Raw genomic sequence first — 55,855 nt, 5'->3', positions numbered from 1 at the left:
GGTCCACAAATCACGTGCGACACCCGGCCATTCCCCCCGCACGCGTGTTTCACTCTTGCACAACCCCCACACGGCCAACAAGGCGCCCGGACAACATCCCCACCATTGACAGAAAGTCAGAAACGGGGAACGGATGCGCGTGGCTCGCACCCGTTTTCGACATTTCCCTGCGGCCTGTGTGAATCGGGCACCGGGCCCGCTTCCTCAGATCTGCCAGGAGCGCAGCCGGTCCGCCGCGCCGTAGACGTCGGTGGCGCCGGACAGCAGGTCGCGCGCGAGGTCGACGAGGGCACCGTAGGGCGGGTCGATACCGACGCCGCTGACGAACATGTACGCCACGGCGGTCGCGCAGGCGAAGCGGGCGTTGGCCGAGGGCAGCGGCCGGAGCACGGTGATGGTGTGCAGCAGCGCGGCGGCCCGCCAGGCCGGGTCGGAATTCACCCCGAGGCGCGGCGGGTCGACGCGGTGCCGGGCGACGGCTGCGACCAGTGCGGAGAAGTCGTTGACGGTGGGCTGGTCCGGCAGGACCTCTTCATGGCGCTGCAGCAGCCAGGGCACGTCGATATGGATCACGGGCGCCATGGGTCAGGCGGCCCGCCCTTCGCCCTTGGCGGGCGGTTCGTCGTCGGGGAACGCGGCGGCGAACTCGTCGGCGTGGGTGGCGAAGAACCGGCGGAAGGCTTCCGCGCCCTCCTGCAGGGCCCGGTGACGGGCTATGTCGGCCGCGGCCGCTTCCCGCACGAGCGCCTTCATCGACGTACCGCGCTCCTTGGCGATCTGCCTGAGGTCCTCAAGTTCGCGGTCGCTGAACTCCACGTTGAGAGCTGGCATGCCATCACGGTACCGCTCGGGTACTGACCCGTAAATACCCCCAGGTCAGGAGGGCATTCGGAAGGTACCGGGAAGGGGGCGGCCTGAGATGTGGGTCACAATGGGCCCTCGGATGTCACATTCCGGGGCCCTGTCCGGCTCGAAGGGGTGAGCACACCCACGGGAGGCCCGCACATGACCCAGATGTCCGTACCCCGCACCGACGCCCCGCTGGACGCGGCGACCGGGGTGTTCGTCGACCACCGCGAGCTGCTGTTCGGCGTCGTCTACAACATCCTCGGCAGTGTCGCGGACACCGAGGACGTCCTGCAGGAGACATGGCTGTCCTGGACGGCCCGCGGCGGGGGCGCCCCCTTGACCGGAGTCGGCAACCCCCGCGCCTATCTCGTCCGGGTGGCCGTCAACCACGCGCTGCGCCGCCGCGCCGTGATCAGCCGCCGGCGGGAGACGTACGTCGGTCCGTGGCTGCCCGAGCCGCTGGTCGCCCCGGAGGGCACCGAGACCGCCGAGGCCCCGGCCCTGCGTTCCGAGTCGGTGTCGCTGGCGATGCTGGTGGTCCTGGAGTCGCTGACACCTCTGGAGCGGGCCGTGTTCGTGCTGGGCGAGGTGTTCGGATACCCGCACGCCGAGATCGCGGAGATCATCGACCGCTCCCCCGCCGCCGTACGCCAGTTGGCGCACCGGGCCCGGGAGCACGTGCACGCGCGACGGCCGCGGTACGAGGCGCATCCGCGAGTGCGGCGGGAGGCGACCGAGCGGTTCGTGCGGGCGGCGCTCGGCGGGGACATCGCCGAGCTGATGGAGGTGCTCGCGCCGGACGTCACGGCGTGGACCGACGCGGGCGGCAAGCGCCGGCGGGCCGGTCTGCGCCCGGTGCACGGCCGGGACAAGGTGGCCCGTCTGCTCACCGCCGGGCGGGGCGGCCCCGACCACCCGGTCTGGCGCCACCGGCGCGTCAACGGCGACGACGCGGCGGTGCTGTTCGACGGTGACGCGCCCTTCGCCGTCCTGGTCCTGGACCTCACCCCGCAGGGCGACCGGGTGCGCGGCATCTACGTCGTGGCCAACCCCGACAAGCTCGCCCATCTGCCGAGGGCGGCCGAGTGAAGCGCCGGGCGGAGGTGTCCGGGTGCCGTCCGCGTCGCCCGGGCCCGCGGGCGACCGCCGCATCCGCCGCGGGCCCGGCCGCCGGCACGGGTGCCGGGGCCGCGCGGCCGGTCAGGAGTGGGCGCGGCAGAACTCCCGGACGGTCCGGTTGAACGGCTCCGGCGCCTCGATGTTGCTGAGGTGCCCGACGCCCGGGAGCACGACCAGCGTGGCCCGCGGGATCGCTTCGAGGAACTGGTGGGCCACGGGCTCCACGGGTGAGCGGGTGTCGAGCTCGCCCCACAGCAGGAGCGTGGGTACCGCGATCCGCGGCAGCAGGTCCCGCTGATCGGCCTCGACCATGACGGTGAGCTCGGTCCGCATGCTCCGGGGCCGGGTGTCGGCCGACATCACGGACAGCAGGCGTACGGCTTCGGCGGGTGGCTGCCCGGCGAACAGACCCGGCACGGTCGGCGCGAAGGCCTCGGCCGGGACCGCGAGCATCCGCTCCGCTCCCTCCGCCCGGGACCGCACCTCCGCCGCCGGCAGCGAGCCCTTCCAGCCCGCGTAGGTGTCGACGAGCAGCAGCGTCCGGACGACTTCGGCGTGGTGTCGGTAGAGCTCCAGCACGACGGTCCCGCCCCAGGACGCACCGAGTACGTGGGCGGGGCCGAGGTCCACGTCCTCGACGACGGCCGCCAGACAGCGGGCGTAGTCGGCCAGGGTGAAGTCGCCGGGGACGTCGGAGGAGCGGCCCGCCCCCGGCTCGTCCCAGGCGACGACGGTGAACTCGTCGGCCAGGTCCTCGGTCTGGGGGCGGAACAGCCGGGCGTCCGCGGTGGCGCCGTGCGCGAGCACGAGGGGCGGGCCCTGGCCCACCCGGTCGTACGCGACCTCGATGCCGTCGACCCGCACCGCTGGCATGACACCAGGCTACGCGCGCGGGCCGGAGGCGTCCTCCCGGCGGACTCCCCCGGCCCGTGGCACCGCTGCCCGGTCCCTGCGCCGGTCCCTACGCCTGGTCCGCCACGAAGGAGGCCATGCGGGTCAGGGCGGCGTTCCAGTTGATCGTGTGCTCGTTGGTCGACCAGGACTGGATGTCGTCGATGTAGCAGAACTGGCCGACGCAGCCCTGGAGTTTGCTCTGTGCGTAGGGGTCCTGGATGCTCGAGTTCGGCCCGCCCGCGAGGGTGCCCTTCGGCGGGTTGGGCTGGGCGGGGTCCAGCTGGTGGGCGTACCAGCGGCTGTGCTGGTTGTGCGCGCTGACCTCGCCGTAGCCGGTGACGTAGGAGATGTTCAGCGCGTTGCGGCCCAGGATGTAGTCCATGCTCTGCAGCGCGCCGTCCCGGTACTTCGAGGCGCCGGTGATGTCGTACGCGGTGGCGAGGACGACGGCGTTGTTGAGGACCTGGTGGCTCGAGCCCCAGTCGTAGGTGCCGCTGCCGGGTGCGTACGGCATGCCGTAGGGGTGTGCCCCGAGGGTGGCCAGGTAGCGGTCGGCGCCCTTGACGACGGACCGGCGCACCGCGTCCCGGCCGGGCAGCCTGTTCGGCACGGTCGCCAGGTCGAGCCGCCCCGCCGCGCCGGTGCGGGCCCAGTCGAAGCCGAGCGGCGTGAAGAGGTCGGCCGCGTGGACCGGGGACTTCAGGACGTACTCCTCGTACCGCTTCTCCCCGGTGGACAGGTACAGCTCGGCCGCCGCCCAGTAGAAGTCGTCGGAGACGTCGCTGTCGGGGTAGGCGCCGCCGCCGATGCCGTCGCTCTCCGGGGCGAGCCGGTCGGGATGGGCGAGCGCCGCCGACCAGGCCTTGCGGGCGGCGGCCAGGGCCTTGCCGGCGAACGCCCGGTCGTAGGGCCGGTAGAGGCGGGCGGCCTGTGCGGCCGTGGCGGCCAGGTTGAGGGTGGCGGCGGTGGACGGCGGGTGCAGTTCGCGCTTCTGCGGGTCGTCGCCCGGCATCAGCGGCAGGCCGGTCCACTGCTCGTCGTGCATCTTGTGGTGGGCCATGCCGGCCAGCGGCTTGCCGTCGGGCACCTGCATCTTCAGCAGGAACTCCAGTTCCCAGCGTGCCTCGTCGAGGAGGTCCGGGACCTTGTTGCCGCTCTCGGGGATGGCGAGCGTGCCGTCCCGGAGCTTGTCCGCCCGCCCGGTGCGGGCGTGCCGGGCGCGCTCCCAGGTGCTGAGCAGTTCCCAGGTGGAGATGCCGCCGTTGACGACGTACTTGCCGTGGTCGCCGGCGTCGTACCAGCCGCCGCTGACGTCGAGGGTGTAGTCGCACACGCCCGGCTGGCAGGGCACGGCGGTGTCGCCCTGGTTGGGGGCCACGCCCACGTGCCCGGCCGGGCGGCCGTAGCCGGGCCGCAGGTCGTCGCGTATCGCGATGCCGCTGCGCTGGGTGTAGTAGTACTTCGCCGAGTCGAGGCGGAGCCTTTCGTAGGCGCTCGCGTCGATGTCGAAGGGGCGGCTGGTCTCTCCGTCGGCCACGAGCGTGAGGCCAGAGCCCTTCGTCCGGTAGGCACCGAAGTCGATCGAGTGGACGTTCTGCCCGGAGGAGGCGTCGACGCCACGCGGCAGGGTCGTGCCCCGGGCGACCACCTTCCCGCCGGCGTTCCTGAGCTGCCAGGGCAGCTTCGCCGTGGCGTCGGTGACCAGCGTGGCGTTCTTCGGCCCGGCCGGCAGGTAGCCGACCTGGTTGACGCGGACCCGGGGACCGGTGTCGGGCTCGTACGGGTCCGGCACCACCCCGCCGAGCAGCGAGACGTCGTCCATGCAGAAGCGCCAGGGGTCCGCGCTGCCGCCGAGCTGGAAGCCGACCTGGCCCTGCGCGGTGTCGACGGGCGAGGTGAAGGTGTAGGAGTAGGTGTCGCCCGAGACGCTGAGCTGCGGCGACACCTCGTGGTAGGTGTCGTACGGCGACACCGACAGGCCCACGATCGCCCGCACCACGTGCCCGGCGGGCGTCCCGGTCGCGCTGAAGGAGAAGCGGTACGACTCCCCCTTCACGAGGGTGATGTCGTTCTGCCCGACGGCGGCGTCCCAGCGGTTGGTGGTGCCGCCGGGGACGTCGGCACAGAGCCGGCCGTCGAAGACGCCCGCGGTGACGTTGGCGGTCGTCCACCAGGGTGCGGTGCCGGTGTCGAAGGTGCCGTTCTCGACCTGCTCGACCTCGTCGGCCCCGGCGGGCGCCGACGGCAGCGCGGTGAGCGCGGTCGCCAGCAGGGCGGTCAGGGACAGCAGGGCGGTTCTGCGTCGTTTCACGTCTGGGCTCCTCCGGGAGGTGCGGGTGGCGCTCGGCGTGGGAGCGCTCCCAGATGCGGACGCAGGCCATGGTTGTGGCAGATGTGACACCCCGTCAACGGTCCGGACAGGACTGGCTGTTCGCCGCATGTCCGGACCGTGACGCCCGGGGCTCAGGCGGCCGGGGCGTCCAGCCGGCTGATACGGATCGCTCCCCGGGGCTCGCCGGGGTGGCGGCTCGTCAGGGTGAGCCGGATCCGGGAGCCGCGGAGGGCCTTGAACGTGATCACCGTGGGGGTGTCGGAGGCGGCCGCCCAGCCGATCTCGGTGTCCCGCGCCGCCCGCCACGCGCGGCCGTCCCACACCGCCACCTCGATCGTCGCGGGCAGGCTGTGCGCGGCGTCCACGGTGAAGGAGACGTCCACCCGGCCGTAGCCGCGGGTGCGCCCGTGGTCGACCGAGACCCAGTCCTCGGCCCGCGCGCCGTCGAAGGCCGGCAGCAGGGCCGTGGCCTGTTTGAAGAAGCCGTTGGACCAGCCGGTGGCCGGATCGCCGTCGAGCATGGCGGCGGGGAGGGTGTCCGGGCGGCCGGAGTAGCTCGCGTCCGCGTGCGGGTGGCCGACGGGGTCCGGGTGCTCGGGCCCGAAGGCCGTCGGGGCCGTCTCGGCCCGGTCCCCGGCCCGGGTGGCCCGCACGGTCGCCGTGCCCGGGCGCAGTCCCCCGGCGCGAGCGGTCACCTTCACCGCGCCGGCCTTCGTACCGGACCGGACGATGGCGAGGGCCTTGCCGTGGAAGGCGGTGCGGGTGCTCGCCTGGTAGCGCTCGGCGCTCTCCTGTCTGCCGTTGTCGAGTCCGGCGAGGGAGCCTCCCGCCACCGTGAAGGACAGCAGGTGCTCCGCGTCGGGCACCACCACTCCGCGCCGGTCGACGACCTCTGCGGTCACGAAGACCAGGGAGCGGCCGTCGGCGGCGACGGACTCGCGGTCCGCGGTGAGGCGTACCGCGTGCGGGGCTCCCGCGGTGCGCAGCACGTCGGTGGCGACCACCTTGCCGCCTCGCCGTGCGACGGCCTTCAGCTCACCCGGTTCGAAGGGCACCCGCCAGGTCAGGTGGAGTTTTCCGGCGCTGCCGTTCGGGCTGGTGTAACTGCCGGGGTGGGGGCCGTCGGTGAAGGTCTTGTCGTCGCCGGTCGCCTCGGCCGTCTCCAGGTACGGGCGGCCGTCGACGGTCTTCTTGGTGTCGAACCGCCGTACGCCGAGAGACTTCCCGTTGAGGTACAGCTCGACCGTGTCGACGTTGGCGTACGCCCAGACCTCGACCGTGTCGCCCCTGTCGTGGTTCCAGGTCGTGGGCAGCAGGTGGACCATCGGCTCGCTGGTCCACTGGCTGCGGAACAGGTGGTACATGTCCTTCGGGAAGCCCGCCGTGTCGACGGCCCCGAAGAAGGACGCCTTGACGGGGAAGACGTCGTAGGGCGTCGGCTCGCCGATGTAGTCGATGCCGGACCAGAGGAACTGCCCGGCGAACCACTTGCGGTCCCGGTCCTTCTTGTGGCCGTACTCGCCGCTCATGGTCCAGGAGGCGAGGTTGTTGTCGTAGGAGGAGGTCGCGCGCCCGCCCGGGGTGTGGTTCTCGCCGGTGTTGAGGTGCTCGGGCTCCTGGTAGGCGCCGCGGGTGGAGGTCTCCGAGGAGGACTCGGACTCGAAGAGGAACAGGTGCGGGTAGGCCGCGTGCAACTCGTCGACCGACTTGGCGGTGTTGTAGTTGAGGCCGAGGCCGTCCAGCTTGGCCAGCATCAGGTCCGCCGCGGAGCCCTTGGCGGGCAGGCGGCGGTACTTGTCGGAGCCGATGACCAGCGGGCGGGTGCCGTCGGCCGCCCGGATCGCCCCGATGATCCGGTCGGCCATGGCGAGACCGGCGGCCGAGGTGGAGTCGGGAACCTCGTTGCCGATGGACCAGCTCAGCACGGCGGGCGAGTTGCGGGCCGCCAGGACCATCTCGGTGGCGTCCTTCTCGCACCACTCGTCGAAGAAGCGGCCGTAGTCGTACCGGTTCTTTCCGGTCCGCCAGCAGTCGAACGCCTCCACCAGCATGACGACGCCGAGCTCCTCGCAGACCTGGATCACCTCGGGCGCGGGCGGGTTGTGGGAGGTGCGCAGGGCGTTGACGCCCATGGAGCGCATGATCTCCAGCTGCCTGCGGACGGCGTCGATGCTGACGGCGGCGCCGAGTGCGCCCAGGTCGTGGTGGAGGTCGACGCCCTTGATCTTGTGGTGGGTGCCGTTGAGGAAGAAGCCCTCGTCCGGGTCGAAGCGGAAGGTGCGGAAGCCGAAGACCGTGCGGTAGGTGTCGGTGGTCCGGCCGCCGACGCGCAGTTCGGTGTGCAGCGTGTAGCGGTGGGGTGCGGCGAAGTCCCACAACTGCGGATCGGCGACCGTCAGTTCGTGGTTCTCGGTGTGCTCGGCGGTGACGGCCGCGGTGGTGGAGGTACGGGCGACCGTCCGGCCCTTGCGGTCGACGATCCGGGAGACGACCTCGACGTCCGTGCCCTCGCCGGAGGCGTTGACGACGGAGGTGGCCACCCGTACGACGGCACGCTCGGCGGAGATCTCCGGTGTGGTGACGCGGGTGCCCCAGCGGGCCACGTGCACCGGCTCGGTGATCACGAGGCGGGCCTCGCGGTAGATGCCGCTGCCCGAGTACCAGCGGCTGCTGGGGAGCCGGTTGCGGACCTCGACCGCGATGACGTTCTCGGTACTGCCGTCGGTGTGCACCAGGTCGGTGAGGTCGAGGGCGAAGCCGGTGTAGCCGTAGGGGTGGCGGCCGGCCTCCGTGCCGTTGCAGTAGACGGTGGAGTCCATGTAGACGCCGTCGAACTCCACCGAGACGCGTTTGCCGGCGAGGCCGGGCGGCAGGGTGAAGGCCAGGCGGTACCAGCCGAGGCCCCCGGGCAGGAAGCCGGTGCCGCTGGTGGTGCCGTGCTCGGTGGTGGGGGTCTGCTCGATGCTCCAGTCGTGAGGGACGGCCGTCTCGCGCCAGCCGGAGTCGTCGTGGCCGGGACGGTGGGCGTCGGCGTAGGCGCCGGTCGGATCGGTGACGCCGCCCGGGTTCACCAGCGCGAAGCGCCAGCCGTCGCGCAGCGCGACGGTCCGGCGGCCGGGCGCTCCGCGGGCCTCCCCGGCGGCCCACGCCTCCGGGGCATCGAGCAGCGCTCCGGCCGCGGGCGTGGCAGCGGTGGCGAGCAGGACCGATCTGCGCGTGACCGACATGAAACTCTCCCTCACAAGGGCCCAGAAGTACTCACAACTGATCGCGAACAAACAGATTCTGTCGAGGTGTCATGCCCGGGCGTCAAGGGTGCGGCGGGGCCCTTCTGCGCCGGCGATCACTTCGGCCGGATATGCGCCCCGACCCCCGCGAGGAAGGCGGCACGGGGGTTACCGGTCCACGCAGGGCGCCTACGGACTAGGCTGGAACTCAACTGACTTCCCTGTTCACTGTGAGTGTCCGTATGGAGTCGCGACGATGAGTCCGGACGAGGGGTTCGACGACGGCGTGGCCGCGCGTGCCGTCATCGCCGTCGACGGCACGCTCACCGAGTGGAGCGAGGGAGCCCGCCGTCTGCTGGGTCACACGGCCGACGAGGTCGTGGGCCGCCCGGCCGCCGCGCTGCTGGCCGACGGCGCGGACCCGCCGTCCGTGGCGGACGACTCCCGCTGGAGCGGCACGCTCACCCTGCGTCATCGCGACGGCCACCCGGTGTCCCTGTGGGTGCTCGCCCACCGCAGACCGCCCGAAGGAGCCGAGGCGACCGACTGGCTGGCGGTGTCCCCGACGGAGGCCGCCGACCAGGGGCTTCCGGACGACCCGCTGGTGCGCATGGCCCTGACGCAGTCGCCCTGCGCCACGATGATCTTCGACGAGCGGTTGCGGCTGCGCGGCGTCAACGAGGCGATGGCGGACCTCCTGGGGCTGCCCGCCGGGCGGATGCTGGGCCTGAAGCCGACCGACATCGGCAGCCGGCCACCGAACGCCGAGCTCGAGGAGAATCTGCGCCGGGTGCTCGCCACCGGCCGGCGGCAGGACATGCAGACGTACATGAAGGCGACCGGTGAGAGCCGGGCGGCCCACGCCTGGCTGGCCAGGATGGCCCCGCTCACCGACGGCACCGGCCGGGTGCGCGGCGTGTGCGTGACCGCTCACGACTTCTCCGACCAGTACCGGTCGCGGGAGCGGCTGCTGCTGGTCAACGAGGCGAGCGTGCGCATCGGCACCACCCTCGACGTCAGCCGCACGGCGCAGGAGCTGGCGGACGTGTGTGTGCCGGCGCTCGCCGACTTCGTCAGCGTCGACCTGCTCGACCCCTGGGAGCACGGCGGCGAGTCCGCCGGGCCGCCGATCCCGCCGCTGACCCTGCGCCGGTCCGCCCACCAGTCGGTCAACAAGGGCAGCCCGGAGGCCGTCGCCGAGCCGGGGCAGGTGGACGTCTACCCGGAGAACTCCCCGCAGGCCGCCTCCCTGATCGCCGGGCACACGGTCGTGGCCTCGGGCGCGTCGGGCGATCTCGAGCGGTGGCTGGCCTGGGACCCGGTGCGCTTCCAGCGGATCCAGGAGTACGGCATCCACTCCACGATGTCCGTGCCGCTCCAGGCCCGGGGCACCACCCTCGGCGTGGCGGTCTTCACCCGCTTCCGCCGCCCCGAGGCGTTCACCCCCGACGACGTGCTGCTGGCCGAGGAGGTCACGGCCAGGGCCGCCGTCTGCATCGACAACGCGCGCCGCTACTCCCGGGAGCGCGAGACGACCCTCACCCTGCAGCGCAGCCTGCTGCCGCGCACCCTGCCGCACACGGCTGCGGTGGAGGCCGCCTCCCGCTACCTGCCGGCCACCCGTTCCGGCGTGGGCGGCGACTGGTTCGATGTGATCCCCCTGTCGGGAATGCGGGTCGCCATGATCGTCGGCGACGTCGTCGGCCACGGCATCCAGGCCTCGGCCACCATGGGCCGGCTGCGCACCGCCGTCCGTACGCTCGCCGACATCGACCTGGCGCCCGACGAACTGCTCACGCACCTCGACGACCTCGTCGTCCGGCTGTCGGAGGAGTCCGGCGGGGACGACGGCACCGGGGAGGTGGGCGCGACCTGCCTGTACGCGGTGTACGACCCCGTGTCACGGCGCTGCACGCTGGCCCGGGCCGGGCACCCCCTGCCCCTGCTGGTGCCGCCGGGCGGCCCGGCGCACCAGCTCGATCTGCCCTCGGGGCCGCCGCTGGGTGTCGGGGGGCTGCCGTTCGAGGCGGCCGAGGTGGAGCTGCGCGAGGGCAGCGTGCTGGTCTTCCACACGGACGGGCTGCTCGTGAGCCGCGAGCGGGACGTCGACACCAGCGGCCGGATGCTCCGCGAGGCCCTGTCGGCTTCCTCCGGTTCCCTGGACGAGACCTGCGACCGCGTACTGAGCACCCTCCTCCCGCCGGGCGGCTCCAGCGACGACGTGGCCCTGCTGCTGGCCCGCACCCGCGGCCTGCCGTCCGCCCAGGTCGCCACCTGGGACATCCCGGCCGATCCGGCACTGGTGGCCCCCATCCGCAAGCAGGTCGTCGACCAGCTGGAACGCTGGGGGCTGCTCGAAGCCACGTTCACGGCCGAGCTGGTGGTGAGCGAGCTGGTCACCAACGCCATCCGCTACGGCGCGCCGCCCATCCGGCTCCGGCTGATCCATGACGCGGCCACGCTGATCTGTGAGGTGTCCGACACCAACCACACGGCACCGCACCTGCGCCGGGCGAAGACCTGGGACGAGGGCGGCCGCGGTCTGCTCCTGGTCGCCCAGCTCACCCAGCGGTGGGGCAGCAGGCACACCGGCGAAGGCAAGACGATCTGGGCGGAGCTGGCCCTGCTCGACGACGAGCTCTGAGCGCCCGGTCACGATTCCGCGGACGAGCCGGACGCCGTTGCTCTGCTGGAGGGCCGGGAACGGAGCGCCGGTCGCGATCCCACGGCCCCTCCCGGCAGAACCGGCCCCCTCGACGGCCGGGAACACAACACCGTCACGTGCCTACGGACGATCTCGACGGAACCGGTCCGCTCGACGGCCTGACGTGAGCGGGCGATCCGCACCGCCGGGCGGGCGGCCCGCGTCGGTCGGTGCCCCCGGACGGCTTTCGTGACCACGGAGGGCCGCTGCCCGGGAGAGGGCTCGCGACAGGTCTCTTACCAGCACCTGGTTTCATGGGCGGGCACGACCAGATCCCGCCCCGGAGGACCCCGCCCTGAACGCCCCGCTCGCCGAAGTCCTGTCCGTGACGCTGCTGGCCGCCGTGCTCGTCTGGGCCGTCGCCCGCCCGAAGGGCCTGCCCGAGGCCGTGCTGGCCGTGCCCGCCGCCGGGCTGGCCATCGCCCTCGGGGTGATCTCGCCCGAGCACGCCTGGGAGGAGATCCAGCGGCTCGGGCCCGTGGTCGGCTTCCTCGCCGCCGTGCTGGTCCTCGCCCACTTCTGTGACGTCGAGGGGCTCTTCACCGCCTGCGGGGCGTGGATGGCCCGCTGGGCCACGGGGCGCCCCACACGGCTGCTGACCGCGGTGTTCGCGCTGGCGTCCGTCATCACGGCCGTACTCAGTCTGGACGCCACGGTCGTCCTGCTGACTCCGGTGGTGCTCGCCACCGCCACCCGCATGGGCGTGCAGGCACGGCCGCACCTCTACGCGTGCGCCCACCTGTCGAACACCGCCTCGCTGCTGCTGCCGGTCTCCAACCTGACCAATCTGCTGGCCTTCACCGCGAGCGGCCTGAGCTTCACCCGCTTCGCGGCCTTGATGGCACTGCCCTGGCTGGTCGCCATCGCCGCCGAGTACCTGGTGTTCCGCCGCTTCTTCGACGGCGAACTCGCGGCGCCCCTGCCCTCCCCCGACCCCGCCCCGCGTCCCGAACCGCTGCCGTTGTTCGCCCTCGTCACCGTCGGCTGCACGCTCGCCGGGTTCGTCGTCGCCTCCGCCGTCGGGATCGCCCCGGCCTGGGCCGCGACGGCCGGTGCGCTGGTGCTGGCCGGGCGGGCGCTGGTGCGGCGCCGGGCCACGCCGCTCGCGGTGGTCAGGTCGGCGCAGCCGGCGTTCCTGGCGTTCGTGCTCGCGCTCGGCGTCGTCGTGCGCGCGGTCGTCGACCACGGGCTCGCCGACGCGCTCCGGCACGTCCTGCCCGACGGCTCGGGGCTGCTGGCACTGCTGGGCGTGGCCGCGCTGGCCGCCGTCCTGGCGAACCTGATCAACAACCTGCCGGCGGTGCTGGTGCTGCTGCCCCTGACCGCCGGGGCCGGCCCCGGTGCCGTGCTGGCGGTGCTGCTCGGTGTGAACATCGGCCCCAACCTGACCTACGCCGGATCGCTGGCGACCCTGCTGTGGCGGCGGATCGTCCAGCAGGGCGGGCACCGGGTCGGGCTCGGCGAGTTCACACGGCTCGGGCTGCTCGCCGTGCCGGCCGCGCTGGTGTCGGCCGTGGCCGCCCTGTGGCTGTCGCTGACCGTCCTCGGCACCTGAGCCAACGCACGGTCAGCGGCGGCCGTCTCCGCCGTGGCCGTACCCGTAGCCGGGGTAGCCGTAGCCGGGGTTGCCGTACCGGCCGTCGGAGTCGCAGTAGTAGCCGTAGCGGTAGCAGGACGCGTCGGTGGCGGCCGGGCTGCTCGGCGTCGGCTCCGGGGTCGAGGAGGCCGGGGACGGCGTCGGGGTGGGCTCGGGCGTCTTCGCCGGTGCGGGGGCAGGGGGCGGTGCGGGTGCCGAGCGGGCTGCCGGAACGGTCGCGTTCCAGTTGACGGCCTGCATCTGGAGGTCGGCCTTGGAGGTGTCGATCACCCAGCGCTGGACCTCGTCGTCCGTCCGGGCCTTGAGGACCAGGGCCCCCGAGCCGTCGGTCGCGGCGGGGGCCAGGGCGAGGTCCTGGTCCCAGCGAGGCACGAGGGCGCCCTGCAGGGTGAAGTCGTAGCGGATGCTCTTCGGGTCCGGCCGGGAGGCGCCCGCGCAGGGGGCCAGCCGGACCGAGTAGCCGAGCTGCGAGTCCAGGCACAGGTCCGGCGCTGCGAGGTTGCGCAGCAGCCCGTCGGTCTCGTACGTCCACTGCTGGGCGGCGTCCGCGGAGCAGGTCGTCAGCTCGGCCTCGCCGCCCTCGACGGCCTTCTTGCCGTCGATGCCGACGCACAGGTCCGAGGCGACGTTGTGCAGCCGGCCGCGCAGGGCGCCCTGCCGTGCGTCGCCCGCGCCGGTCCGGGACGGGTCGGTGCTCCCGCCGTCCGGGTCGGGTGCCTCTCCGGCGGGCCGGTCCGCTCCGGCCGGGGTGCTGTCGCCGGAGTCGCCGGTGGACCACAGGACCAGCGGCAGCACGACCAGGCCGCCGACGGTCAGGATGCCCACGGTGAGATTGCGCCGCCGGGCGACCCGGCGGGCCGCCTTGTGCGCGGACCTGGCCGACCTCCGGGCGGCGCTGCGCGAACCTTCGGACCGGTGGGCCGGGGTCACGGTCGCCGTCGGCAGGGGACGGCCCGCGTCGGCCGGAGCCTGTGCCGCGTCCCCGGCCGGTCCGCCGCTCCCGGCCCTGGGAACGGGCGGCGGTACGGCCGCCGGGCCGCCCGGCTCGGTGAACGACTCCCCGACCGCACCGGCCAGCGCGATCGGGTCCGGGAAGCCCTCACGCCCTTCGCCGGCCGACCCGGGAAATGCGTCACGCGCCGTACGCGGCGGGGCAGGGAACACCGCACCCGTGGTGCCGGCCGGGCCGGAGGTCCCTCGCGCCGCGTCGGCCGGATCCGCAAGGCCGTCGCGGGCCGCACGGGCGGGACCCGTCAGACCCTCGCGCACCGCACGGGCCTGATCCGTCAGACCCTTGCGCACCGCACCGGCCTGATCCGTCAGGCCCCTGCGCGCCGCACCGGCCTGATCCGTCAGACCCTCGCGCACCGCACCGGCCTGATCCGTCAGACCCTCGCGGGCCGCCCGGGCCGGACCTTTCAGGCCCCTGCGCGCCGCACGGGCCTGATCCGTCAGACCCTTGCGCACCGCAGCGGCCGGGTTCGTCAGACCCTTGCGCACTGCACCGGCCGGACCCTTCAGGCCCTCGCGCACCGCACCGGCGGGACCCGTCAGACCCTTGCGCGCCGCAGCGGCCGGACCCGGAGGCACCTCACGCGCCGCACGCGGCGGAGCCGGGAAGCCCTCGCGTGCCTCACTCGTCGGCCCCGGAACGCCCTCACCGGCCTCGCCCGCCGGCCCCGGAAAGACCTCGTTCGCCTCACCCGCCGGCCCCGGAAAGTCCTCGCGCGCCGCAGGGACAGGGTCCGGCATGATCTCGTACGCCATGCCGGCCGGCTCCGGGAAGACCTCGCGTGCCAGGGCCACCGGGTCCGGGAACAGCTCGCGCGCCGCGGCGGCCGGGGCCCCGGTGGCGGCCGCACCGGCCACCGCCCCGGGCCGCCCGCGCCCCGGGGCACGGCCACCCCCGGCGTGGTCCCCCGCCTCGCCGATCCGGCTCTCCGCATAGGCCCACCCGCCCCAGCCCAGCACCCCTTCCGACAGGGCGACGCCGAGGCCGTGGTTGAACTGGTCGAGCTGGTCCGCGGCGACGCTGCAGTGCCCACAGCCCTCGATATGCGCGCGTAGATCGGGGTCGATGTCGAGCCCCCCACGCCGGTACGTCACGTCGAGCAGGCGCAGATAGCGACGGCACTCCTGGTCGGGGGCGAGTTCACGGTGGAGCTGGAGGCACTCCTCGCGCAGCCGGTCCCGGGCCCGTTCCAGTTCGACGCGCGCGCCCTCCTCGTCCAGGCCGAGCAGCGCTGCCGGGGACGCGAGCGGTTCGGCCTCGACCTCGACGTGCCACAGCAGGCAGCGGGCGGACTGGGGCAGCCGCTGGAAGGCCCCGGACAGCAGGCGCCGGTGCCGGGACGGCAGCAGACGGGAGGCGGGCCGCTCCCCCTCGCCGCCGCCGGCCAGCAGCTCCGGGTGGAGCATGCCGCACCGGTGGTCGCCCGCCCACTCGGCCGCGATACGCCGCACGGTGACGAGCAGATGGGAGCGCCACGCCGAGGTCGGGCCGTTCTGCCGCAGGGTCTCGCCGAAGAGCCGGGTGAAAGCCGCGGTGGTGAGCATCCCCGCGGAGCGCGGACCGTCGGTGCACAGCCGGGCGTAGGCGAAGGCCGCCTCCCAGTGCCGGTCCAGCAGTTCGCCGACGGGGTGGAGTGCGGGTGTCGCCCCGGTCCACTTCCTGAGCTCCGCGCTCAGTTGCTCGTCCGTCACGCCGAACCCGCCGGGCGAGGCCGGGGAATTCGACGGGCCTGCGTCTTTCACGGCTGCATTCCTCTCGAGGACATGCGGAATAAAGTCCGTACCAGGGGGTATGCCGGCCGGCGGCCTCGCGCATACGAAAGAAAGGCGTGTGGGGGCACGCCGACAGGGCACACCTTTGCACAGGTCAGGGACAAGGAACAAGAGATCTCACGGTTTCGAGCATTGCGTGAAGAGGCAGCGCCTTTTGACAAGAAGTCAGCCAGTGGCGCGAAAGGCATTCTGTGCCGTCTGCCCCTTTTTCACGGCTCACATTTACCCACCCTGCCGACCGCCCGGAAACCATTGAGTCGCTCCCTGAGCAGCAGCTCACACGCTCGGCGGCGTTCCCCGTCCGGCCTTTCGGGGTTCGCGGCGAAACCAATGACGGTACTCAGCCGGGCCAACCGCCGTGCGTCGTGCGGTACTCCCCGGGTGGCGCCCCGTAGCGCTCGCGAAAGGCGCGGTTGAAGTGGAAGGGGCTGACGAAACCGGAGGCCGCGGCGACGCGTTCCACGGGCAGGTCGGTGCTCTCCAGCAGCCGGGCGGCATGGCGCAGCCGTGCCTCGCGCAGGGCCCGCATGGGCGAGCGGCCGAGCTGACTGCTGAACAGGTGGGCGAAGCGGGACGGCGACAGGGCGACTCCCTCGGCCAGCGAGCGAACGGTGTGCGGGGCACCCGGGTCAGCGTCGATCAGATCCTGTGCGCGACGGATCCGTGCGTCGAGGCCGGGCCGGGGAGCCGCCGGCCGGGCGGCGCCGGTGGCCAGCAGGACGATCTCCTCCAGTGCGCACAGGGCCAGTTCGCGGGCAGCGCTGCCGTGGGCCACGGCGACCTGCCCGTCCGGGGGCGACTCGTCGGGCGGTGCTTCGGTGCCGGCCCAGCGGGCGTCGGCGTGCATCCGCCGGAACGCCGCCCCGACGCGACCGTGCACCCCGGCAGGAGCAGAGGTGACCACGTACATCCCGTGACCGGCGTCGTACGGCCGCAGCCAGGCGGCCCAGGACGGGCGGGCCTGGCAGTGCGCCCACCAGAAGCGCCAGTGGCGGGCGCCGGGCTCGACTGCGTAGCCGTGCGGGACGCCCGGGGCGAGCACCACCAGTGCGCCCGCTCCGGCCGAGGTGTGCGCGCCGCCCTGCCGGAGCCGGCCCCGGCCTGCGGTGGTCCAGGTGAAGAGCCAGCTCGCGGATCCGCGCGGGCGGTTGACGCCGTACCCGGGCGGCTGGTCGAAATGACCCAGCACGACCAGCCCGGCCGGCGGTGCGGGATCCCCGGTGTTCCCGGTGTTCCCGGTGTTCCCGGTGTTCCCGGTGTTCCCGGTGTTCCCGGTGCCCTCATGGTTGCCGGTCCTCCCGGCCGTTCCGGTCTTCCCGGTGTCTTCTGCCGCAGCAGTCCCGGGCAATCCGTCAGCACGCACGGGCATCCTCCTCGGTGGCCTCGCGGCCTAGCGTTTCCTGCCGAGGACACCCGACCGAGGAGTACGAACATGACAGTCACGGGCAACGGCGCCGTCAGCGCCTCCATCATGGACCGCGAAGGGCTCCGGCGGTACCGGGAGGATTTCGAGGAGCATGGTTTCACGGTGGTGCGCGGGCTCTTCGCGGCCGAGGAGATCGACCGGCTGTGCGCGGAGTTCGCGGCACTGCAGGCGGCAGGTCGGGTTCCCGGGCACTTCGAGCCGCGCGCGGTGGACGGGCCGGACGTGGATCCCCTGCACGTGTGGCCCCGGGTGATGCACCCGCACGAGATCAGCGACCGCGCGCGTGAGGTCCTGCTCGACGCCCGGCTGCGGACGGTCCTGGAGGCGCTGCTCGAGGAGGAGGTACTGGCCGCGCAGAGCATGTTCTACTTCAAGCCGCCGGGGGCCCGTGGGCAGGCGCTGCACCAGGACAACTTCTACCTCAGGGTGGAGCCGGGCACGTGTGTGGCGGCGTGGGTGGCCTGCGACGTGATCGACCGGGAGAACGGCGGGCTGGAGGTCGTGCCGGGCACGCATCGCATGGACCTGTTCTGCCCCGAGCAGGCCGACGCGGACGTGTCCTTCGCCCGGGAGTACGTTCCGCCGCCGGCGGGGCTGGCGCCGGTGCCGGTGGACATGGCGCCGGGCGACGTCCTGTTCTTCAACGGGAGCCTCGTGCACGGGTCGCAGCCGAACCGGGCGGCCGAGCGGTTCCGTCGGTCGTTCATCGGGCACTACGTGGGCCGGTCGGCGGAGCGGATCGGGCGGTTCTACCGGACGCTGTCGATGAGCGGGGCGAGGGTCGAGCTGGCGGAGAGCGAGGGGGCAGGCCCCTGCGGAACGGAGTTCGCGCCGCAGGGGCCCCACTGACCTTCGGCAGGTCGCGTTTCAGTGCCCGGCGATGGGGTGGGGGCCGTACGGGCTCTGGAGTTCCTCCAGCTCCTTGTCGCTCAGCCGGATCTCCACCGCGGCCACCGCGTCCCGCAGATGCCCGGGCTTGGACGCGCCGACGATCGGGGCGGTCACCGTGGGCTGGTGGAGCAGCCAGGCGAGGGCGACCTGCGCGCGGGGGACGCCCCGCTCACCGGCGATGCGGGTGACCGCCTCGACGATGGTGCGGTCGCCCTCCTGGTACAGGTCGCTGCCGAAGGTGTCGGTGGCGCTGCGCTCGGTGGTGGTGTCCCAGTCCCGGGTGAGCCGGCCGCGGGCGAGCGGGCTCCAGGGCAGCACGCCCACGCCCTGGTCCGCGCACAGGGGCAGCATCTCCCGCTCCTCCTCGCGGTAGATCAGGTTGTAGTGGTTCTGCATGGAGACGAAGCGGGTCCAGCCGTTCAGCCGCGCGGTGTACTGCATCTTGGAGAACTGCCAGGCGTACATCGAACTGGCCCCGATGTAGCGGACCTTGCCCGCCTTGACGACGTCGTGCAGGGCCTCCATCGTCTCCTCGACCGGAGTGTCCGGGTCGAAGCGATGGATCTGGTAGAGGTCGACGTAGTCGGTGCCGAGGCGGGTCAGGCTCTGGTCGAGCTCGGTCATGATCGCCTTGCGGGACAGTCCGCCGCCGTTCGGTCCGGGGCGCATCCGGCCGTGCACCTTCGTCGCGAGGACGATCTCGTCGCGGCGGGCGAAGTCGCGCAGGGCTCGTCCGACGATCTCCTCGCTGGTGCCGTCGGAGTAGACGTTCGCCGTGTCGAAGAACGTGATCCCCGCCTCGACCGCCTGCCGGATCAGCGGGCGCGAGGCCTCCTCGTCGAGGGTCCACTCGTGCCGGCCGCGGTCGGGCAGACCGTAGGTCATGCACCCCAGACAGATCCGCGAGACGTCCAGACCCGTCGAACCGAGCTTCACGTACTGCATTGTTGCCGCTCCTGCTTTTTTTGGGGGGATTCACGGGGAGCGTACGTGTTCGTGTGCACTCGAAGGCAAGGCCGCGCAAGCTCCTGACGGGCCGTCCGAGCGTGGCCCCGCCGTGGTCGTCAGCGGCGTTCGACCAGGTCCAGGGCTCGCTTCCACCCGAACTCCGGAAGCCCACCGTCCTCCTGCGGCTCTCCCGCGCAGGGCTCTGCGAACCGCACGCCCATCCCCCGCAGCCGTTCGAGGCTGTCCCGGTAGGCGGGGTGGGCGGCCAGGGCGTCCGCCACGCACGGCAGCACGGCGATCGGCACCCCGAGCCCCGCGGCCTCGCACAGAGTGCCCAGGGCGAGGGTGTCGGCGATACCGGCCGCCCACTTGTTGACGGTGTTGAAGGTGGCGGGGGCCACCACCACGGCGTCGGGCGCCGGGAACGGGCGCGGCTCGCCGGGCGTGCGCCAGGCGGAGCGTATGCGGCGGCCCGTTCGGGACTCGACGGCGGCGGTGTCGAAGAAGCCGTTCATGGCGACGGGTGTCGCGATGACGCCCACCTCCCAGTCCCGTTCCTGCGCGGCGGTGATCAGTTCGCCGACGTCCGCGGCGACGCCGGCGGCGCAGACGACGACGTAGAGGAAGGGCTTGCGGGCGGCCTGTTCGGTCATCCCGGAAACCCTAGCGACTCCCCCGCGCTCACCGGACGGGGAAGGTGTCTCCGCGTTCCGCCTCCGGCCGGGGGCCGAAGATGCGGCGTTCGTTCTCCTCGATCGGCACGTCGTCGATGCTCGCCTCGCGCCGGGTCATCAGGCCGTGTTCGTCGAACTCCCACAGCTCGTTGCCGTAGGAGCGCCACCACTGCCCGTCCGCGTCCCGGCACTCGTACTGGAAGCGGACGGCGATGCGGTTGCGGTCGAAGGCCCACAGGTCCTTGCGCAGTGCGTATTCCTGCTCGCGCTCCCACTTGTGGGTCAGGAACGCGGCGATCTCGGCGCGGCCGGTGACGAAGGTGTCGCGGTTGCGCCAGACGGAGTCCGGTGAGTAGGCGAGGGAGACCCTGTGCGGGTCGCGGGTGTTCCAGGCGTCCTCGGCGGCCTGGACCTTCTGTGCGGCGGTCTCACGGGTGAAGGGCGGCAGCGGCGGGCGGTCGGTCATGGAGTCTCCCTGCCGGCTCCGGACACGGTGATGGCGCCGACCGGGCAGGCGCGGGCCGCCTCCCGCAGCAGCGGGCTGCCGCCGTCCTCGCCGCCGGGCAGCAGGGTGCTGTAGCCGTCGTCGTCCTGGGTGAAGACGTCCGGGGCGGTGAGGGCGCACTGGCCGGCGCCGATGCAGACGTCCTGGTCGATGTCGATGTGCATGTGCGTCGGCCCTTCACCAGGTCACGGGGAGTTCCAGCATCCCCTGGATCGTGTCGCCCGGCTTGAAGGGGATCTCCTCGGCCGGGGCTGCCAGGCGCAGGCCGGGCAGCCGGTCGAAGAGGCTGTGCAGGGCGATCTCCAGCTCGGCGCGGGCGAGGTTCTGGCCGAGGCACTGGTGGATGCCGAAGCCGAACGCGACGTGGTGACGGGCCGGGCGGCTCCAGTCCAGCGTGTCCGGGTCGGGGTAGACGGTCTCGTCGCGGTTGATGACGGAGGTCGCGAAAACCACGCCCTCGCCCTCGCGGATGGTCGTCCCCGCCACCTCGATGTCCTCGACGGCCAGGCGCAGCATGCCGTCCGCGATCGACAGCATCCGCATCAGCTCCTCGACCGCGGCGGGCATCAGCCCCGGGTCCGCGCGCAGCTCCGCGAGCCGCTCGGGGTGCTGGAGGAGGGTGAAGGTGCCGAGCGAGATCATGTTGGCGGTCGTCTCGTGGCCCGCGACCAGCAGGATGAGGGCCATGGCGATCAGACCCTCGCGGTCGAGGTCGCCCTCGCGCGGCTGCCGGTGCACCAGGTCGTCCAGCAGGCCGGTGCCCGGGTCCCGCTGCTTGCGGTCGATCAGTTCGCCGAAGTACGTCTCCAGCCGGTGGCGGGCATCGAGTACGTCGGCGGCCTCCGGGCCGCGCAGCAGCCGTCGCGACTGGGTCTCGAAGAAGTCGTGGTCGGTGTACGGGACGCCGAGCAGGGCGCAGATCACCATGGACGGCACGGGCAGCGCGAAGGCGTTCACCAGGTCCGCGGGCGGGCCCTGGGCGATCATCGCGTCGAGTCGTTCGTCCACGATCTGCTGGATGCGTGGCCGGAGTTCGACGGCCCGCTTGAAGGTGAAGTCTCCCACGACCATGCGCCGCTGGGCGCGGTGCTCGGGGTCGTCGACGCCCAGCAGGGCCGTCCTGCGGTTGCGGAGCCCGGCGAAGCGCTCGGTGGGGGCGGGGAAGCCGGGGCGGTCGCGGTTGGACGACAGACGCGGGTCGGCCAGCAGGGCGCGGGCGGTCGCGTGCCCGCTGACGAGCCAGGCCTCCCGGCCGTCGAAGAGGGTGATCCGGGTCAGGGGGCGTTCGGTGCGCAGCGCGTCGTAGGCGGCGGGCGGGTGGTAGGGGCAGGTCCGGCTCTGGGGGAAGGCGACGGGTGCGGTGGTGTCCGTCATGAAGACCTCGCAGACGAGTAGTGCGTCGTGCCGATCTTCATTAGATGCCCCAGGCATCTAATGGTGCGACACGAAGTTCGGCCAGATCGCCGACGTCGGCAACATGGCCGGGGAATGCCGTCCACCCGTTCGAACCCCGGGTGCGGGAGGCCCGTGGTGCGGGGCTGGTGCCCGTCCCAGGGCCCGGGGCGCGGGGGCCCCGTTCGAAAACCGGTTGTCGGCTCGGCGGGGCAGGCCGCAGGATCCGGCCATGCCTACGTTCACCGTTCTCCCGCCGCTGTCCGCCGCCGCCTCTGCCACGCGCCGACAGCAGCAGTCCGGCCGACGCGGAGGACCGACGCCGCCCCGGTCATGACGGCCGCGCTCGTCGCGGGGCTGCTCGCCGGGTACGGCATCGCCGTCCCCGTGGGCGCCGTCGGGACCTACCTCGTCTCCCTCACCGCCCGCACCACCTTGCGCACCGGCGTCTGCGCCGCGCTGGGCGTCGCCACCGCCGACGGGCTCTACGCCCTCGCGGCCACCCTCGGGGGGACGGCCCTGGCCTCCGCGCTGCGGCCCGTGCTCGGGCCGCTGCGGTGGGTCTGCGTGCTGGTGCTGCTCGCGCTGGCGGCACGGGGCACGGTGAGCGCGGTGCGCGAGTACCGCGGCCACCGTCTCGCCACCCGGTCGGCCCCGGCTCCCCCGAGCCCTGCCCGGGCCTATCTGGGCCTGCTGGGCATCACCCTGCTGAATCCCACCACCGTCATCTACTTCGCCGCCCTCGTGCTCGGTTCCCGGGCCACGGGACCGGTCGGGCCGGTGGAGCAGGGCGTGTTCGTCGTGGCCGCCCTCGCCGCCTCGGCGAGCTGGCAGGTGCTGCTCGCCGGGGGCGGGGCGCTGCTGGGGCGGGCGCTGACCGGCCGCCGGGGACGGCTGGCGACGGCGTGGGTGGCGAGCGCTGTGATGACGGCGCTGGCCGTCCGGATGGCGCTCGCGCCGGGATGAGGTCCGCATCCGGGCGCTCGCGCCGGGATGCGGACCTCGTCCGGCCGGATCCCGCGGGTGCGGATGATTCCCCGGGGCACGGGTGTTGATGGCAGGTGGCGATGAGCCACGGACGCGACGATGGGACGGATGCCATGCCTCTCGAAGGCGAGTACGAACCCAGCCCGACGCGGTGGGTGCGCAAGCAGGTGGAGCTGTACGAGAGCTCAGGCGGTACGGAGGGTACGACGCTTCAGGGCTCGAAGATGCCGGTCGTCCTCCTGACCTCGCGGGGTGCCCGGAGCGGGAAACTGCGCAAGACACCGGTGATGCGGGTGGAGCACGAGGGGCGCTACGCCGCGGTGGCTTCCCTCGGCGGGGCGCCCAAGCACCCCGTCTGGTACTTCAACATCCTGGCCCACCCGTACGTGGAGCTCCAGGACGGGCCGGTGAAGCAGGACATGACCGCCCGCGAGGTCACGGGCGAGGAGAAGGCCGCCTGGTGGGAGCGCGCCGTCGCGGCGTACCCGGCGTACGCCGACTACCAGAAGAAGACGGATCGCGTTTTTCGGTTCTTCTTTCTGGCGCGGGCCGCTGGGGGGTGCCGGGGGGCGGGCGGCCCCGCGGGGGGCAGCCGGCGACCGTGCGCACAGCCGGTTGCCGGTGCATGCCTGCGGCCGGCGGAAAAATCTTTCGCCCCGGGTGTGTGAACCGGCCGCGACGGGGCACGCGAGGTTCAGGCCCCGCCGCGCTCCCCCGTCGCGGCGGGGCTTTCCGCTGCCTCGCGGGCGAGACGGTCGGTCACGTCGAGGAAGATCTGATCGGCCTCGGGCACCGTCCGGGCGATCGATCGCTTGATGCGCACGGCGACCTCCTCGACGCGCTCGCTGTCCAGGCCGGGCACCAGGTCGACGCGGGCGGCCACCAGGGCCGTGTCGAGTCCGGTCTTCATGGTGAACAGCGCCTCCACACTGTCGATCTCCGGCTGTGCCTGCAGCAGCGCACAGATCCGCCCGCTGGACTCGGGGTCGGCCGCCTCGCCGATCAGCTGGTCGCGGGCTTCGCGGCCCAGCCGGAAGGCCACGAAGACCAGCAGCGCCCCGATCGCGAACGAGGCCGACGCCTCCCACACCACCTGGCCGGTGACCATGTGCAGCGCCATGCCGGCCATGGCCAGGCTGACTCCGAGCACGGCGGTGCCGTCCTCCGCGACGACCGTCCGCAGGGCCGGATCCCGCAGCCCGGCACCCGCGCCGCCCTGCCGTCGCACCTGGTAGAGCGCCCGCACCAGCGAACCGCCCTCCGCGAGGAGGGCGACACCGAGCACGATCAGGCCGGCCACATAGCCACTGAGCCCCTCCGCCGACTCGCTCGTCAGGGCCTCGAAGCCCTGGAAGAACGAGAAACAGCCGCCCATGACGAAGATCCCGACGGCCGCGAGGAGCGACCAGAAGAACCGCTCCTTGCCGTACCCGAAGGGATGACGCCGGTCGGCGGGGCGGCGGCTGCGGCGCAGCGCCGCGAGCAGGAACACCTCGTTCATGCTGTCGGCCACCGAGTGGGCCGCTTCCGACAACAGGGCCGGTGACCCCGCCACCAGGCCGCCGATGGCCTTGGCCACCGCGATCACCAGATTGGCCGCGAGCGCCACCAGCACCGTGACGCGTGTCCTGCGATCACTTCCTTCATCAGTCACCCACGCCGATTGCCCCGGTCGGGGGTACTCACACCGTGCCGTCCACGGAAAACGGGGAACGCGTTCACCAGGGTCCCCGTACGGCAAGGAGGTCACCCCCATGAGCCGCGACGACGGCGACGACGGCAACACCGGCTACGGCAGGAGGGCGTTCAAACGGTCCAAGGCACACTTCGCGGACCGGATCACCGCGGACGGCCGGGACGGCTGGCCGGTCGAGGCCGGCCGCTACCGTCTGGTCGTCAGCCGTGCCTGCCCGTGGGCGAGCCGGTCCCTGGTCTCCCGGCGGCTGCTCGGCCTGGAGAACGCCCTGTCCCTGGCCGTCACCGACCCGATCCAGGACGACCGCAGTTGGCGCTTCACCCTCGACGAGGACGAGCGTGACCCGGTTCTCGGCATCCGCTACCTCAGCGAGGCCTACGACCTCCGGGAGAACGACTACCCGGGCGGCGTGAGCGTGCCGGCGATCGTGGACGTGCCCAGCGGACGGCTGGTGACCAACGACTACCAGCAGCTCACCCTCGACCTCGCGACCGAGTGGACGGCCCTGCACCGGGACGGCGCGCCCGACCTGTACCCGGACAAGCTGCGCGACGAGATCGACGAGGTGATGGCGGACGTCTACGAGGACGTCAACAACGGCGTCTACCGGGCCGGGTTCGCCACCGGGCAGGAGGAGTACGAGGCCGCCTGCGCCGGGGTGTTCCGGCGGCTGGAGCTGCTCGCCGCCCGGCTGGAGCGGCAGCGGTACCTCGTCGGCGACACGATCACCGAGGCGGACATCCGGCTGTTCACCACACTGGTCCGCTTCGACGCGGTCTACCACGGACACTTCAAGTGCAACCGCTGGAAGCTGACGGAGAACCAGGTGCTGTGGGGTTACGTACGCGACCTGTACCAGACGCCCGGATTCGGCGACACCGTCGACTTCGACCACATCAAGCGCCACTACCACCAGGTGCACACGGGCATCAATCCGACCCGCATCGTGCCGCTCGGCCCGGACCTGTCCGGCTGGCTGACCCCGCACCACCGCGAGGAGCTGGGCGGCCGGCCGTTCGGTGACGGCACACCGCCCGGGCCGGTCCGCACCGAGGAGCGGATCCCGGCGGCGCACACCCCCTGACGACGTTCACCCCACTCGGCTACCAAGGAGTTTCCCGTGGCGAAGAAGAAGAAGATGTCCCTCGCGTACCAGCCGCTCGGGTTCGTGCTCGGCTGGTCGGGCGGCTGGCTGGCCGGGCTCGCCTTCCGCAAGACGTGGATGGCGATCCGGCACGAGGAGGACGCGCCGGACGCGCTGGACAAGGACCGCGGCTGGGGCGAGGTCCTGCTGGCCGCCGCGGTCCAGGGCGCGATCTTCGCGGTGGTGCGCAGTGCCGTGGACCGCGCGGGCGCCAAGGCCATCGAACGCTCGACCGGCACCTGGCCGGTCGGCGAGAAGGGCGGCCGGGACTGACGACGACACGGCCCCGCCCGGCTCCAGCCGGGCGGGGCCGTCCTGTGCGCCCTGCCGTCCGCCGCCGCCCGTCGGGCGCCCGTGCTCAGCCCTGCTTGGGTGCCGTCGGCGCGGTGCGCCGCAGAATGAAGGAGTGGCCGGCCGGGTCGGCGTAGCCGCGCTCCTCCAGTGGGCCCGAGGGCTCCTTGGCCTCCAGGGGGCGGCCGCCGAGGCTGATGACACGGCGTTCCACCGCGTCGAGGTCGTCGACCACGAACTCCAGGTGGGCCTGGAGGGAGTTCTCGGGACGTGGCCAGCTGGGCGGGGTCGCGTTGACGTCCCGGCGCAGTGCGATCCGGAAGCCGTCGGCGCTTCTGATCTCCACCCGGTTGGCGGTTGCGTCCGCCTCCTCCCCCTCCAGCAGTTCCTTGTAGAACACGGCGAGTTTCTCGGGCTCGGCACAGTCGAGCACGAGGACCCCCGCTTTCACCAGTGCCATGTCTCCTCCGCAGGATTCCGGTCGCCGGGCGGTCGTGCCCCGCGGACCCGTACCTTGCGGATATCCCGGACCGGCGGATTCAGTCGGTCTTCAACCACCGTCCGTCACGCAAGAGTTCGCGGCCGTCGTTCCGGAGCGACGACGTCTCCCCTCGCCGCACGACCGGGGATTCCGGTCGTCCGAGGGAGGTGGGAGTGTACGCAGCTCAAGAGGTTACGGCAGTAACCGAGATCACGGTCCGGTCTCGAATGGCTCATTAGCGCCTTGGGCAGCCTCGTAGCGCTTCTCGCTTCAACTTTCGAGCCAAGACAGCAAGTTCGAGTGTGCGGGCGGTCGTGGTGACCGTCCGCTCGCAGGGGTGGGGGGACTCCGAGTTCCGTCTCCCGAAAGGAAACGCATGCGTCAGGACGTCCGGTTCGACCTGCCCTTCGGCACCCCTGTCAGCCACCCACACACCTCGGGCGAAGCAGCACACCCCGCATCCGGTGGTCGCGCTGCGTCCGACGGGCCGCGAGTGCTTCCTGATCACCACGGCTGAGGCCGCGAGTCAGGTGCTCGCCGTGCAGCGGGAGTGCCGTCGACGCAGCAGCCGTACCCCCCGCGGTCGTTCGTAGCCAGAGCCGAAGCCGGTCGCGTGCGTCCGGCTGCCCGGCGGGGCCGTCGCGGAACGTACAGAAGATTCCCGGACACGGCCGGTCGACGACCAGGGTCGATCGATTCCGTTGCCATAACCACAGCCATTGGGAGACCGGTGTGAAATCTCGAGTCGCAGGTGCTGTTCCGAAGGCGTCCGCCGACAGCCTGATCCCAGCGCAGCCAGGCGCCCAGCTCCAGCCCACGGAGGCGGCGACCGCCCTGACCCGCCTGCTGGCGGAACGTGTGGGCGGGAGCACGGAGGAGTACCAAAAGTGCCAGAACGCCGCCCGGAGGCGGCTGGACGCGCTCGGGTCCGCCGAATCCGGCACCGCGCTACGGGTGGAGGGTGCCCTGCATCTGGCACGGCCCGCCTTCCTCCCGCCCGACGAGGAGGGCTACGCCAGGTTGAGGCGCCTCGACGCCGCCCTGCGCGTGATAGAAGAGGCCTTTCCGCAGGTCGGCACCGATATCGAGGTCTGCAGACTGACCTGCGCGATGCTGGAGGGGGCCTGGAGGACCCGGGCACTCGCCCCGTCGCGCGAGCAGGAGCGGACAGCCCCCTGCGCCTGCCCTCTGTGCCGCCGCCTGCCGACTCCGCCCACCCGCACGCTGGACGACTACCGCTGGCGGCACAGCGCCGGCCGCCCCCTCACCGTCAAGAACTGGCCGCACCGGCGGGAACTCGACAGTGTCCTCACCGGTGGCTGGTCCTGGACCCGGCAGATGAACGACCTCGAGCGAGATCTCGGCCACCGCCACCGCTTCGAGGACGACATCCTCGTCTTCCACGAATACAAACGCGTGATCGACACCATCGACACGACCCGCCTCACCCAGCACGTCGAAGAGCGCCTGGCCGAGAACTTCAGCACCAACAGCGCCCGGGCCCTGGTCTCCGGCCTGTTCGCGGCCCACAAGCGGTCCGTCGACGAGTACTGGCTCCAGCAGCACGAGGCGGGCAACGTCGTGCTCCCCCAGACCAATCCCCTCGACCAGAGCACCTACTCGATCCTGCAGATGCTGGACTGCCTGTTCTGGCACGTCGCGCCCGACACCGAACTCTGGCAGGAGGAGAACCTCGCCTCCCTGCTTCTGTGCCGCGCCATCGACGACATGGCCGACGTCCGGGCCGACGCCCTCACCGGCGAGATCAGCAACTTCTGGCTCGCCGACATGCCCACCCACACCAAGGCCCTCTACGCCGCCTGCGCCATAGCCATCGTCAAGTACGGCTGCATGCCGGAGGCGCACGACCCGATGTGGAACACCTGGCTGATGACCACCACCATCGTCTGGATGGGGCTCACGGGCCGCCACGCCCTGTGGTTCGACGGCATCACCCAGGGCCTCCCCCCGGCCGAGGACTGCCCCCTGTGCGACCTGCAGCCCAACTCGTGCAGCGGCATCCTCACCCACGGCACCACCCTCACCATCGCCCCGCGGCGCACCGCGGCGGGCCTGAGCCCCCGGGCCGCCGAGCTGTCCGAGCGCTGCCGGGTCGAGCACCCGCAGGCCTGGATCCTGTTCGACGCCGAACTGCATGCCTTCGAGGCACTGCACGGCCCCTGGCACGGCAACACCGACAGCGCGTGGGAGATCCTGCGCCGCACCTACATCGCCGCCGTGGAGGCGTCCGGCAGCGATCCGTCCCTGGAGCGCGCCCGTCAGATCCAGGAGGACGCCGGGGTGGTGGGCTCCGAGAAGTTCCACACCCTGCACGATCCTCGGACCGGCAGGGAGGACACGGCCCTGCTCGCCTACATGTTCGGCGGCGCTCATCCGCATTTCCTGTGGAACGCCACGGGATACCGTCCCACGGGCGTCGCCGGCGACTGGCTCGACGGCTGACGCCCCGGTCCTGAAGGCTCGGGCCGCTGCTCGCACCCGCCTGGTGCCGGGGCCGGCCCAGCCTGCGTGCGAGCCACCGCCTGCACCCACGCAACAGCGTCGCCCGGCCGGAAAGCCGGCCGGGCAACGGTCCGTGGGCGTGGTCTAGACGGCGAACTCGACCGGCAGGCTGTCCAGCCGGAACTCCCACGTGGAGGCGGTCGAGCCGAGTTCCTCCGGCGGCACGGCCAGGCGCAGGTCCGGCAGCCGGTGCAGCAGGACGTCCACGCCGATCTCGATGATGGCCTGGCCGATGTTCTGCCCCGGGCACTCGTGCGGTCCGGCGCTGAACGCCAGGTGCGACTGGTTGCCCTGCACGGCGACGGCCGAGTCGGGCCGTACCTCCGGGTCGAGGTTGCCGGCGGCCAGGCCCAGGATGAGCAGTTCTCCCTCCTGGAGGTGATGGCCTCCGAGCTCCAGGTCGGCGGTTGCGAACCGGCCCGGCAGCACGGACAGCGGTGGGGCGTCCCACATGACCTCTTCCACCACGGAGGAGATGTTCAGCTCTCCGCTGACCAGACCGGACAGCCGGGCGGAGTCGGTGAGGACCCGTTGCAGGACCCGCGCCAGCAGATTGCTGGTGGTGGTGTGCGCGGCGATCAGCACCAGGCGCAGATGGCTGACGACCTCGTCGTGGTCGAGGCCGGCCGGGTGCTCCAGCAGGGCCGTGGCGAAGTCGGAGCCCGGCTCGGCCCGCTTGCGCTCGGCGAGTTCCGCGAGGATCTCCATGATCCGGTCGTTGTGCTCGAGGGCGCCCTCACCGCCCTTGAAGACCTGGGCGCACGACTCGATCAGACGCAGCCCGTCCGCCGCGGGAAGGCCCAGCATCCTGGTCAGCACGAGCATCGGCAGTTGCTCGGCGTAGTCGGCCACGAGGTCGGCGCGCCCGGTGCCGGCGAACGCGTCGATCTGCTTGTTCGCGAAGTAGGTGACATGCCGCCGGATGCCCCGGGCGGCCGCCGCCTGCAACCCGTCGGTGACGGCGCCGCGCAGCCTGCGGTGCGGTTCGCCGTCCTGGGACACGCAGTCGGGGCGCCAGCCGACCATCGGCATGATCGGCGAGGTCTCCTCGATCCGGCCCTCCCGCCAGTCCCGCCAGATGCGCGCGTCCCGGCTGAACTGGCGGGGATTGTCGAGCACCCGCCGGTTGTCGCGGTAGCCGAGGACCAGCCAGGCCGGCACGTCGCCCTCCAGCAGGACCGGAGCGACCGAGCCGTGCTCCTTGCGCAGCCGCTCGTAGATGCCCTCCGGGTCGGTCGCGGCGTCCGGGCCGTACAGCCGGGTCAGGTCCGCTCCGTGGTGGGCGACGGGGCAGCCGCGCACGGCCTGGAGGCTGGATTCGGTCGAGTCGTTCATCGGGGCTCCAGGGCCACGGCGGAGCGTTCCTTCAGATGGTGGATCAGGGCGACGAGGACGTCCCGGCTGGAGGCCCGGTCGCGGGCGTCGAAGGCCACGACCGGGGTGTGCTCGGGGATGTCCAGGGCGTCCCGGATCTCCTCGACGGGGTAGTTGCGGGAGTCGGGGAAGACGTTCAGCGCGACGACGAAGGGGACTTCCTGCCGCTCCATCTCCTCGATCGCCCGGAAGCTGGACTCCAGCCGGCGTGTGTCCACCAGGACGATCGCGCCGAGCGCACCTTTGAACAGGCCGTTCCACAGGAACCAGAACCGCTCCTGTCCGGGCGTGCCGAACAGGTACAGCACCAGGCTCTCGTTGATGCCGATCTTGCCGAAGTCCAGGCTGACGGTGGTCTGCGTCTTGTCGGCGACGCCGATGAGGTGGTCGACGTCGACGCTGGCCTGGGTGAGGGTCTCCTCGGTGGTGAGCGGCTTGATGTCGCTGACCGACCGGACCATGGTGGTCTTCCCGGTGCCGAACCCGCCGGCGATCATCACCTTCACCGAGCGGGTGTCCCCGGCCGAGCCACCGGGTTGGTCAAAGCCTTTCAAGTCCACTGAGTACCTCCTCAAGGAGCGCGAGGTCGGGCCCGCGGCCGGCTTCGTGTGCCGGGATGGGGTTACGGGCTTCGACGCGACCTGCGTCCAGCAGGTCCGACAGCAGCACCGCGAGAATGTTGAAGGGCAGCCCGAGGTGAGCGCCGAGTTCGGCGACCGACAGCGGGTCGCGGCAGCGGCGGAGGATCTCCTCGTGCTCGTGCTGCATGCCCGGTAACGGGGCGGCGTGGGCGACGACCAGGGTCGCCACGTCGAGGCTCGACGCCGAACCGCCCGGTCCGCTGCGCCCTCCGGTGAGGACGTAGTAGCGCTCGAGACCGGACGGGTCCGACGGTCTGCGGGGAGCACTCATCCAGAGTGCTCCTCCAGGCGCGGAGTGGTGCCGAGGAGCTCACCCATCCTGCGGGCCAGGTCCCTCATCTGGTGCCCGAGCAGGCCCTGGTCGAGGCCTTCCCTGGCGAGGACACCGAGGTACGTCTCCACACCGGCGCGCACGACGAAGAGGTGTCCGCCGTCGACCTCGATCATCGCCAGGCGCAACTGCCCGGCGTACTTGGGGAACTGCTCGGCGACGGGCTGGGCCAGCGCCTGCAGGCCGGCCACCACCGCGGCGAAGCGGTCGACGTCGTCGGGGTCTTCGGCGCCGTAGGAGGTGATGGCCTTGCCGTCGCTGGAGGCCACGAGGGCGAAACGGATCTCCTGGATGCTCTCGACGAGATCGCGGAGCGCCCAGCTCACGTCTGTTCCTTGCTGCGTCATGAGGAGTGGTCGCTCTCTTCGGTGCGGTGCTCGGTGTACTCGCGGCCGACGAGGGTGTCGCGGTCGTCGGCCGGCTCGGAGGCCTCCGCCGCCTCGCGTCCGGCGGTGGCGAAGGCGGCGAGTCCCGAGAAGGACGCGTCCGGCGGGACGGCGGCGACCGTGGCCCGGTCGCTTCGCTCGGCCGGTCTGGGCGCCTCCGTCTCGTTGCGCTTGCTGCGGCGCCGGGGCAGCCCACCGGGTGTGGTCTGCCCGGTGGCGGCCTCGGCTGCCCGTGGTGCGGCCTCGGGGGCCGTCTCGCGGGCCGGTGCGGCCGTGGCGGCGCGGGCCTCCGGGGCGGGAGCGGCCGTGGGCAGCGGGCTGAAGTACTTGTGCGGGACCACGACCACCACCGAGGTACCGAGCCACGGGGAGTCCGCGAAGGTGACGCGGATGCCGTAGCGGCGGGCGAGGGCGCCGACGACGCGCAGGCCGATGTTGGCGTCCTCGGTGATGCCGCCGAGGCCGGCGCCGGGCGCGGTGCCCGCGAGGGCGTGCTCGGCCTCGCGCTTCTTCTCCTCGCTCAGGCCCTTGCCGGAGTCCTGGATCTCGATGCCGACGCCGTTGGGCACCTCCTTGCCGGAGATGAGCACCGGCTCGGTGGGCGGCGAGTAGCGGGCCGCGTTGTCCAGGAGGTGGGCGAGGATCAGTGTGAGGTGGTCGACGAGGCCGCCGTCGACGCCCAGTTCCGGCAGGTGGCGCACCTGGATCCGGTGGAAGTCCTTGATGCGGCCGATGCCGCCGCGCACCACGCTCAGCAGCCGCTGCGGCTCCTGCCACTGCCGGCCGGGCCGGTCCGAGCCGCCGAGCACGCCGATGCTCGCGGCGAGCGAGTCGGCGGGACCGAGTTCCTGGTCGAGTTCCATCAGGCCCCGGGCGACGGCGGGCAGCCGGCCGTGCTCGCCCTGCATCTCGTGCAGCCGGCCGCGGAGCTTGCTGGTCAGGACGTGGATGCGGTTGCCGATGCTGATCACGGCCTGCTCGGCGGAGGTGGAGCGGTCGAACTCCGCCTCCAGGCCGATCAGAGAGGTGCGCAGCAGCTTGCGCAGCTCGGACTGGAGTTCCGAACTGACCTTGGCGCACTGGTTGACGGTGGGCAGCAGGTCGTCGATGGCGTCGCCGGCGCGCAGCTTGGCCATCGCGTCGGGCAGTTGCTCGTCGGCGAGCCGGGCGACCGAGGCGAGCTGGTGGGAGAGCTGTTCCTGCCAGACCTCGGCCTGGTCGGCGAGCTGGGCCTCGTACGAGGTGGCCTGCTCGGTCAGCCGTTCCTCATAGGCCCTGGAGCTGTCGGCGAGCTGCGACTCGTAGCCGGCGCTCCGCTCGGCGAGCTGCGACTCGTAGCCGGCGCTCTGGTCGGCCAGGCGCCGCTCGTAGGCCGCTTTCTGCTCGTTCAGCTGGGATTCCAGGCCGGCGCGATCGGCGGAGAACTTGCGTTCCAGTCCCGCCACGTGCTGCTGCCACTGCATGTTGTGCTCGGCCTGCGTGGCACGGAAGGAGCCTTCCGTCCGGTGCAGTTGTGCCCGGGTGCGCAGCAGCAGCCGTACGCACACGGCACCGGCCGCCGTCGCCGCGATTCCGGCGACGGCCGTGATTATTCGCTCCGAGCTCATGAACGTGGCGGCAACGGTCCCGCCTCCCAGGCCCAGCGGCATCAACCACCAGCTGTACCAGGCGACAGGGGCCCGCGCCGCCGGTGGCGGAGTGGCGAGTTCCATCTGCATCCTTCGAAGCAACACGAACGAACAGGGGGGTGTGTGGACCGCACTCATGAGTACGCACCGCGGGTCGACTGGACGCGATCGCGTCAACTCGCAGCGCCGATCGGAACCTTATCGGGTTTGGACCCGAAAGGATCAATCTCGCCCCCCGGGCGGACGTGAGGGTTCCGTCACGCTTCGACAGAAGGCAACAGGTCGACAAATGGCTTTGCAGTCTGCGGAATTGGGCCTCTGCCGGGCCGCACGGCGACCGCGGGCAGGCGGGTCGCGCGGCCGCCGTGCTGGTCAGCGGGCGGTCTGGAACGTGCGGCGGTAGGCCTGGGGGGAGACCCCGATCGCCGCGTTCAGGTGCTGACGCAGGGACGCGCCTGTCGCGAAGCCGACCCGGCCGGCGATCTGATCCACTGTCAGGTCACTGGACTCCAGCAGATGCCGGGCCCGGACCACGCGCTGCTGGATCAGCCAGCGGCCCGGACTGAGGCCCACTTCGCCCTGGAAGCGGCGGGCGAAGGTGCGCCGGCTCATCCGCGCGTGGCCGGACAGATCGGCCAGGGTGAGCGCTTCGTCGAGGCGCTCCAGAGCCCAGGCACGGGTGGCCGCGGTGCTCGCGGCGCCCTGCTCGGGGACGGGCTGCTCGATGTACTGGGCCTGGCCGCCGTCCCGGAAGGGCGGGACGACGCAGCGTCGGGCGACGCTGTTGGCCAGCCGGCTGCCGTGGTCCTTGCGGACGAGGTGCAGGCAGATGTCCACGCCGGAGGCGGCCCCGGCGGAGGTCAGGAACGGGTGGTCGTCGACGAACAGCACGTCCGGGTCGAGGTCGACGCGCGGGAACATGCGCCGGAACCGGTCGGCGACCTGCCAGTGGGTGGTCGCCCGGCGGCCGTCGAGGAGACCGGCGGCGGCGAGGACGAAGGCGCCGGTGCAGATGGAGACGATGCGGGTGCCGGGGCGGATGAGCGCGAGCGCGGCCAGGACGTCGCCGGACACCTCGTCGGCCAGATGGTCGGGGGCGACGGGCGCGATCACGACCGTGCCCGCCGTGGCCAGGATCTCGGGGCCGTGCTCGACGGTGACGCCGAAGTCGGCGTCGGTGCGCACCGCACGGCCGTCGACCGAGCAGGTGAGGACCTCGTAGCGGCCGTCGGCCGCGCCGAGGATCCGGCTGGGGATGCCCAGCTCGAAGGGGTACACCCCGTCCAGGGCCAGGACCGCCACACGTTCACGTCGCATGGCACGATCGTATCGAATGTTGGCAATCTTGCCATTGGCGCGAGGTCCGCCGACCGGCACGCTGGTTGACCATGAGCACACAGAACACGATGCGAGCCATCAGCCAGGGCGTCCTCGGCGGCCCCGAGGTCCTGAAGGAAGTGGAGATCGAGCGCCCGGTGCCGAAGCCCAACGAGGTACTGGTGCGGGTGCGGGCCGCCGGGGTCAACCCGACCGACTGGAAGCATCGCGCCACCGGTGGGTTCCTGGGCGAACCGCCCTTCGTCCTCGGCTGGGACGTCTCCGGGGTGGTGGAGGCGGTCGGCATCGGCGTCGTGGCCTTCGCGCCGGGTGACGAGGTCTTCGGCATGCTGCCGTACCCCTACGGCCACGGCTCGCACGCCGAGTACGTCATCGCCCCGGTCCGCGCCCTGACCCGCAAGCCGGCCGGTGTCGACCACATCCAGGCGGGCGCGCTCCCGCTGGTCTCGCTCACCGCCTGGCAGGCGCTGACCGAACACGCGGACATCCAGCCCGGGCAGCGGGTGCTGATCCACGCGGCGGCCGGCGGCGTCGGGCACGTCGCGGTGCAGATCGCCAAGGCGCGGGGCGCCCACGTGATCGGCACGGCGAGCGCGGGCAAGCACGGCTTCCTGCGCGACATCGGCGTCGACGAGACGATCGACTACCGGGAGACGGACTTCACCGAGGCCGTGAAGGACGCCGACGTCGTCCTGGACACCATCGGCGGCGACAACGCCCTGCGTTCACTGCGCGTGCTGCGCCCCGGCGGTGTCCTGGTCTCGATCCTTCCCGGCGGCTCGGACGACCTCTACGAGGAGGCCGATCGGCTCGGCGTGCGGGCGCTGCGGATGCTGGTGGACGCCGACCGCGGCGGGATGGAGGCGGTCGCGGAACTCGTGGAGGCGGGCAAGCTGCGCGCCACGATCGCCGGGACCTTCCCGCTGGCCGGGGCCGCCGAGGCACACGCCCTCGGCGACACCGGCCGTACCACGGGGAAGCTGGTCCTGCTGAACGACTGAGCCGGGGTCGCCGGGCGGTGTCAGAACGTCAGGACCGGCTTGATCGTCTTGCCGGACCGCATGTCCTGGACCGCCCGGTCGATGTCCGCGAAGGGGTAGGTGCCGATCAGGCGGTGCAGCGGGAGCCGTCCGTCCTTCACCAGGGCGACCAGGGCCGGGATCATGGTCTGCGTCTCGCTGTCGCCGAGGGTGAGGCCGACGACGCGCTTGCCGCCGAGAAGACCGTTGACGTCGAGGGCGACCTCGGTTCCGAAGGGCGGGGCGCCGACCACGACCAGGGTGCCGCGGGCGGCCAGGGCGTCGACGCCCTGGCGCAGCACGCCGACGTTGCCGGTGGTCTCCACGATGCCGTCCGCGCCCCGGCCCGCGGTGATCTCGGCGAGGGCCGGGGCGAGGGCCGTCCCGCTCGTGTCGACGGTGTGGGTGGCCCCGAGCTCCCTCGCCAGGGCCAGGCGCTCGGTGACCCGGTCGACGGCGACGATCCTGGTGGCCGGGGTGAGCGCCGCCGCCATGACGGCCGACAGGCCCACCGCTCCGGCGCCCAGGACGACGACCGTGCCGCCGGTCTCAGGCTTCAGGACGTTCCACACGGCCCCGACACCGGTCTGTACGCCGCAGCCCAGCGGCGCGATCGACTCCAGCGGCACCTCCGGGTCGACCTTGACCAGGCTGCGCTCGTCGGCCAGTGCCAGCTCGGCGAAGGAGGACTGCCCGAAGAAGTGGCCGCCCAGCGCCTCGCCGTCCCGGCTGATGGTGCTGGTGCCGTCGGCCCGGCTGCCGCCCAGCAGGTTCAGCGGCAACCAGGTCGCGCAGTACGCCGGGTGCTCGCCGCGGCAGTTGCGGCAGTCGCCGCAGGAAGTGAAGGAGAGCAGGACGTGGTCGCCGGGCACGATGCCGGAGACGGCGGGGCCGACGGCCTCGACGACGCCCGCGCCCTCGTGGCCCAGGACCCCGGGCAGCGGGAACGGCAGTCCGCCGCTCGCCACCCCGAGGTCGGTGTGGCACAGGCCGGTGGCCGCCATGCGGACCAGCGCCTCGTGCGGGCCGGGCGCGTCGAGGACGACGTCCGAGAGGGTGAAGGGCGCGCCGCCGGACTCGACGACCGCGGCACGGGTGATGAGGGGCATGGCGATGGCTCCTTGACGGTGTCAGTCGAGCGAGACGACGACGGACTTGACCTTGGTGTAGCCGGCGAGGGACTCGGGCCCGTACTCGCGGCCGTAGCCGGAGTCCTTCACCCCGCCGAAGGGCACCGCGGGGTCGAGCATCGCCCAGTCGTTGACCCAGACGATGCCCGCCTGGAGCCGGCCGGCGACCCGGTGCGCGCGGGCGAGGTTGCCGGTCTGGACGCCCGAGGCCAGGCCGTAGGGCGTGGAGTTGGCGAGGGCGACGGCCTCGTCCTCGTCGTCGAAGGGCTGCACGGTGAGGACCGGACCGAAGATCTCCTCCTGGACCACGCGGGAGTCGTTCGCCAGGTCGGCGATGACGGTGGGCTTGTAGTAGTAGCCGCCGTCGATATCGAGCCGCTCGCCGCCGCAGACGATGCGCGCGCCCTCCAGGCGGGCCAGGGCGACGTACTCCTCGACCTTCTTCAGGTGCTTCTCGGCCGCCATCGGGCCGACGACCGTGGCCGGGTCGCGGGGGTCGCCGACCGGCACGCCGGGTACGGCCTCGGCGAGGATGCCGAGCAGGGTCGGGTACACCGAGCGGGCCACGAGCAGGCGCGGGCCGCCCATGCAGAACTGGCCGGTGTTGAAGACGAAGCCCTTGATGACCGCGCCGACCGCCTTTTCCAGGTCGGCGTCCTCGAAGACGATGTGGGCGGCGTTGCCGCCGAGTTCCATGGTGACGGGCTTGAGCGCCTCGCCGGCGACGCTCGCCACGTGGCGGCCGATCGCGGTGGAGCCGGTGAAGGCGACCTTGTCGACACCCCGGTGCCGCAGCAGCGCCTCGCCCGCCACCGGGCCGCTGCCGGTCACGACGTTGACCACGCCGTCGGGGACGCCCGCCTCCTGGAGCAGCCGGGCCATGTACAGGGCGCTGAGCGGGGTCTCGTCGGCGGGCTTGTGGACGACGGTGTTGCCGGCGGCCAGCGCCGGGGCGAGTTTCGAACCGGCCAGGATCAGGGGGAAGTTGAACGGGGTGATCGCGGCGACCACGCCGAGGGGCTCACGCTTGGTGTAGGCGAGGGCGTTGGCGGGGAGGTCGCGCAGGGCGCCGTCCTGGCTCTGGGCGAGGTGGGCGTAGTACTCGTAGTCGTTGGCCGCGTTGGTGACGTCGACCGCGCCGCACAGCGTGATCGGCTTGCCGACGTCCAGGCTCTCCAGCGCGGCGAGGTCGTCGGCGTTCTCCCGGATCAGCTGGGCGACGCGCTGCAGCACCCGGCCGCGCTCGCGGCCGCTCAGGCCGGACCAGGCGCCCTCGTCGAAGGCCTCGCGGGCGGCGCTCACGGCCGCGTCGACGTCGGCCGGGCCCGCCTCGGCGACGGTGGTGACGGCCCTGCCCCGGGAGGGGTCGATCACCTCGGTGCGTGCCCCGTCGGCGGCCTCACGCCATCGGCCCCCGATGAACAGCTGCCCGGGTGTGCTCTCGAAGGTGGTCATCGCCACTCCTCAGCGTAGTCGCCAAGATTTCAACAAACAGGTTTCCTGTCTGTTCGCAGTCTCTTTACGGACAGGAATCCTGTCAATGGTCTAGCCTGCCTTCATGCTCGACACACAGGTGACCAAGGCGCCCCCATCCCTGCTCTACATGGTCAAGCAGGTAGAACTCGTGGTGCGCTCCCATCTGGACGAGCTGGTCAGGCCCTCCGGGATCACCGCGCTTCAGTACACGGCACTGACGGTGCTGGAGCGGCACGACGGACTGTCCGCGGCCCAGCTGGCGCGCGACTCCTTCGTCACCGCCCAGTCCATCGCGGACCTGGTCCGCTCGCTGGAGGGCCGCGGACTGGTGCGCCGGGAGCGCAACCCCCGCAACCGCCGGGAGCTGCTGATCCTGCTCACCGACTCCGGCCGCGAGCTGCTGGTCCGGCACGCGGAGCCCGTCCGGGAGCTGGAGGAACGGATGGTGCGCGACCTCACCGCGCACCAGACCGAGCAGTTCCGCAAGGCACTCACCCAGGCCTGGCACGCCCTGTCGTAGCCCCGCCGGGGCTTCGGGACGCACCTTGGAGCCACACCCGCGGCGGCCCCTGAGCCACGCCCGCGTACGCCCCCGAACCACGCCCGCGTACGCCCCGGCGCGAACCTCGGCCAACTCGGCAGGAATTCAAAGACATATGTCAATCGAACATGCTCAAATTCACTCGATGGAGGGTAACTTGCAGGGCGGGGACCGGTGTTGAGGCCGTAGCCCCTCCCCACGCACGGAGCAGGCTGGAGGCGATCTCGTCGTGCGGCAGGAACCTGCACCGCTCACCCGGCATCTGCGCGTGCGCCAGGAACGGGGACACACGGTGCTGGAGTTGCGCGGCGAGATCGATCTCGCCGCGGCCTCGGAGATCGCACCGCACCTGGACCGGGAGACGGACCGCCCGGAGGCCCGGATCGTCATCGACCTCAGCGGGATCGACTTCTTCGACTGTTCCGGACTGCGGCTGCTGTACCGCGCCCGCAGCCGGGTGCTCGAGCGGCGGGGCCAGATGCTCCTCGTCTGCGCGCACCCGCTGACGCTGCGCGTCCTGCGGATCACCGGCCTGGCCCGCCTGCTGCCTCCGCAGCCGACGCTGGACGCGGCACTGGAGCGGCCGGAGCCGACGCCCCGCCCGTGACGGGTGTGCGCCCCGCGCGCTTCAGCCGAGGTCGTCCCTTCCCGAACTCGGCGGTCTGGCAGGAGGTGTGGCGGGCATCCGGTCAGTAGGAAGGAGGGCCGTCGCATGACGACTCCCGTCAAGCGCCTCCCCGGGCGCATGCCCGGCTGGGCGAAGGTGCTGACCGCACTCGTGGTGCTGCTCGTCGTGTTCTTCGCCGGGCTCCGGCTGAGTGTGATCCCGGGCCTGAAGGACCTGTTCGGAACCGAGACCCAGGACCGGTCCGGCCCCGCGCTGCTGAAGTCCATCCAGGACATCAGCCGCTACGACGCCGCCTCCGGCAACTTCCAGGTCGTCGTGGACCTGGAGAAGGACGCCAAGCTCCTGCCCGACGCGATCCGCGGCACCCGCACCCTGTACGTCGGCGCGGGCACCGTCGACGCCTACGTCGACCTGGGCAAGGTCGGTGAGAACGACGTGCGGGTCAACGCCGACCGAACGTCCGCCACGCTCCGGTTGCCCCACGCGCAGCTGGGCAAGCCCGCCCTCGACCCCGACCGCTCCTACGCGGTCTCCAAGCAGCGCGGTCTCTTCGACCGCCTCGGCGACCTCTTCTCGGACAACCCCAACGGTGAGCAGGCCGTGCAGAAGCTCGCGGTGCGGCACATCGGCGACGCGGCGAAGGAGAGCGAGCTGACCGCACGCGCCGAGTCGAACACCACCGGCATGCTCGAAGGCCTGCTGCGCTCCCTGGGGTTCAAGGAAGTGCGCGTCTCGTACGGGAGCTGACCCGCTCGCGGGGAGCCGGAACAAGGCCCGTGCGCCCGGCGGTGTCGTGCTCGCCGGGAGCCACGCCGTCCGGGAGTGAGCGGGCGGAACGCGGGGCAACCGAGGGTGGGAACGGTCCCGGGCGACACCGTCCGGGACCGTTCCCCGGAACCACCCCCCACGGCATCGTCGGCGCGCCCGGGGGTAACCGCCCTGTCACGCAGGGAAAGTCAAGAGTGGAGGACCCCCATGGCCAGTGCTGCCTCACGTCCCCGGCCCACCGGGACAGGGAGCGAGCGACGCCCGCTCCCGTGGCCCGTCCGGCTGCTGGCGATGCTGTGCGCGTTCCTGTTCATGGTCGCCTTCGCCGTGGTGCTGGCCCGGCTGACCCTGCAGCCCTCGCCGGCCTCGGAAGCGCTGACCCACAGCAATCTGCAACCGGGCAGCTCTGTGAAGGCCTACCTCGACCAGCCCGAACTGCGGGACGCGTTCAAGCAGATCGGCGGCAACATCCTGCTCGGCATTCCCTTCGGTGTTCTGGTGCCGGTGGTCGCCCCCCGCACCCGCGGCATCCTGCGCGTGCTGCTCCTGACCGCGATCGTGATGCTGCTGGTGGAGTTCGCCCAGGGCGCCCTGGTCACCGGCCGCGCCTTCGACATCGACGACGTCATCCTCAACACCACGGGCGCCCTCATCGGTTACCTGCTGCTGGGGCGCCGCCTCAGCAGGGCCGTCCACGCACGCAGGCCCCACCCGGTCCGGGCGGAGCAGAAGCCGTCGGCCGGCAAGGTCTAGGGTCTCTCGCGGCACCGGCGCCTGCCGTCCGGTGCCGGTGCCGGTGCCGCAACAGACCCTGGCGGCACCCGCCGCGTGCGGCGCTAGTGCAAGGTCCAGGTGAACTTGTCGCCGCCGACCCAGCGGACCACGTCCGGATCGTCCATGTCGTGCACGGGGATGCCGAAGGCGGCCGCGGCCGCCAGCACGTCGGTGACGGCCCGGGCCTCCCCGACCACCTGGCCGTCGATCTGCACGATGCGGAACGGCGGTGTGCCCGGCTGTACCCCGAGCACCAGGATCCGCGGGTGCGATATGTACGGGCTCGCGCTTTCGGTCATGCATCGAGCCTAGAACGCAACCGGCGCCGGCGCGGGTCCAGGGCGCCCGCCGGGCCGACGTCCATGCCCGCCCGCGCCAGGTGGACCGCGGTGGCGCGGCCGATGCCGGAGTCGGCGCCCGTGATCACGGCGACTTTGCTGGTGGGCGCGGTGGGATCGGACATGGCAGGTCTCCTCGTCGGGGGGTGGGGGCGAGGCATCGCAGTACCCGGGGGCACTCCGGGCAAACCGGCCGCCCGTCGTCCGGCCCGCGGGGTGGCGGGCCGGCCCGGTCGGCCACCCGTCGTGCGGCCCGCCGGGCGCTGGGCAACCCTTGAGGTGGAGGTGGCGATGGATCCCGTCGAGGCACTGGACCGGATCGCCTTTCTGCTGGAGCGGTCCCTGGCACCGACCTACCGCGTGCGCGCCTTCCGTACGGCGGCCCGCGTACTGAAGGACCTGGGCGGGGACGAGATGCGCCGGCGGGCGGTGGACGGCTCGCTGGAGAAGCTCAAGGGCGTCGGCCCGAAGACCGCCCAGGTGGTGCGGGAGGCACTGGCCGGCGAGGTCCCCGGCTATCTGGACAAGCTGGAGCGCGAGGCGGAGGAACAGCCCACCGTGCGGGGCGGGGAGCAGCTGCGGGCGCTGCTGCGCGGGGACTGCCATCTGCACTCCGACTGGTCGGACGGCGGCAGCCCGATCGAGGAGATGGGCCGGGCCGCCGCCGAGCTGGGCCATGACTGGGCGGCACTGACCGATCACTCGCCCCGGCTGACGGTGGCGCGCGGGCTGTCGCCCGAGCGGCTGCGGGAGCAGCTGGACGTCGTGGCGGAGCTGAACGAGACCTGGGCACCCTTCCGGCTGCTGACCGGCATCGAGTGCGACATCCTCGAGGACGGCGCGCTAGACCAGGAGCCGGAGCTGCTGGAGCGGCTCGACGTGGTGGTGGTGTCGGTGCACTCCAAGCTGCGCATGGACGCCCGGTCGATGACCCGGCGGATGGTGGCCGCCGTACGCGATCCGCACTCGGACGTGCTCGGGCACTGCACGGGGCGGCTGGTGAGCGGGCGGGGGCGGCCGGAGTCGGAGTTCGACGCGGACGAGGTGTTCGCCGCGCTCGCGGAGACGGGCACGGCCCTGGAGATCAACAGCAGGCCGGAGCGGCTGGACCCGCCGCGGCGGCTGCTGCGCCGGGCCGTGGACGCGGGGGTGCTGTTCTCCGTCGACACCGACGCGCACGCGCCCGGGCAGCTGGACTGGCAGATCAACGGGTGCGCGCGGGCGGAGGAGTGCGGGGTGCCGCCCGAGCGGGTGGTGACCACCTGGTCCCTCGACGAACTTCTGGCCTGGACTCATGAGCGTCGGGTGCCGTCCGGCTTGGCGGGCGGCTGACGTGGTACCCGCGTGGCCGAAGAGAAAGGGACTGCACCTATGGGAAGCGCGGGACGGGCGGCCGTGTTCGACGTCGACGGCACGCTGGTCGACACCAACCATCTGCATGTCGTGACCTGGTGGGAGGCGTTCCGGCAGGCGGGCCACCAGGTGCCGATGCACGCCGTGCACCGGGCCGTGGGCCTGCCGTCGACCGACCTGGTCGCCCACCTGCTGGGCGACGACCGGGACACGGACCAGGACGCCGGCATCAGCGCCGGGCACAAGGCGCTGTACGGGCAGTACTTCGACCGGCTGCCCGCGCTGCCGGAGGCCGGGGCGCTGCTGCGGCGGCTGCACCGGGACGGCTGGACGGTGGTGCTGGCCACCTCGGCGGGCGGCGCGGAGCTGGACGCGCTGCGCCGGGCGATCGACGCGGACGAGGCCATCGCCGCCACGGCCAGTGCCGACGACGTCGACGAGGGCAAACCCGCCCCCGAACCGGTCGAGCACGCCCTGGAACTGGCCGGGGTGCCGGCGGAGCGGGCGGTGTTCGTCGGCGACACCGTGTGGGACATGCGGGCGGGCAGCAGGGCCGGGGTGCGCTGCGTGGGTGTCCTGTGCGGCGGCATCGCGCGCGCCGACCTCACGGAGTCCGGGGCGGACGCCGTGTACGCCGACCCCGCGCATCTGCTGTCCGCGCTCGGCGACAGCCCGCTGGCATGAAGGAAGGTGAAACCGCCGGTCGGGCGGATACCCACAGCGCATGACGCGTGTGACGAATGCTGTACGGCGGAGGGCGGGCGCCTTCCGCGGGCGGAGGGACATGAACACAGACACGGGGGCGGCCTCGGACGCATCGCCCCAAGGAGCACCCACGGCTCGGGGGCGGATCGACAATCTGCAGCAGAGGACGCGGAGCGTGCGTCCGGTGGATGCCGTGCGACGGGATTCACGGTCGGCCTGGGAGGCCGTGCGGGCGGCCTGGCGAGGGCCCGGGCGGGAGCGGGACCTGGTCGTCCAGTCGCTGAAGGCCGCCGGGGCTGCCGTGCTCGCCTGGCTGGTGGGCGGCGTCTGGATGGGCGACCCGCTGGCCCTGATGGCGCCCTGGGTGGCGCTGGTGCTGGTGCAGGCCACCGTCTTCAGCTCCCTGGTGCAGGGGGCGCGGCAGTTCGGGGCCATCTGCGTCGGCACACTGGTGGCCTCGGCGGCGCAGGCGGTCACCGACGACACGCTCGGCGCCATCGCCCTGTCCGTGCCGGTGCTGATGCTGCTCGCGAACTGGCCCCGCTTCGGTGACCAGGGCATCTACGCGGCGACCACGGCCCTGTTCACCATCTCCTCGGGCATGGTGAGTCTGTCCGCCGTCGGGCACCGGGTGGAGCAGGCGGCGATCGGCGCCGTCATCGGCGTCGCCGTCAATGCGCTCGTCCTGCCGCCGATCCACCTGCGGGACGTGCGGACGAACCTGGCAGGGCTCGCCCGGGAGACGGGAGAGGTGCTGCACACCGTCGCCGGCGATCTGCGCGAGAGTGAGTGGGACGCGCAGACCGCCGCCGGCTGGGTCAGCGCCTCCAACCGGCTGGACCACCGCCTGAAGGCGCTTCGCTCGGCACGCCGGTGGAGCCAGGAGAGCCTGCGCCTGACCTATGGCCCGCTGCGCGCACTGCATCGGGTGCCGCACGACGGTGCCCTGCCGGCGGCGGAGGAGGACGAGCGGCTCAGCAGGGTCACCGGGCACGTCGCCACGCTGACCCGGGCGCTCGCGGTGTCCGTGGACGACAAGCGCACTCCCGCCCCGCCCGAGGGCCCGGCCCTGCGCTCGTACGCACGTCTGCTGGAGCTGATCGGGGACGCCCTCTGCGCGGAGGCCGACAGTCTGTGCGACGGCAGTGTGACGGCCCGGCCGGGCGAGGAGACCGAGAAGGCCATGCAGGAGCTGCACGAGGAGTTGCAGGACGGGCTGCGCCGGCACGCCGGGGAGGGGGCAGCCCACACCGCGGTCCTGGGCACGCTGCTGCTCCAGGCGGAGAACCTCTGGGCCGAGACCGTCCCGGGCGACAAGGACAGTGACACACCTCACCGGACGGGGGCGCCGGGCGCGGAACACCCGTAGTTCGTTGCCCGTTGAACAAGGTGTGGGTCCGGACAGGACCCCGGACCCCAAGCCGCCCCGGCCGTGATTCCCCCGTCCGGCCGGGGCTTTCCGCTCCCCGCGTGACGTCCGCCTGGCCGCGGCTCTCCTGCCCATGTGCAATCCGTCCGTCCCGGGTACTCGGTCATCCTTCACGGAACCACGCGCCCGGGAGGAGCACGAAGTGAGCAGCACAACGGGCATGAGGGTCGTCGTCACGGGCGCCACCGGCAACGTCGGCACGAGCGTGGTGCGCCTGCTGTCGGAGGATCCGGAGGTCGCCTCGGTGCTGGGTCTGGCCCGGCGGATCCCCGACTGGTCGCCGCCGAAGACGGACTGGGCCGCCGTCGATCTGTCCTCCGAGCGGTCCGGCCTGGTGGAGCGGTTCTCGGACGCCGACGCGGTGATCCATCTGGCCTGGGCGTTCCAGCCGACGCACGACCCGGCGACGACCTGGCGCACGAACGTGCTCGGCAGCATGCGGGTCTTCGAGGCGGTGGCCGAGGCCGGCGTCCCGGTTCTGGTGCACGCCTCGTCGGTCGGCGCGTACTCGCCCGGACCCAAGGACGAAAGGGTGGACGAGTCGTGGCCGACACACGGCTGGCCGGACGCCGCGTACTGCCGGGAGAAGGCATATCTGGAAAGGGCGCTGGACACCTTCGAGCGGGACCGTCCCGGGACCCGGGTGGTGCGGATGCGGCCCGCCTTCCTCTTCCAGCGGGAGTCCGCGAGCGAGCAGCGCCGCATCTTCGGCGGCCGGTTCCTGCCCGGCCCGCCGGTCCGCCCGGAGCTGCTGCCGTTCCTGCCCGACATCCCGGGGCTGCGGATGCAGGCGCTGCACACGGACGACGCGGCGAACGCGTACCGGCTGGCGCTGCGTGCCGACGTCCGGGGCGCCTTCAACCTGGCGGCCGACCCGCCGGTGGACGCGCGGCTGCTGGGCGAGATGTTCGACGCCCGTCCGGTGCGGCTGCCACGCGGCGTGGCGCGGTCGGCGATCGCCGCCGCCTGGGGTCTGCATCTGCTGCCCGCCTCCCCGCACCTGTTCGACGCGGTGCTGCGGCTGCCGCTCATGGACTGCACGCGTGCGCGTACGGAACTCGGCTGGCGGCCTGAGCACACGGCTCCCGAGGTGCTGGAGGAGTTTCTGCTGGGCCTCCAGCAGGGAGCGGGGGCGCCGACGGAACCGCTGCGGGGACGCAAGGTGGGCTGACCCTCGCGAGCCTCCGTCGTGAGCCGCGGGCGAGCCGTGCACGGCCGGGCGGGCGGCCCTGGACATGTTCGTGCCGGGCATGCCCGCGCGAGACATGCCCGAGGGCCGCAGCCGACCCCCACAGCCGGCTGCGGCCCTCGGTGGGATGCCCTCCTCAGTCGGAGGGCTCGTCCGGCACCGGATGCTCGGGGTGAACCGTTCCCGAGTGCGGTACTCCCTGCCGGCCCGTCCCCGCTTCGTCCGTGTCGGGGACGTCGTCGGCGGGCTCGTCGTCGCTCCGTCGCTCGGCCTTCTCGCCCTCGCCCGTGCCGGTGAAGCGCGGGGCGACCTCCCACGGGTCCTCGCCGTCGTCGGCCTGCTGGTCCGGCATGTCCCGCGGGATGGGCTCACCGTTCTCGCCGGGTCCCTCGAGGCGGTGGTCGGTCACGGCGTGCTCCCTTCTGTGGTCCGGGCGCCACGCGAGTACCTCCGCGGTGATCGCCGAAACCTCAGCGCGGGATCCGCTCCTGAAGTGCCGTGCGCCAGGCGGGGAGCGGACACTCCGGTGCCGGGTCGGGTCGCCGGCCGCCGCGGGCGAAGAGGTCGGCGAGCGGCAGGATCGCGGCACCGACGGTGACCGCGTCGGGCCCGAGCCGGCCGAGGTCGACGGTCACCTTCCCGGCCGGGTGACGCAACGCGTACGACACGGCGTGCCGGCGTACGGCGGGCAGGAAGCGCGAGCCGAGGGCCAGACCCGCCCAGCCGCCGATGAGGATGCGCTCGGGCTGGAAGAGGTTGATCAGGCCGGACAGTCCCGCCCCGAGGTACTCGGCGGTCTCCTCCAGCACGGCCAGCGCGACGGGGTCGGCCGCGCCGCCCTCGGGCGGGTAGGCCGCGGCGAGCATCGCCGTGAGGGCGGTCTCCTCGTCGGCGCCGTCCTGGACCCGGCCGCCCTCCTCGCGCCAGCGGGCCAGCAGCGACTCGGCCCCCGCGTACGCCTCCAGGCAGCCGAGCGCCCCGCACCGGCAGCGGCGGCCCCGCACGCGTACGGTCAGGTGCCCCCACTCGACCGCGCGGCCCTGCTCCACGTCGGGGGTGACGAGGCTGGCGCCGACGCCGGAGCCGAACAGCACCACGACGGCGTTGCGGGCACCTCGTCCGGCGCCGAACCACATCTCGGCCTGGCCCAGCGTCTTGGCCCCGTTGTCGATGAAGTACGGGACGGTGTCCGGCAGCGGGGAACCGGTGCGCAGCAGCGCCTCCAGCGGGACGGCGTCCCAGCCGATGGTCTGCCCGTGCACGAGCACGCCACGGTCCGCGGTGCGCTCGACGATGCCGGGGACGCCGATGCCGACGCCGAGGAGCCGCTCGGGCGCGAGTCCGGCGGTGTCCAGCACCTCGGCGATGCCGTGGCGGACGTGGCCGACGACGGCCTCGACCTCGTAGCCCTGCGGCGACAGCGGGCGCTCGACGCGGGCGAGTTCGGTCAGGGTGAGGTCGAAGAGTTCGACCCGGACCCGGGTCTCGCCGACATCGACGCCGATCATGTGACCGCTGCCGGGCGCGACGCGCAGCAGGGTGCGGGGGCGGCCGCCGTCGGAGTCGACGCTGCCGGCCTCCTCGACCAGCCCGTCGGCGACCAGGTCGGCGACGACGTTGCTGACGGAGCCGGAGCTCAGGCCGGTCGCCGGGCCGAGTGCGAAGCGGCTGAGCGGGCCGTCGAAGTAGAGCCTCTGCAGCACGGCAGTACGGTTGGCCCGCCTGAGATCGCGTACCGTGCGCCCGTTCCGCGCAGCCATGTGGCTCCCTTCGCGTCCTCTGTCCGACCTGCAACATACCGTCGCTGCGGGCCCCGGCGCGCTGTTCCCCCACCCCTTATTTCACGATGTGAGCTAACCGGTGTCCGATCGGCGGGCTCAGGAGGTCTCCCCCATCTCGTCCAGGGCCGCGACGAGTTCGGGGGCGACCGTCTCCTGCACCCAGCACTGCTGCTCCTGGCCGGCCTCGCGGGGAACGGTCTCGGTGATCATGATCAGGTACAGGTACGCCCGGTACAGGGCCAGGCGCCGACGGGCCGGGGCGTCGAAGCGGGCCCGGCCGCCCGCCTCCCGGTAGCCGGCCAGGAAGTCCTCGTCCTTCCTGATGTCCCCGAGCAGCGCCAGGGAGACGAAGTCGGCCAGGGGGTCGCCCCAGAACATGCGCTCCCCGTCGATCAGGCCGCCGATGCGGGCCCGGCCGTCCACGCGGTCGACGAGGATGTTGCCCCGCCAGAGGTCGAAGTGGACGAGGCAGGGCCGGGTCACCTCGTCGAGGGCGCCGTACGCGGACGCGGCGGTACGGGCCACGGTGTCGGCGGGGAGAGGCAGCCGGGCCCCGTAGCGCCGGGCGTCGTCGAGGACGGCGTCGAACATCGCCGTGAACGCCGTCCGCCAGTCGGGGGCGAGCGGGCCGAGGGCGCCGGAGGGGTAGCCGTGGCCGGGGCCGGTCACCTCGTGCAGCCGGGCCACCTGGCGTCCGAGTTCCGTACGCAGGGCGGTCTGTTCCGGGTCGGTGAGCGTGCCGTCCCACGGTTCGCCCGGCACGGCCGTCATCAGCAGGAAGTCGTCCCCCGCCGACACCGTCCGCGGCGCGCGGACCCCGGCAAGGGCGGCCGAGCGGTAGAACTCGGCCTCGGAGACGAGCAGCCGCTTCTCGTGCCGCAGACCGGGGACGGCGGGGGCGGGCGGGATCTTCAGCACGTAGCGGCTGCCGTCGGTGAAACGGAGTTCCTCGACGGTGTTGTAGGTGCCGCCGGTCAGCGGGGTGAGGTGGGCGAGGCAGCCGGGGTCCAGGCCCGCCGCCCGAAGGATGTGCCGGGCCCGTTCCCAGGAGTCCACCACCGTGTGCCCACCCCTCCCCTGCCGCATCGGTCAGCCGGCCGCGTACACGTCCTCGACGTAACGCCCGTCCGCGATCAGTCCGTCGAGCCACTGCTCGGCGGCCGTCTCGTCGGCGCCCGGCGTGTGCTTCCGGAACAGGGTACGGAACGCCTCCCGTACCCCGGGCGCCATTCGGGAACCGTCCCCGCAGACGTACACCCGCGCCCCGGTGTCCAGCAGACCCCAGACCTCCTCGGCCTCGGCGGCGATCCGGTGCTGCACGAACCGCACCTCTCCCTCGGGCGTCTCGCTGAAAGCGGGGCGCAGCAGGACGGCGCCGGCGGTCTCGGCAGCGCGCAGTTCCTCGGCGTGCAGGAAGTCCGCGTCGGGGGCGTCGCAGCCGAAGTAGCACAGAGCCGGGGCGAGTTCGGTGCCGCTCGTGAGCGCGGCCGTACGGTCGGCGATGGCGCCGCGGAACGGGGCGAGACCGGTGCCCGCCGCGACCATGACGACCGGTGACGGATCGCCGGTGACGTCGATCCGGAAGGCCTCCCGGCAGGGCTGCACGCGCGCGTACACCGTGTCGCCCGGCTCGATCGCGGTGAGGTGGCCGGAGCCGGTACCGCGGTAGACGCCCTTGCCGGAACGGGCCGGCGCCTCCAGCAGCGAGACCATCAGGTCCACGTGGCCGGGGTCGACGGCCGGCGAGGACGAGATCGAGTAGTGGCGCGGGCGCATCGGGGTGAGGAGGTCGAGGAGCTGCGGCCAGTCCAGGGCGCCGCGCAGGGCCGGGTGGTCCTCCAAGATCTCCACGAGGGTGCGCGGGTCGTCGGTGAGGGCGGCCAGGGCCGTGCGCTCCGGCGGGCACGGGTTGGCGGCGGCGAGCGCGGCCAGCTGCCCGGCGCTCGGGCGCTCCTGCAGCTCCACGTGGTGGGTGAGGAGCTGCCGTACCGTCACGGGGCGGTCCACGGCGATGCCGTCGCGGCGCGGGCGGGTGGCGCGGATGTCCAGCACGGTGTCGAGGTCGGCGCCGAGCGCGGCGGCGGCCCGGGTGACGAGGCCGGGGGCGTTGGCGGGCAGCACGGTGAGGTGGTCGGCCGTGCGGTAGGTGACGCCGTCCGGCAGGGCGACGCGCAGGAACCGCTTGCGCCGGGCGTACCCGGGGGCGGTGAGGTCGCGCGCCTCGGTGACGCGCATGGGCACGAGGCCGTGCCGTTCGGCGAGGGCGTCCAGCGGTCCGCCGGTCAGGGTGCGGACCTCGTAGGCGCTGCGGGGCTCGGGGTCCGGGGTCGTGGCGTCCGGGTCGCCGTGGTGCTCCAGCAGGGCCGTGCGCAGGGACGCGGTGAAGGCACGGACGGTGCCGGTGAGGTCGCCGGAGGCGTCGGCGGCGGCGCGCTCCACCAGCCGGGCGGCGCCGGACTCGGCGAGCCGCTCGTCGATGCGGGTGGGGACGTGCTGGTAGGTGGCGGCCCAGTTGCGGTCGCCGACGCCGAGGACGGCGTAGGTCACGCCCGACAGGTCGTGGGTCTCCTCCAGCCGGGCGGCGAAGGCGGTGGCGTCGTCGGTGGGGCGGCCGTTGTAGGAGGCGGCGGTGATGACGACGGGCCGGTCGGTGGGCAGGCCCGCCGCGTAGGCGTCGAGGGGCGCCACCTCGGTCTCGCAGCCGATGGCCGCTGCCTCGTCGGCGAGCTGGGCCGCGAAGTCACGGCAGGTGCCGTAGTTGCTGCCGTGCAGGAAGAGGGCGGCGGTGCCGGGGCGGACGCGGGCGGGCAGGTCCTGCGGCTCGGCCGCGGCGGTGTCCCGGGCCGGGGCCGCTCCGGGCAGCGGGCCGTGGACGCGGTCGGCGGCGGTGCGGGGCGTCAGGGCGAGGGTGAAGCCCTCGGGCTTGAGGGTGAGGGTCTCCTTGACGTCGAGCCGGTAGCCGGCGTGGTCGCCCATCCGGTAGCGGTGGACGAGCATGGCCAGCAGCATGGTCGCCTCGTGCAGCGCGAACTGCCGTCCGATGCAGGCGCGCTCGCCGGTGCCGAACGGCTTGAAGGCGTGCACCGGCCGTTCGGCCTCCGCCTCGGCCGTGAAGCGGGAGGGGTCGAACAGCTCGGGGTTGTCGCCCCACACGGACTGCCGGTGCAGCATCGGCGCCAGGACCAGGACGCCCTGACCGGCGCGCAGCGGGATGCGGCCGCCGAGCAGGGTGTCCTCGCGGGCCTCCCGGGAGAACACGGCGGCGGTGGGCCACAGCCGGAGCGCCTCGTTGAGGACCTGACGGGTGTAGGTCAGCCGGCCGACCTCGTCGAACGTCGGCTCGACGTCGGTCCGGTCGCCCCACAGCGCGTCGACCTCGCGCTGCACCAGCTGGAGTACGGCGGGGTGCTTGGCCAGGTAGTACAGCGCGAAGGACATCGCGCCGGAGGTGGTCTCGTGGCCGGCGATCAGGAAGGTGATGACCTGGTTGCGGATGTTGGCGGGGTCGAGCGTGTTGCCGTCGGCCGGGTGCTCGGCGGTGAGCATCAGGCCGAGGAGGTCGTCGGAGTCGCTCTGGTCGGTGCCGGTGCGCGCGGCGATGACCTCGTCGACGACCTCGGCGAGGTAGGCGGAGTCCTCCCGGAAGGCCGCGTCCTGCTCCGAGTAGTCCTGCCCGGGGACGCGTGCCAGGCGGGTCATGCTCCACTCCAGGCAGCGGACCATCGACTGGACGAAGGGGTGCGGCTCGGCCCGTTCGAAGGAACCGAAGTCGTAGCCGAAGCCGGCGAGTCCGATGGTGTCGAGCGTCATGCGGGTCATGTCGTCGGGCACGTTCACCGGCTGCCCGGCGCGGGCGTCGCGGTCCCAGGACGCGATGAGCCGGCGGGCCACCTCCAGCATCACGGGGTGGTAGGTGCGCATCGAACCGAGCGCGAAGGCGGGCATGAGGATGTCGTGCGCCTTGGCCCAGTTGGGCTCGTCGTTGTACGCGGTGAACAGGCCGTCGGCGGCGAACTCGCGGACGTTGCCCAGACCGGGCCCGATGTGCTTGGCGAAGCGCTGCTCGTCGGCGAGTTCGGCCACGAGCTCCAGGTCGCTCACGAACAGGGTGTCCCGCCCGTACAGCCGCCGCACGAGGACCGGCCCGTGCTCGCGCATCAGATCCATGACCTGCTGGATGGGCGCACCGCCGGGTCCGGTGGCGGAGATGTCGGCGACGGGGACGCCGGGGAGGTCGTCGGCGGTCAGGGGAGTCTGTCCGGTGGGGGGCATGACGCGGCAACTGCCTTTCGCGGTACGGAAGTACTGCGATCCAGCGTGATCCACCGGGCCCGGGCTGCGACGCCGCGGCCCTACATGATTGTGTAGTGCGAGCAGATGCGCCGCTCTTGCGCGGGAGCGGTCCGGCGTGGCAGGAGGAATTTCGTGGACCTGGCCCGGCACGAGGGCGTGATGTGGCGCAACCGTGCCCTGCTGCTGTTCGACCGGGTCGCGATGCCGGTCGCGGTGTGTGACGTGTACGGGGCGGTGCTGCTGGCCAATCCGGCGATGGCGGCGGAGTGCGGCAGGACGCCGGGGCAGCTGCGCGGACGCGACGTGCTGGACCTGTTCAGCCCGCGGGAGGCGACGCAGGTGGAGCGCATCGCCCAGGCGCTGCGCCTGCGGCACCGCTCGCGTTACCAGGTGTCGGTGCGCTGGCGGGCCCCGGGCGGCACGGAGCGCACCGGTGAACTGACGGCGGATCCGGTCAGCGACACGGCGGAGGACACCCCGGCCCTGCTGGTGATGCTCCGGGTGGACCCCGAGCGCGCCCCCTCCCCCGCCGCCCCCGCGGAAGAGGCCCGGGTCACCCCGGCGGAGGCCCGCATCCTGGCCCTCCTGGCCGCCGGCGCCACCACGGCCCGGGCATCCCGCGAGACCGGCCTCACCAGCGACGGCGTCACCTACCACCTGCGCCGCCTGTCGTCCCGCTGGGGCGCCTCCAACCGCACGGAACTGGTCGCCCGGGCGTATGGGCTGGGGGTGCTGACCCCCGGGGTGTGGCCGCCGGAGGTCTCGGGCGCCCAGGCCTGACGAAATCCGTTCGCCCCTCGCGTCGCGACTGTCTAATCTGGCCTCGCCCCAAAACCTAGGGCCCCTAGGTTTGCGAAGACAACTCCCAGGAGCTCCCGTGCAGCCGCTCACCGAGCAGGACATCCGCGCCTCCTTCGTCAACTGCTCGAAGGGCGAGGCCAAGCGGCTTGCCGTGCCCAGGGATCTCGACGGGCGGCCCTGGGGTGATCTCGACTTCCTCGGGTGGCGGGATCCGGGGGCACCGGACCGGACCTATCTGGTGGCCGAGCGGGACGGGCGGCTCGTGGGGCTGGCGATGCGGTTCCAGGCCGCGCAGCGCGGGTTCCTGCACCGCAGCATGTGTTCGCTGTGCCTGACGACTCACCCGCGGGGCGGGGTCTCGCTGATGACCGCGCGGAAGGCCGGGCCGGCCGGGCGTGAGGGCAACTCCGTCGGCGCGTACATGTGCACCGACCTCGCCTGCTCCCTGTACGTGCGCGGGAAGAAGGCTCCGGAGGCGGGGTCCCGGTTCGAGGAGAGCCTCACCCTGGAGGAGCAGATCGCACGCACCAGGGGACATCTGACCGCGTTCCTCGACAAGGTGTACGCCTGAGCCCCTCGGTCGCCCGCGGTTTGCCCCGGCACTAACGTCCTTCATGAGCGTCCTTCATGGATGTGTTCGACGGATGCGTTCGATGCACCGGGAAGGGGAACAGCCCGAGGATGCGAGAGGTACGTGAGTGGACGGCGCACGCCGAGCGGATCGTGAGGAAGCGTCGTGATCCGGTGGTCGTCCAGACGCTGCGGTCCGCCACTGCGGCGACGATCGCGTACGTCATCGCGCTGCGGCTGAGCCCCGAGCCGGCCCCTCTCACCGCTCCCCTGACGGCGCTGCTCGTCGTCCAGGTGACGCTGTACGCCACCATCACCAACGGCTTCCGGCGGGTGAACGCCGTGGTGACGGGCGTGCTCGTCGCCATCGCGTTCAGCCTGCTGGTGGGCCTGACCTGGTGGAGCCTGGCCATGCTCCTGCTGGCCTCGCTGGTGGTGGGGCGGCTGGTCCGGGTGGAGGAGTACGTACCGGAGGTCGCGATCAGCGCGATGCTCGTCCTCGGCGTGACCAGCGTCGGGGACTACGCCTGGGCCCGGGTGGTGGAGACGCTGATCGGCGCGTCCGTCGGGCTCGCCTGCAACCTGCTGCTGTCTCCGCCGGTGTGGGTGGAGGAGGCGGGCGAGTCGATCGAGGGCCTGTCACGCCGGCTGCGGCAGCTGATGCTGCGGATGGGCGAGGAGGCCGCGGGCGGCACACCCGTGGACCGAGCGGAGAGTCAGCTGCACGAGGCGCGCCGCCTGGACCACGACATCGTCGAGGTGGACGCGGCGCTGCGGCAGGCCGAGGACAGTCTGCGGCTCAACCCCCGCGTGCAGGACAGCGTGCTGCACCGGGTCGTGATGCGCACGGGCCTGGACACGCTGGAGATCTGCACGGTCGTCCTGCGGGTGCTGGCCCGCTCCCTCACCGACCTCGCGAAGGAGCGTGAGCCCGAGCCGCTGTTCGAGGCGGAGACGGGCGCCGCCCTGGCGCAGTTGCTGTCCGAGATCGCCGACGCCGTGGTGAGCTTCGCGGTGCTGGTCACCACCCACCTGAGCGCGAGCGCCGAGTCGGCGGAGGAACGGCTCGCCGCGGAACTGCGCACCGCCGCGGGCACCCGCGACAAGCTGGCCCTGCTGCTGCGCGAGGAGGCCGAGCGCGACCCGGGGCACTGGCAGCTTCCGGGTGCGGTCCTTACGGAGGTCAACCGCATCCTCGACGAGCTCGACACCGAACACCGCACCCGCCGTCTGTTCGAGGAGCTGGACCGCGTCTCGCGCGAGCAGCGAGCCCGGATGCCCCGTCTGACGCGGCTGCGGGAGCGACTGGGCGTCACGGAGCAGATGTGGCGGAACCGTGCGGGGTTCGACGGGCGTTCTCGCTGAGGGGACGCCGGCAGGGGGCCGGCGCCCGAGGCGAGGAGCGGGCCATGGCCGACACGACCGTGCGGATCGACGGGAACACACTGCGGCTGCCCGGCGGGGTCGCCGTGCGGTTCATCCGCACCCTGCGCCTTCCGGAGACGGGTACGCATCCGCTGCCGCCGGGCCTCGGCGAGTTCCCGGTGCGGCGCGTCGCTGACTACGCGGACAGGGTCCCCGAGGAGTGGCGGGCACGCGGCGGTGTGATGCTGCCGGTGTATCTGCGCGAGGCGATGTGGCTGAGCTTCGCGGGCACCTCGGAGCCGGCCGCGCTGCAGGTCGGCGTCGGCAAGGTGTGCGCGGTCTCGGGCCGGCCCTGGAGCGACCGGCCGGCCCGCGGCCCGCAGAACTACGTGGTGCTCCCCCGCCAGCCCTGGCTGGACGGCATCAACTCCGGCACGGGCACGGTCCGGCAGTTCGTGGCCGTCCCGCTCGGTCTGGGCGCGACCGTCGAGGGGCAGGTCACGGGCGAGGAGGTGTGGGGCGGCGTACAGCTGCAGTCCTTCGCGCTGAACGACCGGGAGCTGGCGCGGTGGCGGGCGCAGGAGCGGGAGCGGACGGAGCGGACGCGGTTCATGGCGCCGCCGAGTGGCTACGACGCCGCGATGCCGGGTGGTCTGCCCGCCGCCGCGTCCGGCGGCTACGGCGCCGCGATGCCCATGGCGGCCCCGCCGGCGCCCGGGGCGGTCCCCGCTCCGCCCGCCCCCGGCTCGGCCCCGGCACCCGCCGCTGCGGGCGCTCCGGCGAGCCCGCCGCGCGCTGCCGCGGCGATGGGCCTGGGTGTCGGCGGCTCCATGCGGCAGGAGGTCTACCAGGACGACCGGCCGCTCTCGGACTGGTCGGACGCGCCCGCCGGGCGGGTGTTCGTGCACCTGGTGACGCCGCCGGAGTGGCGCCGCATCACCGGCGAGGCCGCACCGCCGTCGCCGGTGGACCGGGCCGCCTACACCCGGGCGGGCCTGCCCTGGTTCGACTACTTCGACCAGGACGCGGAGGACCTCGCCCCCACGGACACGCTCCGGTCCGTCAAGCCGGTCGGCGACTGGCTCGGCGACGACCACGAGCCCTGGCAGCCGCCCACACCGGGACAGACGCAGCACCTGAAGGACGCCCCGGGCCGACCGGTCACGGACGGGGACTGGTAGTCGGCCGGGGGCGTCGCCGGGGGCACGGGTGACGGACGGACGCCTCAAGGACGCGGGCTGGTCGTCGACCGGGAGCATCGCGGACGGGGTGGTTCTGGCCCGGAGCGTCACAGGCAGGGTGATTCTCGACCGGGAGCACCGCGGACGGGTGGTTCTCGACCCGGAGCGTCACAGGCGGGGTGGTTCTCGGCCCGGAGCATCGCGGGCGGGTAGTCGGCCCGAGGCGTCGCGGCCGGGACCGGCGGTCGGCCGGGGGCGTCGCGGCCGGGACCGGCGGTCGGGCAGGGCGCGTCGCCCCCCTTCGCGGGGGGGTGGGGCCCCCGCCCCGCGCCCCCGGCGCGGGTTGGCACCC

At 72.7% G+C, this 55,855-nt stretch carries 49 protein-coding genes and 1 pseudogene; 22 read left to right on the top strand and 28 right to left on the bottom strand.

Features of this window, described 5'->3' with window-relative positions; all coding sequences use genetic code 11:
- Positions 1 to 204 precede the first annotated feature (204 nt).
- A complete protein-coding gene (locus ACFCXS_RS21600; RefSeq protein WP_097222448.1) occupies positions 205 to 582 on the bottom strand; it encodes a toxin Doc in 378 nt (125 codons plus the stop codon).
- Between the two features lie 3 nt (positions 583 to 585).
- Positions 586 to 831, bottom strand: coding sequence for a hypothetical protein (locus tag ACFCXS_RS21595; RefSeq protein WP_030845137.1), 246 nt, complete (start codon positions 829 to 831; stop codon positions 586 to 588).
- A gap of 174 nt (positions 832 to 1,005) precedes the next feature.
- On the opposite strand from ACFCXS_RS21595, the gene ACFCXS_RS21590 reads away from it, so the two are divergent.
- The gene (locus tag ACFCXS_RS21590) at positions 1,006 to 1,938 is read left to right on the top strand and encodes a sigma-70 family RNA polymerase sigma factor (RefSeq protein WP_376644961.1); all 933 of its coding nucleotides are present in this window, start codon (positions 1,006 to 1,008) and stop codon (positions 1,936 to 1,938) included.
- 111 nt (positions 1,939 to 2,049) lie between these two features.
- Here the strand turns inward: ACFCXS_RS21590 and ACFCXS_RS21585 are convergent, their stop codons facing one another.
- The 3 genes from ACFCXS_RS21585 to ACFCXS_RS21575 form a co-directional block, all read right to left on the bottom strand.
- Positions 2,050 to 2,841, bottom strand: a complete 792-nt coding sequence (locus ACFCXS_RS21585) for an alpha/beta fold hydrolase (protein ID WP_376644960.1) — start codon at positions 2,839 to 2,841, stop codon at positions 2,050 to 2,052.
- A gap of 88 nt (positions 2,842 to 2,929) precedes the next feature.
- Complete coding sequence (locus ACFCXS_RS21580) at positions 2,930 to 5,173, bottom strand: glycoside hydrolase family 9 protein (protein ID WP_376644959.1); 2,244 nt, start codon at positions 5,171 to 5,173, stop codon at positions 2,930 to 2,932.
- A 152-nt stretch (positions 5,174 to 5,325) separates the two neighbouring features.
- The gene (locus ACFCXS_RS21575; RefSeq protein WP_376644958.1) at positions 5,326 to 8,421 is read right to left on the bottom strand and encodes a glycoside hydrolase family 2 TIM barrel-domain containing protein; all 3,096 of its coding nucleotides are present in this window, start codon (positions 8,419 to 8,421) and stop codon (positions 5,326 to 5,328) included.
- 256 nt (positions 8,422 to 8,677) lie between these two features.
- On the opposite strand from ACFCXS_RS21575, the gene ACFCXS_RS21570 reads away from it, so the two are divergent.
- Positions 8,678 to 11,065 (top strand): SpoIIE family protein phosphatase, encoded by a 2,388-nt coding sequence (locus tag ACFCXS_RS21570; protein ID WP_376644957.1) that lies wholly within the window; start codon positions 8,678 to 8,680, stop codon positions 11,063 to 11,065.
- A 385-nt stretch (positions 11,066 to 11,450) separates the two neighbouring features.
- Positions 11,451 to 12,680 carry an SLC13 family permease gene (locus tag ACFCXS_RS21565; protein ID WP_376644956.1) on the top strand — a complete coding sequence of 410 codons (1,230 nt, stop codon included), beginning with the start codon at positions 11,451 to 11,453 and terminating at the stop codon, positions 12,678 to 12,680.
- Between the two features lie 12 nt (positions 12,681 to 12,692).
- Here ACFCXS_RS21565 and ACFCXS_RS21560 read toward each other — a convergent pair whose 3' ends face one another.
- Positions 12,693 to 15,476: a ricin-type beta-trefoil lectin domain protein gene (locus ACFCXS_RS21560; protein WP_376644955.1), complete on the bottom strand. Its 2,784-nt coding sequence runs from the start codon at positions 15,474 to 15,476 to the stop codon at positions 12,693 to 12,695.
- A gap of 370 nt (positions 15,477 to 15,846) precedes the next feature.
- On the bottom strand, positions 15,847 to 16,701 hold the full coding sequence (locus tag ACFCXS_RS21555) for a helix-turn-helix domain-containing protein (protein WP_376645003.1): 855 nt from the start codon (positions 16,699 to 16,701) through the stop codon (positions 15,847 to 15,849).
- Positions 16,702 to 16,938: 237 nt separating this feature from the next.
- Here ACFCXS_RS21555 and ACFCXS_RS21550 point away from each other — a divergent pair, with 237 nt between their 5' ends.
- Positions 16,939 to 17,781, top strand: coding sequence for a phytanoyl-CoA dioxygenase family protein (locus ACFCXS_RS21550; RefSeq protein ID WP_376644954.1), 843 nt, complete (start codon positions 16,939 to 16,941; stop codon positions 17,779 to 17,781).
- An 18-nt stretch (positions 17,782 to 17,799) separates the two neighbouring features.
- Here ACFCXS_RS21550 and ACFCXS_RS21545 read toward each other — a convergent pair whose 3' ends face one another.
- The 5 genes from ACFCXS_RS21545 to ACFCXS_RS21525 form a co-directional block, all read right to left on the bottom strand.
- A complete protein-coding gene (locus ACFCXS_RS21545; RefSeq protein WP_376644953.1) occupies positions 17,800 to 18,768 on the bottom strand; it encodes an aldo/keto reductase in 969 nt (322 codons plus the stop codon).
- A gap of 119 nt (positions 18,769 to 18,887) precedes the next feature.
- Positions 18,888 to 19,424 carry a flavoprotein gene (locus ACFCXS_RS21540; protein WP_376644952.1) on the bottom strand — a complete coding sequence of 179 codons (537 nt, stop codon included), beginning with the start codon at positions 19,422 to 19,424 and terminating at the stop codon, positions 18,888 to 18,890.
- 28 nt (positions 19,425 to 19,452) lie between these two features.
- Positions 19,453 to 19,911 (bottom strand): nuclear transport factor 2 family protein, encoded by a 459-nt coding sequence (locus tag ACFCXS_RS21535; RefSeq protein ID WP_376644951.1) that lies wholly within the window; start codon positions 19,909 to 19,911, stop codon positions 19,453 to 19,455.
- The gene (locus ACFCXS_RS21530) at positions 19,908 to 20,114 is read right to left on the bottom strand and encodes a ferredoxin (protein ID WP_376644950.1); all 207 of its coding nucleotides are present in this window, start codon (positions 20,112 to 20,114) and stop codon (positions 19,908 to 19,910) included. The genes ACFCXS_RS21535 and ACFCXS_RS21530 overlap by 4 nt, the downstream gene beginning before the upstream one ends.
- Before the next feature lie 13 nt (positions 20,115 to 20,127).
- Entirely contained in the window at positions 20,128 to 21,324 is a 1,197-nt protein-coding gene (locus tag ACFCXS_RS21525; RefSeq protein ID WP_376644949.1) for a cytochrome P450, read from the bottom strand.
- Positions 21,325 to 21,675: 351 nt separating this feature from the next.
- On the opposite strand from ACFCXS_RS21525, the gene ACFCXS_RS21520 reads away from it, so the two are divergent.
- On the top strand, positions 21,676 to 22,308 hold the full coding sequence (locus tag ACFCXS_RS21520; RefSeq protein WP_376644948.1) for a LysE family transporter: 633 nt from the start codon (positions 21,676 to 21,678) through the stop codon (positions 22,306 to 22,308).
- 134 nt (positions 22,309 to 22,442) lie between these two features.
- Complete coding sequence (locus ACFCXS_RS21515) at positions 22,443 to 22,997, top strand: nitroreductase family deazaflavin-dependent oxidoreductase (protein ID WP_376644947.1); 555 nt, start codon at positions 22,443 to 22,445, stop codon at positions 22,995 to 22,997.
- A 26-nt stretch (positions 22,998 to 23,023) separates the two neighbouring features.
- Here the strand turns inward: ACFCXS_RS21515 and ACFCXS_RS21510 are convergent, their stop codons facing one another.
- Complete coding sequence (locus tag ACFCXS_RS21510; RefSeq protein ID WP_376645002.1) at positions 23,024 to 23,944, bottom strand: cation diffusion facilitator family transporter; 921 nt, start codon at positions 23,942 to 23,944, stop codon at positions 23,024 to 23,026.
- A gap of 139 nt (positions 23,945 to 24,083) precedes the next feature.
- Here ACFCXS_RS21510 and ACFCXS_RS21505 point away from each other — a divergent pair, with 139 nt between their 5' ends.
- Positions 24,084 to 25,109 carry a glutathione S-transferase family protein gene (locus ACFCXS_RS21505; RefSeq protein WP_376644946.1) on the top strand — a complete coding sequence of 342 codons (1,026 nt, stop codon included), beginning with the start codon at positions 24,084 to 24,086 and terminating at the stop codon, positions 25,107 to 25,109.
- A 36-nt stretch (positions 25,110 to 25,145) separates the two neighbouring features.
- Positions 25,146 to 25,442, top strand: a complete 297-nt coding sequence (locus tag ACFCXS_RS21500) for a DUF4235 domain-containing protein (RefSeq protein WP_376644945.1) — start codon at positions 25,146 to 25,148, stop codon at positions 25,440 to 25,442.
- Between the two features lie 85 nt (positions 25,443 to 25,527).
- On the opposite strand, the gene ACFCXS_RS21495 is transcribed toward ACFCXS_RS21500, so the two are convergent.
- Positions 25,528 to 25,920: a VOC family protein gene (locus ACFCXS_RS21495; RefSeq protein WP_376644944.1), complete on the bottom strand. Its 393-nt coding sequence runs from the start codon at positions 25,918 to 25,920 to the stop codon at positions 25,528 to 25,530.
- 753 nt (positions 25,921 to 26,673) lie between these two features.
- Between ACFCXS_RS21495 and ACFCXS_RS21490 the strand changes: the two genes are divergently transcribed.
- Positions 26,674 to 28,404, top strand: a complete 1,731-nt coding sequence (locus ACFCXS_RS21490; RefSeq protein WP_376644943.1) for a hypothetical protein — start codon at positions 26,674 to 26,676, stop codon at positions 28,402 to 28,404.
- A gap of 144 nt (positions 28,405 to 28,548) precedes the next feature.
- On the opposite strand, the gene ACFCXS_RS21485 is transcribed toward ACFCXS_RS21490, so the two are convergent.
- The 6 genes from ACFCXS_RS21485 to ACFCXS_RS21460 all read right to left on the bottom strand — a co-directional run bounded on the left by ACFCXS_RS21485 (position 28,549) and on the right by ACFCXS_RS21460 (position 34,141).
- Entirely contained in the window at positions 28,549 to 29,799 is a 1,251-nt protein-coding gene (locus ACFCXS_RS21485) for a cytochrome P450 (RefSeq protein ID WP_376644942.1), read from the bottom strand.
- Complete coding sequence (locus ACFCXS_RS21480; RefSeq protein ID WP_104784387.1) at positions 29,796 to 30,398, bottom strand: ATP/GTP-binding protein; 603 nt, start codon at positions 30,396 to 30,398, stop codon at positions 29,796 to 29,798. Before ACFCXS_RS21480 ends, ACFCXS_RS21485 begins: the two co-directional genes overlap by 4 nt.
- The gene (locus tag ACFCXS_RS21475) at positions 30,379 to 30,750 is read right to left on the bottom strand and encodes a DUF742 domain-containing protein (RefSeq protein WP_376644941.1); all 372 of its coding nucleotides are present in this window, start codon (positions 30,748 to 30,750) and stop codon (positions 30,379 to 30,381) included. Before ACFCXS_RS21475 ends, ACFCXS_RS21480 begins: the two co-directional genes overlap by 20 nt.
- The gene (locus ACFCXS_RS21470; protein ID WP_003994857.1) at positions 30,747 to 31,157 is read right to left on the bottom strand and encodes a roadblock/LC7 domain-containing protein; all 411 of its coding nucleotides are present in this window, start codon (positions 31,155 to 31,157) and stop codon (positions 30,747 to 30,749) included. The genes ACFCXS_RS21475 and ACFCXS_RS21470 overlap by 4 nt, the downstream gene beginning before the upstream one ends.
- The gene (locus tag ACFCXS_RS21465; protein WP_376644940.1) at positions 31,154 to 32,908 is read right to left on the bottom strand and encodes an ATP-binding protein; all 1,755 of its coding nucleotides are present in this window, start codon (positions 32,906 to 32,908) and stop codon (positions 31,154 to 31,156) included. The genes ACFCXS_RS21470 and ACFCXS_RS21465 overlap by 4 nt, the downstream gene beginning before the upstream one ends.
- A gap of 288 nt (positions 32,909 to 33,196) precedes the next feature.
- Positions 33,197 to 34,141 (bottom strand): GlxA family transcriptional regulator, encoded by a 945-nt coding sequence (locus tag ACFCXS_RS21460; RefSeq protein WP_376644939.1) that lies wholly within the window; start codon positions 34,139 to 34,141, stop codon positions 33,197 to 33,199.
- Between the two features lie 71 nt (positions 34,142 to 34,212).
- On the opposite strand from ACFCXS_RS21460, the gene ACFCXS_RS21455 reads away from it, so the two are divergent.
- The gene (locus ACFCXS_RS21455) at positions 34,213 to 35,163 is read left to right on the top strand and encodes an NADP-dependent oxidoreductase (RefSeq protein ID WP_376644938.1); all 951 of its coding nucleotides are present in this window, start codon (positions 34,213 to 34,215) and stop codon (positions 35,161 to 35,163) included.
- Between the two features lie 20 nt (positions 35,164 to 35,183).
- Here ACFCXS_RS21455 and ACFCXS_RS21450 read toward each other — a convergent pair whose 3' ends face one another.
- Both ACFCXS_RS21450 and ACFCXS_RS21445 read right to left on the bottom strand, forming a co-directional pair.
- Positions 35,184 to 36,290 carry an NAD(P)-dependent alcohol dehydrogenase gene (locus tag ACFCXS_RS21450; protein WP_376644937.1) on the bottom strand — a complete coding sequence of 369 codons (1,107 nt, stop codon included), beginning with the start codon at positions 36,288 to 36,290 and terminating at the stop codon, positions 35,184 to 35,186.
- A 21-nt stretch (positions 36,291 to 36,311) separates the two neighbouring features.
- On the bottom strand, positions 36,312 to 37,766 hold the full coding sequence (locus ACFCXS_RS21445) for an aldehyde dehydrogenase family protein (RefSeq protein ID WP_376644936.1): 1,455 nt from the start codon (positions 37,764 to 37,766) through the stop codon (positions 36,312 to 36,314).
- A 103-nt stretch (positions 37,767 to 37,869) separates the two neighbouring features.
- Between ACFCXS_RS21445 and ACFCXS_RS21440 the strand changes: the two genes are divergently transcribed.
- From ACFCXS_RS21440 to ACFCXS_RS21425, 4 genes are all read left to right on the top strand, one after another.
- Complete coding sequence (locus ACFCXS_RS21440) at positions 37,870 to 38,307, top strand: MarR family winged helix-turn-helix transcriptional regulator (RefSeq protein WP_376644935.1); 438 nt, start codon at positions 37,870 to 37,872, stop codon at positions 38,305 to 38,307.
- A gap of 250 nt (positions 38,308 to 38,557) precedes the next feature.
- Entirely contained in the window at positions 38,558 to 38,935 is a 378-nt protein-coding gene (locus ACFCXS_RS21435) for an anti-sigma factor antagonist (protein ID WP_376644934.1), read from the top strand.
- A gap of 105 nt (positions 38,936 to 39,040) precedes the next feature.
- Positions 39,041 to 39,703 (top strand): DUF4230 domain-containing protein, encoded by a 663-nt coding sequence (locus ACFCXS_RS21430; RefSeq protein ID WP_376644933.1) that lies wholly within the window; start codon positions 39,041 to 39,043, stop codon positions 39,701 to 39,703.
- Positions 39,704 to 39,931: 228 nt separating this feature from the next.
- Positions 39,932 to 40,477 (top strand): VanZ family protein, encoded by a 546-nt coding sequence (locus ACFCXS_RS21425; RefSeq protein WP_376644932.1) that lies wholly within the window; start codon positions 39,932 to 39,934, stop codon positions 40,475 to 40,477.
- 83 nt (positions 40,478 to 40,560) lie between these two features.
- Here ACFCXS_RS21425 and ACFCXS_RS21420 read toward each other — a convergent pair whose 3' ends face one another.
- Together ACFCXS_RS21420 and ACFCXS_RS21415 are read right to left on the bottom strand one after the other, a co-directional pair.
- On the bottom strand, positions 40,561 to 40,797 hold the full coding sequence (locus ACFCXS_RS21420; RefSeq protein ID WP_344455633.1) for a hypothetical protein: 237 nt from the start codon (positions 40,795 to 40,797) through the stop codon (positions 40,561 to 40,563).
- A 53-nt stretch (positions 40,798 to 40,850) separates the two neighbouring features.
- Positions 40,851 to 40,961: pseudogene (locus ACFCXS_RS21415) on the bottom strand (SDR family NAD(P)-dependent oxidoreductase); the annotation flags it as partial.
- A 166-nt stretch (positions 40,962 to 41,127) separates the two neighbouring features.
- On the opposite strand from ACFCXS_RS21415, the gene ACFCXS_RS21410 reads away from it, so the two are divergent.
- From ACFCXS_RS21410 to ACFCXS_RS21395, 4 genes are all read left to right on the top strand, one after another.
- Positions 41,128 to 42,168 carry a PHP domain-containing protein gene (locus ACFCXS_RS21410; protein ID WP_376644931.1) on the top strand — a complete coding sequence of 347 codons (1,041 nt, stop codon included), beginning with the start codon at positions 41,128 to 41,130 and terminating at the stop codon, positions 42,166 to 42,168.
- Positions 42,169 to 42,207: 39 nt separating this feature from the next.
- A complete protein-coding gene (locus ACFCXS_RS21405; protein ID WP_376644930.1) occupies positions 42,208 to 42,873 on the top strand; it encodes an HAD family hydrolase in 666 nt (221 codons plus the stop codon).
- Positions 42,874 to 43,087: 214 nt separating this feature from the next.
- Positions 43,088 to 44,263: an aromatic acid exporter family protein gene (locus ACFCXS_RS21400; RefSeq protein WP_376644929.1), complete on the top strand. Its 1,176-nt coding sequence runs from the start codon at positions 43,088 to 43,090 to the stop codon at positions 44,261 to 44,263.
- 202 nt (positions 44,264 to 44,465) lie between these two features.
- Positions 44,466 to 45,494: an SDR family oxidoreductase gene (locus tag ACFCXS_RS21395; protein ID WP_376644928.1), complete on the top strand. Its 1,029-nt coding sequence runs from the start codon at positions 44,466 to 44,468 to the stop codon at positions 45,492 to 45,494.
- Positions 45,495 to 45,648: 154 nt separating this feature from the next.
- Here ACFCXS_RS21395 and ACFCXS_RS21390 read toward each other — a convergent pair whose 3' ends face one another.
- From ACFCXS_RS21390 to ACFCXS_RS21375, 4 genes are all read right to left on the bottom strand, one after another.
- Entirely contained in the window at positions 45,649 to 45,921 is a 273-nt protein-coding gene (locus tag ACFCXS_RS21390) for a hypothetical protein (protein WP_376644927.1), read from the bottom strand.
- A 61-nt stretch (positions 45,922 to 45,982) separates the two neighbouring features.
- Positions 45,983 to 47,272, bottom strand: a complete 1,290-nt coding sequence (locus tag ACFCXS_RS21385) for an ROK family protein (protein WP_376644926.1) — start codon at positions 47,270 to 47,272, stop codon at positions 45,983 to 45,985.
- Between the two features lie 117 nt (positions 47,273 to 47,389).
- Entirely contained in the window at positions 47,390 to 48,352 is a 963-nt protein-coding gene (locus tag ACFCXS_RS21380) for a phosphotransferase family protein (protein ID WP_376644925.1), read from the bottom strand.
- A gap of 30 nt (positions 48,353 to 48,382) precedes the next feature.
- On the bottom strand, positions 48,383 to 51,565 hold the full coding sequence (locus tag ACFCXS_RS21375; protein WP_376644924.1) for a cytochrome P450: 3,183 nt from the start codon (positions 51,563 to 51,565) through the stop codon (positions 48,383 to 48,385).
- A 180-nt stretch (positions 51,566 to 51,745) separates the two neighbouring features.
- Between ACFCXS_RS21375 and ACFCXS_RS21370 the strand changes: the two genes are divergently transcribed.
- The 4 genes from ACFCXS_RS21370 to ACFCXS_RS21355 all read left to right on the top strand — a co-directional run bounded on the left by ACFCXS_RS21370 (position 51,746) and on the right by ACFCXS_RS21355 (position 55,503).
- On the top strand, positions 51,746 to 52,366 hold the full coding sequence (locus ACFCXS_RS21370; protein WP_376645001.1) for a PAS domain S-box protein: 621 nt from the start codon (positions 51,746 to 51,748) through the stop codon (positions 52,364 to 52,366).
- A 97-nt stretch (positions 52,367 to 52,463) separates the two neighbouring features.
- Entirely contained in the window at positions 52,464 to 52,958 is a 495-nt protein-coding gene (locus ACFCXS_RS21365; protein WP_376644923.1) for an FBP domain-containing protein, read from the top strand.
- 110 nt (positions 52,959 to 53,068) lie between these two features.
- Positions 53,069 to 54,322 carry an FUSC family protein gene (locus tag ACFCXS_RS21360; RefSeq protein ID WP_376644922.1) on the top strand — a complete coding sequence of 418 codons (1,254 nt, stop codon included), beginning with the start codon at positions 53,069 to 53,071 and terminating at the stop codon, positions 54,320 to 54,322.
- Positions 54,323 to 54,366: 44 nt separating this feature from the next.
- Positions 54,367 to 55,503, top strand: a complete 1,137-nt coding sequence (locus ACFCXS_RS21355; protein WP_376644921.1) for a hypothetical protein — start codon at positions 54,367 to 54,369, stop codon at positions 55,501 to 55,503.
- Positions 55,504 to 55,855 lie beyond the last annotated feature (352 nt).

It is taken from the genome of Streptomyces sp. NPDC056373 (assembly GCF_042262425.1).
Classification (GTDB): Bacteria; Actinomycetota; Actinomycetes; order Streptomycetales; family Streptomycetaceae; genus Streptomyces.
The sequence above is the reverse complement of the archived record's forward strand: the minus strand, read 5'-3'. Positions and strand labels throughout refer to the sequence as shown.

What these genes read in the sequence shown, in the direction of transcription:
- ACFCXS_RS21600 (WP_097222448.1), bottom strand. Translation starts at nt 582, where the DNA reads ATGGCGCCCGTGATCCATATCGACGTGCCCTGGCTGCTGCAGCGCCAT.
- ACFCXS_RS21595 (WP_030845137.1), bottom strand. Translation starts at nt 831, where the DNA reads ATGCCAGCTCTCAACGTGGAGTTCAGCGACCGCGAACTTGAGGACCTC.
- ACFCXS_RS21590 (WP_376644961.1), top strand. Translation starts at nt 1,006, where the DNA reads ATGACCCAGATGTCCGTACCCCGCACCGACGCCCCGCTGGACGCGGCG.
- ACFCXS_RS21585 (WP_376644960.1), bottom strand. Translation starts at nt 2,841, where the DNA reads ATGCCAGCGGTGCGGGTCGACGGCATCGAGGTCGCGTACGACCGGGTG.
- ACFCXS_RS21575 (WP_376644958.1), bottom strand. Translation starts at nt 8,421, where the DNA reads ATGTCGGTCACGCGCAGATCGGTCCTGCTCGCCACCGCTGCCACGCCC.
- ACFCXS_RS21570 (WP_376644957.1), top strand. Translation starts at nt 8,678, where the DNA reads ATGAGTCCGGACGAGGGGTTCGACGACGGCGTGGCCGCGCGTGCCGTC.
- ACFCXS_RS21550 (WP_376644954.1), top strand. Translation starts at nt 16,939, where the DNA reads ATGACAGTCACGGGCAACGGCGCCGTCAGCGCCTCCATCATGGACCGC.
- ACFCXS_RS21545 (WP_376644953.1), bottom strand. Translation starts at nt 18,768, where the DNA reads ATGCAGTACGTGAAGCTCGGTTCGACGGGTCTGGACGTCTCGCGGATC.
- ACFCXS_RS21540 (WP_376644952.1), bottom strand. Translation starts at nt 19,424, where the DNA reads ATGACCGAACAGGCCGCCCGCAAGCCCTTCCTCTACGTCGTCGTCTGC.
- ACFCXS_RS21535 (WP_376644951.1), bottom strand. Translation starts at nt 19,911, where the DNA reads ATGACCGACCGCCCGCCGCTGCCGCCCTTCACCCGTGAGACCGCCGCA.
- ACFCXS_RS21530 (WP_376644950.1), bottom strand. Translation starts at nt 20,114, where the DNA reads ATGCACATCGACATCGACCAGGACGTCTGCATCGGCGCCGGCCAGTGC.
- ACFCXS_RS21525 (WP_376644949.1), bottom strand. Translation starts at nt 21,324, where the DNA reads ATGACGGACACCACCGCACCCGTCGCCTTCCCCCAGAGCCGGACCTGC.
- ACFCXS_RS21520 (WP_376644948.1), top strand. Translation starts at nt 21,676, where the DNA reads ATGACGGCCGCGCTCGTCGCGGGGCTGCTCGCCGGGTACGGCATCGCC.
- ACFCXS_RS21515 (WP_376644947.1), top strand. Translation starts at nt 22,443, where the DNA reads ATGCCTCTCGAAGGCGAGTACGAACCCAGCCCGACGCGGTGGGTGCGC.
- ACFCXS_RS21505 (WP_376644946.1), top strand. Translation starts at nt 24,084, where the DNA reads ATGAGCCGCGACGACGGCGACGACGGCAACACCGGCTACGGCAGGAGG.
- ACFCXS_RS21495 (WP_376644944.1), bottom strand. Translation starts at nt 25,920, where the DNA reads ATGGCACTGGTGAAAGCGGGGGTCCTCGTGCTCGACTGTGCCGAGCCC.
- ACFCXS_RS21485 (WP_376644942.1), bottom strand. Translation starts at nt 29,799, where the DNA reads ATGAACGACTCGACCGAATCCAGCCTCCAGGCCGTGCGCGGCTGCCCC.
- ACFCXS_RS21475 (WP_376644941.1), bottom strand. Translation starts at nt 30,750, where the DNA reads ATGAGTGCTCCCCGCAGACCGTCGGACCCGTCCGGTCTCGAGCGCTAC.
- ACFCXS_RS21470 (WP_003994857.1), bottom strand. Translation starts at nt 31,157, where the DNA reads ATGACGCAGCAAGGAACAGACGTGAGCTGGGCGCTCCGCGATCTCGTC.
- ACFCXS_RS21465 (WP_376644940.1), bottom strand. Translation starts at nt 32,908, where the DNA reads ATGGAACTCGCCACTCCGCCACCGGCGGCGCGGGCCCCTGTCGCCTGG.
- ACFCXS_RS21460 (WP_376644939.1), bottom strand. Translation starts at nt 34,141, where the DNA reads ATGCGACGTGAACGTGTGGCGGTCCTGGCCCTGGACGGGGTGTACCCC.
- ACFCXS_RS21455 (WP_376644938.1), top strand. Translation starts at nt 34,213, where the DNA reads ATGAGCACACAGAACACGATGCGAGCCATCAGCCAGGGCGTCCTCGGC.
- ACFCXS_RS21450 (WP_376644937.1), bottom strand. Translation starts at nt 36,290, where the DNA reads ATGCCCCTCATCACCCGTGCCGCGGTCGTCGAGTCCGGCGGCGCGCCC.
- ACFCXS_RS21445 (WP_376644936.1), bottom strand. Translation starts at nt 37,766, where the DNA reads ATGACCACCTTCGAGAGCACACCCGGGCAGCTGTTCATCGGGGGCCGA.
- ACFCXS_RS21440 (WP_376644935.1), top strand. Translation starts at nt 37,870, where the DNA reads ATGCTCGACACACAGGTGACCAAGGCGCCCCCATCCCTGCTCTACATG.
- ACFCXS_RS21430 (WP_376644933.1), top strand. Translation starts at nt 39,041, where the DNA reads ATGACGACTCCCGTCAAGCGCCTCCCCGGGCGCATGCCCGGCTGGGCG.
- ACFCXS_RS21425 (WP_376644932.1), top strand. Translation starts at nt 39,932, where the DNA reads ATGGCCAGTGCTGCCTCACGTCCCCGGCCCACCGGGACAGGGAGCGAG.
- ACFCXS_RS21420 (WP_344455633.1), bottom strand. Translation starts at nt 40,797, where the DNA reads ATGACCGAAAGCGCGAGCCCGTACATATCGCACCCGCGGATCCTGGTG.
- ACFCXS_RS21410 (WP_376644931.1), top strand. Translation starts at nt 41,128, where the DNA reads ATGGATCCCGTCGAGGCACTGGACCGGATCGCCTTTCTGCTGGAGCGG.
- ACFCXS_RS21405 (WP_376644930.1), top strand. Translation starts at nt 42,208, where the DNA reads ATGGGAAGCGCGGGACGGGCGGCCGTGTTCGACGTCGACGGCACGCTG.
- ACFCXS_RS21385 (WP_376644926.1), bottom strand. Translation starts at nt 47,272, where the DNA reads ATGGCTGCGCGGAACGGGCGCACGGTACGCGATCTCAGGCGGGCCAAC.
- ACFCXS_RS21375 (WP_376644924.1), bottom strand. Translation starts at nt 51,565, where the DNA reads ATGCCCCCCACCGGACAGACTCCCCTGACCGCCGACGACCTCCCCGGC.
- ACFCXS_RS21370 (WP_376645001.1), top strand. Translation starts at nt 51,746, where the DNA reads ATGTGGCGCAACCGTGCCCTGCTGCTGTTCGACCGGGTCGCGATGCCG.
- ACFCXS_RS21360 (WP_376644922.1), top strand. Translation starts at nt 53,069, where the DNA reads ATGCGAGAGGTACGTGAGTGGACGGCGCACGCCGAGCGGATCGTGAGG.
- ACFCXS_RS21355 (WP_376644921.1), top strand. Translation starts at nt 54,367, where the DNA reads ATGGCCGACACGACCGTGCGGATCGACGGGAACACACTGCGGCTGCCC.